Source organism: Flavobacterium silvaticum, from assembly GCF_012911565.1.
Lineage (GTDB): Bacteria > Bacteroidota > Bacteroidia > Flavobacteriales > Flavobacteriaceae > Flavobacterium > Flavobacterium silvaticum.
Genome location: NZ_JAAMPU010000102.1, coordinates 115343 through 173013, shown reverse-complemented (window position 1 = coordinate 173013; position 57671 = coordinate 115343). Strand labels below are relative to the sequence as shown.

Here is a 57671-nt window from a genome sequence, read left to right as displayed (position 1 = left end):
GATCCCGTTGGCGAAAAGCAGGATATTGATGTAGTTCTTGGCATAGTACGCCTCCATTTGGTCCGGTGTGTAACCGCCAAAAGGGTGCGCAATATAAATGACCGGCAGGTTCATCTGCGGTAAAATATCTACTTTGATGTCTTTTACCGCACCAATCCCGAAGAAGAACAATCCGGCGACGAGAACGATAATGGAAATAGGTTTGCGAAGTGCAAATTTAATCAGATTCATGGCTTATATCAGAATTCGTTCAGGAACAGGTTAAAGTCTCCGGCGGCCGATGCTTTGAGCAAAAGCGATTGCCAGACGTTGGTATAAATGACATCGCGGTCCGTTTCGGCACGATTGAGCGCATACAACGTCTGGGTCACATCGACAAGATTCGTCAACCCGTTTTTATATAAGGTCGTCCGTTGCAGATACGCCTGTTGGGCAGCACGCACCTGTCGCGGCGATTCGTTGTAATTGTCCATCGCATACCGGATCTTGGCATCGGCGGCATCGAGCTGTGTCTTGAGTTGTTGGTCGACCAGATTGTATTCTTCCTGTAATCCCGCAGACACGAATTTTTGTGAAGCCACTTGTTTCGATGTCCGGAAAATATTGGTCAGGTTCCAGGTCACACCGACGCCGACGAGATAATTCTGCCTGTCGGGGCTGATGCCATCGACATAATTCTGGGTAAATGCCGTCTGGTCGGTTGCGTAAGAAGAATCGAAACCCGAAGCTCTCGTCTGATAAACCCCGAACAGACTGAAAGACGGAAAATAACCGGTCTTAAAAAGTTTCTCCTGCCGGTTGGCATAATCGACGCGGCTTTTGTAGAATTTCAAAATAGGATTTATGGTATCGGACGGCCGTTCCATAGTCAGCACATTCTTGGGAACGCGGGCAACCAAAGACGTATCAAGTGCATAATCCCGGACTTCGACGCCCATCAGTTGGACGAGTCGGTTGTTTTGTTCCTTGACTAAATCACGCACACGGTTCACGTCTATTTTAGCACGCGATACTTCGGAGCTCGCCATGGTCGAATCGACCCCGGGCAACAATCCGTTCCGGACGCGGGCAGCTGAAGTATTTAAAACCACTTGCGCGCGTTCAAGGTTCTTGATTTGGGAACGCAGCAATCGCTGGCTCGCCAAAAGGTTCAGGTAAGCCGCGGAAATGCGAATCTGGTGCTGGAAGATTTCCTGGTTCAGGTCGGCTTTGGTGCGGACTTCATCGGCTTTTGCCAGAAGAATCCGGTTTTTGTACCGACCGAAAGTGAAGAATTCCCAGTTGACGTTCGCCAGGTACAAAGCCCCGAAAGCGGCATTCCAGTTCTGGTGGTCGAGCGGCAATCCGGAAGAGGCGACTCCATAACCGCCATAGCCGTAAAGCGGGCCGTTCTGTCCGTTGACCGTTCCGTAATCCTGCTGGCCTACGAGGACAACATTCGGCAGATAATCGCGTTTTGCCTGGCCGACGGTTTCAGCCGAAGCTTTGTTGTAGTTTTCCTTCGCCTTGATATTCGGGTAGTTCTTTATTCCTGTGGCCACAGCATCGGGCAAAGTAAGCAATTGGGCCTGGGCAAATGAAGTCGTCAGGATTGCCAAAAAGAGTAACTTGAGTGAGTTGGGCATAAAAAGGGATTTTCTCAATGTCGGGTACAAAAGTACTTTGCCCTTTTCATTGAAACTTAGCTTACAGCCTATTAAATGACAAAATGCATTCGTCATTTGAAACTATTAAAGAAAACAAAAATCACGACCTTTGCCCCGATGGAGCAGCGTGTTAAATCTATTTTAGCGAGTAAATACGGTCAGGAAACCGCGGTTTTTCTATTCGTAATGACAATCCATTTGCTCAAATACGATTGGGTTCATCACAGATCTGCCTTAGCATTGGCGGGCGCTTTTGGTTATTTCCTGATTTTGTACATCCATGCACAGACGAATCGTTTTTTACTGTTGCCGACGCTGTTGGTCAAACGGATGCCATTTGAATATATAGGCGGAACGATCGTACTGATCCTGCTTTTTTCATTCGGCATACACGAATATGCCAATTACGTACTCGCTAAAATCCCGAATTCAAGCCCGAGTTACAACAAAGGTTTTTTATACCAGGCCGCCGGCGTCACCGCAAACCTCGTGATTATCTTAGGCCCGATCATCATGTTCAAATTTTATCGGGAACAAAAAAGACAGCAGGATGAAGCGTTGTTGTTCAACGAACTGCAACTGCAATCGCTTAGAAGCCAACTCAATCCGCATTTTCTTTTCAATACGTTCAATACGCTTTACGGAACAAGTTTGCAGCATCCGGAACGCACGCCGGATCTGATCATGAAAGTATCGCAATTGCTCCGCTACCAGATTGAATCCGATTCGCGTCAGTGGGTCACATTGGAGGAAGAACTCGAATTTATCAACAGCTACATCCAGTTGGAAAAAGAACGCGTCGGTTACAGATGCAACATCGCATTCGACGACAAGATCAAGGCTTCCGATTCGTATAAAATACCTCCGATGCTGCTGATCGTATTCGTTGAAAACGCCTTTAAGCACGGAACGGGAACAGTTGAAAATTGCTTCGTCACCATTTCAATGGAAATTGTCGATTCGAAACTCGTCGCCAAAATCAGCAATTCGATACCACAGAAAAAACAGCAGGTGATTTCAACCAAGATCGGCCTGCAAAAAACCCGCGAACGCCTCGATTTGCTTCACGGGGATAATTATAAAATGGAGGTGGACCAACAGCCGGAATGCTACACGGTCTCGCTTGAACTTCCGCTAAAAAAAGTTGCCTCATGCCATCCGTGCGCCGTTGCATGATCGTGGACGACGAACCTGCGGCGCATTACGTGTTGCAGAATTACATCGGACAGAACCCAAATCTCAAGCTCGAATTCCAGTGTTATAACGGGTTCGATGCGGCGGCTTATCTGTCGGAACATCAAATAGACATTCTTTTTCTCGATATCGACATGCCGGAAATGAGCGGACTCGAACTGTTGCGCCAACTTGAAAATCCGCCACGCACGATTTTGACTACCGCCTATTCTGAATTCGCCCTCGAAAGCTACGATTTTGGCGTGGTCGATTATTTACTCAAGCCGATTTTCCATCCGCGGTTTGAAAAAGCAGTCAAGAGATTGTTCGAAATGTTCCCAAAACCCGCTGTGGCCGGAAATAATATCAATTCCATTACGGTCAAAGTCGATAGTTCGATGATCGAAATCCCGCTCGACCAATTGATGTATGCCCAGAGTTACGGCAATTACGTCAAGATTTTTACACCGGAAAAAACGTGGCTCGCTTCCATGACGACCAATGAACTCGAAAATTCGTTACCGGCCGAACGATTCATGCGCGTCCACAAATCTTACATTGTGGCTTTGGATAAAATTTCAGGATTCGACCGGGAATCGATTTTGGTTACGGATGAAAAAATTCCTGTCGGGATTACGTACCGACGCGAATTGGCCGAACGCTTGCGATAAATCTTCGTTATCTTTCGGGAATGATAATCCGTCAGAAAAAACTACTCGACACGTTCGAAAAAATCCGCATTTGCCAAATATGGAACTGCGAATATCCGGTCACGCTCAATTACGAAAATGTCGCGGATTTTGAAATGTACCTCAACTCCTTGTCTGACCCGAATCATTATTTGCTGATTGGCAATGATGACACAATCCAGGGTTGGGCGTGCACATTCAGCAGGAATGATTCCAGATGGTTCGCTATTTTGCTCGACACCGAAATACACGGAAAAGGTTTTGGATCTCAGATGTTGTCGGAACTAAAAAAAGCGGAATCGGATTTAAGCGGTTGGGTGATCGATAGAGATTCGGAAGTACGAAAAGACGGTTCTTTCTATAAATCACCTCTTGATTTCTATCTCAAAAACCAATTTAGGCCGTGTGCTGAAGAACGTCTTGAAACGGAAAAGATTTCGGCTGTAAAAATTTTCTGGAAGCGATAACTTCTTTCCGTAATTCTGCTATTTATATAATGTTGGTTTTCCAAACTTTGTAACACTACGGCAAAATCCTATAAAGCGAATGGGATTATCCTTGTTAATTTTCCAAAACCTAAATCAGTTGGAAATGAAACTTCAGAATATAATCTTGCTGGCAGTTTTGGTTGTTCTTTCAGGCTGTAAAAAACCGTCGGAACAGGAAGAAGGACAGACCGCGATAAAAGACGAAATCCAGGCACTCGAAAACAGATATGCCAAAGCTGTCAGCTCCAAAGTCCTCGATTCCATAATGCCTTATTACGCAGATGATGCCGTGAGTTATGACAGCGAAGCCAAGCCTTTGAGCGGCAAAAAATCAATCCGGGCCAGCATCAACAATAAGTCATCGGCTTATCCGGAAAGTGAGCAGATGACGTTTACGGTAACAGAGGTTTTTCCTTCGTCAGATGCCGAACAGGTCGTGGAAATTGGCCATTATCAGGTTAAAGATTCCAAAGGAATTGCATACGGAAGCGGAAACTATTTTGCCTTGTTTGAAAAACGCGATGGCAAATATGTTTGTATCAGAGACATACAAACACCGGATACGCCACGAAAGGTAGCAGTAAAATAATTGAGTAATTGCGTTAATAGGTAAAATCCTCCCCATAAGGGAGGATTTTTTATTGGGGATAAACTTGTTAAAAACTTGGTTTGATGCTAAAAAAAGCGACGGCTTTACCTGTTGTATATTCGCAAAAACTGTTCGATTATGAAGATCAATGTCCTGATTTTGCCCCTGTTAGTCATCGCTGCTTCCTGCACAAAGCCTGTCGAACGAACGGAAGTAGTAGGACCGGAAGTGATTCGGGCGGAGATCCAGTCGCTTGAAAACAATTATGCGCGTTGGGTCAACTCCAAAAACGTAGACAGCATCATGCAGTATTATGCCGATGACGCGGTGAGTTATGACAGCAATTCCAAGCCGCTGCACGGAAAAGACGAGATCCGCGAAAGCATGAAGGAACTTTCAAAAGGTTTTCCAGAAGGCGCCGGAATCAAATATACCGTAATGGAAGTATACCCGACTTCAGATGGCCAGCAGGTAGTCGAAATCGGGCATTACCGGATTGATGATCCAAAAGGGCGCAACTACGGAAGTGGCAATTATTTTTCACTATTCGAAAAACGCGATGACAAATATCTTTGCATACGTGACATCCAAACGCCCGATTCTTCTAATTGACGATCAGTTTTTTGGTTTCTGCAGATTTCCCATTCTCTACTTTCACCAGATAAGTTCCGGAAGGTAAGGTCAATTGATGCTGTAACGTATTTATTTCAAAACCTGAAATACGCTGGCCGAGCATCGAATAAATAGTAGCCGATGCTCCGTTGTAAGAACTGTCAAAACTAAAATTCACGTTTCCGTTTGATGGGTTTGGATATATTTTCCACGAACCAGACGATGCCATATCTTCCAAGCCCAAAGCTTGTGGGCCGAGTCGTTCCACATACGCATCGACCCATCCGGCAGCTGTCACCTGGAATTCACCGTCGCCCGGATCCAAATCTGCCGATGTATCAAATCCGCCACACAAATAAAACAGGCCAGAATCTGTAATTTTCAAATCTTCGATAGTATCATTGTATGGCCCCCCCAGGGTTTCAGCCCAGAGCGCATTACCTTCGGAATCGAATCTGGCTAAAAACACATCCTCGGGATAATTATCGCCCGCGGTTGCCGTAATGATTATGTTGTCCGAACCTGGCAATGGTACGGTAGTGTTAAATGTTCCGGCCATTATGAATTGTCCGTCCTGACGTGATAAAATTTTATGTGGATAGAATGCACCTACAGGGCCTGTTGCTTTTGCCCACATAAGATTTCCGGATGTATCCAGTTTGAAAAGCGCCAGTGAATTAGTCATGCCTTCTGATGAAAACAAAGATTCTCCAGCTCCCGGATCCAAATCTACCTGACCGCGGAACATTCCTGAAACAATGAGATTGCCGTCTGGGGCAAGGCCCATTGCGGTGGCGGCAATAAAAATATTGTTGAAAGCATCAGCCCAAACGAAATCTCCGGCTTGATCCAGTTGCAATACATATGCGCTTCCTCCAATCTGGCCAAATTGGTCTGCCGGACCTGGAGGCAGTGAGTGAACACCGGTTCCGGGATCGGCATCCATTCCCGTATGATAGCTTCCCAGTATAAATAAATTCCCGTTGTCGGACAGTTTAAGTTCGGCAATACGGGTGTCATCGCCACCTCCGAATTGTTTTACCCAGATAAAATTTCCGTCCGTATCAAGCTTGAGCAGGAAGGCATCCCAGCTTCCGGTAGCCGTAAGGTTCTGGACACCGTTTCCGGGATCAAAATCGGCCGTTTCCGCAAACATTCCGGCAACGATTATATTTTCGTCGGCATCGATAACCAAACTGTTCACGCTATCGGCTTGGGTTCCACCTACTTTTTTCGCCCAAATAAAATTGCCATCCGAATCCAATCGGACAACGGCTACATCATACGATTTGTAGATAGGATTCAACATAAGCGTAGAAGACAGGTTGAATACGCCGGTGCCGGGATCGAAATCTACCGTTCCGTTGAATGTACCGGCCAAAATAATGTCTCCGTTAGGCATTAAAGCCATATGGCTCCAGAAATTCCCGTCGGCTCCGCCCATTCTTTTTGCCCAGACGAAATTTCCCTGACCGTCGAGTTTTTGTACATAGCCATCGGGCGAATTTCCGGTTTGGGTCAGCAGAGCCTCGCCTGGTCCGGGGTCAAAATCTACCGTTGCACTAAAGGTTCCGGCTGTATAAACGTTTCCATCCGAATCCGTAGCGAGTGCATAAGCGCTTTGATGTCCAATGCTTCCGAAAGTTCTTGCCCAATGCAGAACAGGGTCTTCTTGAGAATAACTTATGAAAGAAATAAAAAGAGTAAATAGAAGTACTGGTTTTTTCATGTGTTGTGTTTTGGTCAATGATAAACTGTTCAATATGGCTTTTCCCTAACCGTAGGGTTTCGTTTTCTGAAATCCATATCAGAATTCCCAACAAACTGATTATTGTAAATTTTATCCGACAATATCTGGTCCCGCTTTTCCAATTATGTAACCCTTGAGAAAAAAAGCGTAACACGTTTGGCTTTTGAAAATTGGAAATTTGAGATATACAATAATTAAAATTCAAATACAGATGAGTACTTCAAAAACAGTATCCGCATTAAATGACCTTATAGAGATCAACAACGACAGAATCGAAGGCTACAAAAAAGCCATGAAAGAAACAGACGATTCAGACCTCAAAAGATTGTTCGCCGAATTGAGCATCACGAGTGAGAAAAACCTTTCTGAATTACTGAAGCAAGTGTACGGACTTGGCGGCACACCGGAAGAAGGCACACGCGCCACCGGAAAATTATTCCGCGCCTGGATGGACCTTAAAGCAGCCGTTACGGGAAATGACAAACACGGAATACTTTCTTCGTGTGAGTTTGGTGAAGACAAAGCGCAGGAAGCGTATGAAGCCGCTTTGGAAGATGAATCACTGACACCGGAACAACGCTCAATGGTTCAGTCACAAAAAACGGCATTACGCGCCGATCACGACAAAGTGAAAGCATTGCGTGATGCCAATGCATAATGGGATTTGCCCTGAATTTGAAAGCCCCGGATTAAGTCCGGGGTTTTTATTTTACCGTGAGTTCGATGTAAGCACAAAGCCCGGATTCCAGAAAATACATATATGCCTTAAAAGAAGCAGATATTATCTGTTGACTTTAAACCTACTTATGAATTTTTGTGGCGATTGAAACTGTGGATTTTTAAAAATCCACAGTTTCAATCGCCACAAAAATCACAAAAATGGTATTGGCGTCCCTCCTGAAAAGGCCAAAGGATTTTGGTTTGATTGTCTAACAATTTGGTCGAAGACAGTGCATAAAAAAACCGGCCTCAGCCGGTTTTAAACTATTTCTTCTTCGATTTCTTTTTGGATTTCGCTTTGGCCTTGATTTTTTGTTTGGCTTTGGCCTTTTTAGCTTTTTCCTTATCCTTTTTGACTTTAGCTTTAGCCTTGTCTTTTTCTTTTTGCTTGGCCTTTTTGGCTTTGGCTTTTTCTTTCTCCTTTGACTTTTTATCCTTTTTGACTTCTGGAGCTGCGGTCACAGCTTCCTTTTTCAAAAGTTCCGACAGCAAATCTGGTTTTGGTGCAGTTGCTGGCTTTGCAGCTGCTGGACGTCCGCGTCTTGCAGCTGTAGTTGTTGTCTTTCTTACGGCAGGTGTTGTTGCAGGTGTTGCTGCGACAGCTGTTGTAGTTTTCGCTGCTGCAGGTGCTTTACGAGCCGGTGTGCGCTTTGTAACGGGAGCCTTTTTCGCCGCTGTTTTGGCAGGAGTACGTTTTACAGGTGCTTTTTTAGCGGGAGCAGAAGTTGATGCAGCAGTGACTGTTGCTGCTACTGGTTTTTGAGGAGCCGAAACTTTTGCCGGAGCTTTTTTAGCCGCTGCTGTACGTCTGGCCGGCGTTTTAGTGGTTACTTTTGGTTTTGAAACCGGAGTTTTTTTTACTGGAACAGAAGCTGCCTGCGCGCTTACTGGAGCGGTTGTAGCCGGAGCCGTAGTTTTTACCGGTGTCTTCGCTTTAGCTGCCGGTGTTTTTGGTGTTGTTACCGATGCCGCCTTCGCGGGTTTAACGGTCGTAGTTTTGGAAACTGCTTTAGGTGCAGCGGGTTTTCTACTTATTGCCATAGTTTATGCTTTTGGTAATCGCGAACGAACGCAATTTTTAACAAATATACTTTATAAAGTGGATAGATTTCATAAACCCTTGTTATTTAAGCTATCCCAAAATTTATGATTGCAGATTTGTACATCTGTTTTAGTGATGCGCTAATTTAAGATACAGCATCAGATTCACTGTTATGTAAAAAAGAAATTATGAAGCAATAATTATTGTGTCGGCCTTGATGCTGCAAAAAGAAAAACCTACATTTTCCTAAGTTTTTCACATTATCCAAACCACAAATGGACTATCCAATCTCCAACTCCACTGACCGCAGGCAAACATACCATTGTCGTCAATTTTGAATCATGCTGGCGGAGGAGTCGGCAAGGCCGCCAAAAGTTAATTTGCTTGTCGATGGAAAATCAGTTGCAACAGGGTATATTTCCAAGACGATCCCACGCAGATTTTGCGCAGATGAAACACTGAATGTGGGAGAAGATTTCTGAACTCCAGTAACAAGGTATTGGATTATGACGTTCCTTTTACATTTCAGGGAAAACTCGAAAATGTAACTGCAGATTTAAAGCCTTAACTTTTAAAGAAATCATTTTAAAAAGCTTCGTTGAAAAACGGGGCTTTTTTTATGCACTTTACCAAAACATAACAGTCATTTCGCGTTAACCAAACTCTCGCTGAAAATTAAAAACCAACATTTGTAAGCTTCTGACAACCAAACAAAAACAAACATATCATTCCTTATGAAACAATCAGTCCGCTTGCATTTTACATCTCTGGTTTTCATTCTTGCCCTCGCCGTATCTTCACCTGTGAAAAGCTTTGGTCAAATCCTGGGTTGGGATACTACAGGCATTAGTGGCTTTGGGATAAGCCCTTTCATGCCGTCGACTTTTGATCCGCATATCGTAACTTCCGGTTTGGTGCGCGGTTCGGCCATAGGAACATCTGGCGGTTCTGCTGCTTCATGCTGGGGTGGCGCCGGAGGTTGGGGCACAACACCACTAGACCAGAATAGTTTTTACGTTACTTTCCAGGCGACACCGGGTTATAAAGTTAGCCTTGCCAATATCTCTACTGCCACCAGGCGATCGAATGCAGGCCCAAGCGGTTGTTCGGTTTGGTATTCCATAGGCGGAAGTCCGTTCGTGACTCTCGGAAGCTGGACTACGACAAGCACCAGTGGAACCACGGGAACGCCTAACAATTTCTCATTGACGGGAATTGCCGCATTACAGGACATTGCCGCAGGTACGATCATCAAATTCGCTTTGGTGCCAGAAGGTTCTGCCATTGGCAATTACTATCTGACAGGGGCAACAAACAGTCTCAAAATCGAAGGAAATGTGGAAGTCGCCGTCGATCCTTTGATAACTCCGTCAGCGGATTTCCTTCCGTCGTTTGGTGATGTCATCGTCGGGAACACTTCGGCTTTTCAAAGTTTTACCGTCGATGCCGAAGGATTGACAAGCGAACTGACCATCATGGCACCCGACGGATTCGAAATCAGTACCGATAATATCAATTGGTATCCGGGAACCGATATCGAAACCAATTTCGGCAGCCTCGATGATCTGGAAGTTTTGGTACGTTTCAAACCGACGGTAGTCGGCGAAGCTGTCGGAGACATTTTCATTTCATCTCCCGGAGCCGAAACCAGAGTGGTCACCGTATCCGGAAACGGCATCAATACCGGGCTTTCGGTTTCTCCGCAAACGATCAATACGTTATCCTACATAGAAGGTCAGGGACCGTCGTCGTCGGTTCAATTGCAAAGCCTTATCAGTTCCGGCCTGAATCCCGCATCAGGTAACATTGAGTTTCTGCTCGATGCAGAAAACCTAACCAACTACGAAATGTCACTTGACGGCATAAGCTGGGCTGGCGTCATATCTTTCCCGTATTCCAGTGCCGATAACAACATCTCAAATCCTTCTATATTCGTCCGCCTCAAGGCCGGTTTGCCCGAAGGTCCGGTAGTGACGGAACAGATTGCCATATCTGGCGGAGGTTTCACCACAAGCATTGCCTTGACCGGTTTGGTGATTTCAGAAGATATGTTGCTGTCCCAAACATTCTGCTATCCGGCAACCGCAGGCCAACTCGTCGCTCCTGAAAGTGCTTTCTGGTTTTCAGTCCCGTCAGGCGGAACAGCTTTATCGACTTCAGACACCATAGAATCAGGAACCTATTATGTTTCACTGACTGGCGAAACGGGAACACGGATTGCCGTTGAGATCGTAGTCAATTCATTGCCGGGAGCTCCAAGCGCAGCGTCACAGTCTTTTTGCCAGGGCGCTTTGGTGAGTGCGCTAACGACAATCAGCGGAAACAATATCAAATGGTACGCGACACAATCTGGGGGAACCGAACTATCACCAGACACTGAGCTAACATCAGGAACCTATTATGCCTCTCAAACCACGGGTGAATGCGAAAGCCTCAGGGCCTCTGTAGCCGTAACACTGAACCCGATTCCGGACGCGCCGACGACTATTGCCCAGGATCAGGAATTCTGCAATGCGGCGACTGTTGAAGACTTATTTCCCGCTCCGTTCGCCGGAACAGATACAGCACCCATAATTGAAGGCTGGCCGGGACTTATCGGTTATGGATTTACAGGTCAGCAATGGATGTCCGGAGGCGAAGGAGCCTCAGGAATCAATTATTATTTCACCAATTTCACCCAGACGCCGACATCGATTCCGGTAATGACATCAATTGAGACCATCACCACTTTCGATCAGCTTAAATCGATAACCATACTTGCCGCCGCTCCCAACGATGTACCGTCGGGCATAAACAAAAATCTGTATATCTCCAAAATCATAGATGGCATTGAAATACCGGTAGAAACAGTCGTGCTTTCTGATCTTCTCACGTACTACACCATAAATATTTTCGGGCTCGAGGGCAATGTGAAGATAAAAATCGCGAAAGATCCGTCTATGGCCGTTTTCCAGATGGATACGCTTCAATTCACGTTCTACCAACTTGGGGAAGGAATGAACTGGTATTCGCAGCAGACAGATGGCAATCCGCTTGTAGTATCTGACGAACTCGTTTCCGGAACCTATTATCTGTCGCAAACGGTCGGCGGATGTGAAAGTACGCGCACGCCGGTTGAAATCAGCATCCAATCGCCAACACAACCACAAGGAGAAGCTACACAGGAATTCGTCATTGGTGAAACGTTGGCCGACCTTGATGTTACCGGAACCAACATCGTTTGGTACGACAACGCCGAATTATCCGGAACACCGCTTGATGCATCGGCCCTGTTGGCAGACGGAACTACGTATTATGCCGTTTCTGTACAAGGTTCATGTACAAGCGAAGTTTTAGCTGTCACGACCGATGAAACATTAGGGCTTGATTCTGCTGAAATAAACGGACTGAAATATTATCCGAATCCGGTGACCGATGTGTTGAGCATCAGTTACAGCAGCACAATTTCTTCGATACAGGTTTACACTATCTCGGGTCAACTACTGAATCATTCGGAACCAAATTCAGATTCGGCCAAAATGAATATGTTGGCACTGGCTTCGGGGGTTTACTTTTTGAAAGTGACATCGGATACATTTTCCAAAACCATACGTATCATAAAACAATGATTCATAAGTGCATTTGAAGTTCCCGAATCATTATTCGTTAAAAAAAGTAAAACACAGGTTTTATCTCGAAGCTTCTTTCTACATTTACGCCACAATGATAAAAACAAACCACAATACAATCATAGCTGCACATAACAACACTTGTTGTCGTGAATCTGTGAGATTGTATGAAGTGGCCGCCATATAAAAAAGTATTCCTTTTTTCCAAAGCCTTTCATGCCACATGAGAGGCTTTTTTATTTTATAAAACATTCAAATGACAACAATAACAAATATAAACAACAACTGCTGTCACAGGAAAATTCCCTGTTGCTAAAGCCGTTGTATCCTATGAACACAAGCCCTTTCGCAACTCCCGAAGGGGCTTTTTTATTAAACCATTTACTTATCAATTACAATTATCTAAAATGAACACTCCATCAATTACACAAAATCCGTTTCAGTCTATGGCAGATCGTTTCAATGAGGCCGCAGATTTACTCGGATTAAGCGATTCCCTCAAACAAAAACTCCAGCTTCCGGAAAAACAGATCGTCGTCAATTTCTCCATAACCCTCGACAACGGGCAGGAAAAGAATTTCGAAGGATATCGCATCATACACTCTACACTTTTAGGCCCGTCAAAAGGCGGCATCAGATATGACAGCGGTGTACATTTAGACGAAGTCAAGGCCCTTGCTGCCTGGATGACCTGGAAATCTGCGGTGACCGGAATTCCTTTTGGTGGCGCGAAAGGCGGCATCATCTGCGATCCGCGGACACTGTCAAAAACGGAGCTCGAGAAAATCACGCGGGCCTACACCAAAGCATTGTCCGACACTTTTGGACCTCAAAAAGACGTTCCGGCTCCGGATATGGGTACAGGCCCTGACGAAATGGGCTGGCTCATGGATGAATTTTCACTGTTGCACGGAAAGACGATCCAAGCCGTAGTTACCGGAAAACACCTTAATGCCGGTGGATCTTTGGGCAGGGTCGAAGCTACCGGACGCGGTGTCAGCATCATTACCCTTCTTGCCCTTAAGAACAGGCAGGTTCCTATTGATGGCGCTACCGTTGCCGTTCAGGGATTTGGGAACGTAGGCCTTCATTCGGCTTTATTCTTATACGAACAAGGCCTTAAGATTGTTGCCGTGAGCGATGTTTCGGTGGCATTGTATAATTCGGAAGGCATCGATATCCCGGAGCTTATTTTGTACTATAACCTCAACGGAAAGAGTATTGTCGGTTATCCGAAAGCCAATGTCATCCCACACGAAGAATTATTGTTATTGCCTTTGGATGTGCTGATTCCGGCAGCGAAAGAAGACGTCATCACTGCCCGGAATGCAGCATCGATCAATGCTAAAATTATTGTGGAAGGCGCAAACGGACCTACTTCATCTGATGCCGACGCGATCCTGAAGCAAAAAGAGATATTGGTAGTTCCCGATATTTTGGCCAATGCAGGTGGCGTGACGGTTTCCTATTTCGAGTGGCTGCAGAATTCACTCGAAAAATCGTGGTCGGTTGAATTGGTGAACACGCGTTTGCAGGAAATCCTGGAAAAAGCGTTTACAGAAGTTTTCGCCACGGCTTTACAATATCAGGTGACGCCGAGAATCGCCACCTATATCATTGCCATACGCAAAGTAGCTGAAGCTGATTCCCTCAGGCAAGGTGTAAAAAGCAATCCGAATTTCAACCAGAACTGAATCTCAAATCTCAAATGAAAACACATGGAACATATCCATTTCCTGGCGTTTGCGATGCCTGCGTTTTTCCTCTTTGTATACATTGAATTCCGGCTTGCGCAGATCAGGAAGAGAACCGGGCTTTTTAAATATGAAAGCTCGGTTTCCAATATCAGCATCGGGATTGCGGAAAGGCTCATCAACCTTTTTATTTCGGCAAGTTTCTATCAGTTGTACTATTCGATTTACAACAACTATCGGCTGTTCGATATATCCCAGAATGTTGCGGTTTGGATAGCGCTGATCCTGGCGACCGATTTTGTCTGGTATTGGTATCACCGGCTTGGCCATGAAGTGAATTTTTTCTGGGCGGCCCACATCGTACACCATCACAGCGAGGAATTCAACCTGACGGCGGCGGCACGCATCACTACATTCCAGGCCATCATCAGGACCGGATTTTGGTGCATATTGCCGTTTTTGGGCTTTCATCCGAATATGGTAATCACCATGTTGCTGGTCCACGGAGCGTATTCTTTTTTTACGCATACGCAGATGGCAAAACGGGTAAAATGGCTCGAATATGTTTTTGTGACACCTTCGGTCCATGGCGTACATCACGCTTCTGATGAAAAATACCTCGACAAGAATTACGGCGATATGTTCACTTTTTGGGATCGGCTTTTCGGAACTTACCAACAGGAAGAAGAACAACCGAATTACGGATTGACACATCCGCTGAAAAGCCACAGTTTTTTATGGCAGCATTTCCATTATTACTTTGAAATCTATGAACTCTGGAAACGATCAAAAGGTTTTTCCAATCGATGGAAAGCTGTCTTCGGAAGTCCGGCAGCCATGGACCAGGACATCAGGCCGTTGTTGGAAAAACGTTTTTTGCAGGAAAGGCCGCGATGCAGGCACCGTCTTAAATTCCGGAATTACCTGTATCTGCAATTGGGTTTGTGCACTCTCGTACTGAGTGTGGTGACTTATTTCTTCAATATATTATCGATTGAAGACAAATGGCTGGCCGTGCTGTTGATACTCATCACACTTATTAATTGCGGCGCCTTGCTTGAACAAAGACGCTGGGTTTATTATCTGGAATACGCACGCATCATCCTGATATCGAACTACTTTTTATACAAATTGAATCTGGCCGAATTGTCCTGGTTACCTGTTGTAGTGCTGATTTTAGCCGAGCAGTTGTTTTCTTTGGGAAAGAAATATCAGCGGTTGGTGTTGCAGGTCGAGAGAATCTGATGACAGTGATAAATAAAAAAGCCCCTTCAGATTGAAGGAGCTTTCAGTACCCGGGGCCGGGCTCTCACAAAAAAGTGTGAGCCGCCCCTAAACTAAAAAGTCCCTTCTTCCGAAGAGACTTTTGTACCCGGGGCCGGGCTCGAACCGGCACGGTTTCCCACAGGTGTTTGAGACCAGCGCGTCTACCAATTCCGCCACCCGGGCATTTTTGCTACATCGCGAGCGTTGTAACAGGCTGCAAATGTAAAAATAATTCTGAATCAAAACCAAAAATTACTTCAAAATAAACTTTCCGCATTGGATTTAATTCCTAAATTTGCACCTCGTTTTATAAACGAGCACACAACTAACTACTTTACAACACATTAAAAGATGTCGTACAACGAGCCGGAAGCGAAGATTTTTTCCAGTACGAACAGTTCTTATTTAGCCCAGAAGATTGCCGATGCATACGGCATTCCCATGGGAAAAGTGACGTTCTCTGAATACAGCGACGGAGAGTTCCAGCCGTCGTTTGAAGAATCTATCCGTGGCATACGCGTGTTCCTGGTCTGTTCCACTTTTCCAAGTTCGGACAACCTAATGGAACTGTTGCTGATGATCGACGCTGCAAAACGCGCGTCGGCACGCCATATCACAGCCGTAATCCCGTATTTCGGCTGGGCGCGTCAGGACAGGAAAGATAAACCGCGTGTTCCGATTGGAGCCAAACTCGTAGCCAAGTTGCTCGAGGCCGCCGGAGCCACACGTATTATGACCATGGATTTGCACGCAGACCAGATCCAGGGATTTTTCGAGAAACCGGTCGATCATTTATTCGCATCGACTATCTTCCTGCCTTATGTAAGAAGCCTGAACCTCGAAAACCTGACCATCGCATCGCCGGACATGGGCGGATCGAAACGGGCTTATGCCTATTCGAAATTCCTCGAAAGCGACGTGGTTATCTGTTACAAGCAGCGCAAAGCCGCCAATCATATTGAGTATATGGAACTCATTGGTGAAGTAAAAGGGCGCAACGTGATTCTGGTAGACGACATGATCGATACCGGAGGGACATTGGCAAAAGCTGCCGACCTGATGATTGAAAAAGGTGCGTTGAGCGTCCGCGCGATTTGTACCCATGCCATTCTTTCGGGTGGCGCCTATAAAAAGATCGAAGATTCGAAATTGACCGAACTCATCGTGACCGATTCGATTCCGTTAAAACAGGAATCATCAAAAATCCGCGTGGTAAGCTGCGCACCATTATTTGCCGATGTAATGAAGATGGTTCAGGAAAACAAGTCCATCAGCGGTAAATTTGTTATGTAAATTTTTTATTAACTATAATTTTTTATCATGAAATCGATTACGATTAAAGGATCTGAAAGAGAAAACGTAGGCAAGGCTGCAACCAAGTCGCTACGTGATGCTGGAATGGTTCCGTGCGTAGTATACGGCGGCGACAAACCAGTGCACTTCTCTGCAGAAGAAAAGTCATTCAAAAACCTGGTTTACACGCCAAACGCACACACAGTTGTGATTGACCTTGGTGGAAAAACAATCAACGCTATCCTTCAGGATATCCAGGTTCACCCAATCACGGACAGAATCCTTCACATTGACTTTTTCCAGTTGAACGACAAGAAAGAGATCACTATGGAAGTTCCTGTAAAAGTTACCGGAACATCTCCAGGTGTACTTGGTGGTGGTGTATTGCGTCTGAACACACGTAAACTGAAAGTGAAAGCACTTCCTGCCGATCTTCCGGATTTCGTCAACGCTGATATCTCCGGCCTTGAAATGGGTAACAAATTGTATGTTACCAAACTGGTAGCAGACAAATACAAACTGATGCACCCGGACAACACGGTTGTAGCTCAGGTACGTATTTCACGTGCGGCAATGAAAGCGGCACAGGAAGCTGCAAAAGCTGCAAAAGCTCCTGCAAAAGGAAAGAAAAAATAAGTCAACTGTCCAAAAGCCGAATGTCGCATGACTTTGGGCGAAGGACGATTGCCAATTATATTTTCACGAAAAGCCCCGCATGTGCGGGGCTTTTTTGTTTTTCTGTTCCATCATGAAGAAATTCCAAACATCTTTTTGATACCTGAACTTTTCAACTAAAAAAATCCGCCTGTTTTAACCCTAATTGTGCTTCTTCTCGGTCAGGTATTTCCAATAGCGTTTGGGAACATGACGCAAGTGCAGTTTCATGTTTTTCCGGGCCGGAATATTCGTATTGCGAAAGTAATCGTTCCACAACAGTCCGTATAATTCCTGTTTGTCGTCAAGCAGGTTTTTTGACAGATACGGAGTCGTGCCTGATTCGATGTTCTCGGCAAAATCAAACGCAATTTCAGTCACATTTTCCAAATCGTAAAACAACCCGTATTTGCGTTTGGTGTCGTAAATGATCCATTGCTGATCGGCATATCGGTTCTTGAAAAAGCCGGCAATAAGCGGAAGCACATTGAAATCTGGTTCGATGGGCGCATAATAAATACCGTCCGCCATCTGTTCAAAACGAATGAAAGCTTTCATCCGATGGCGTTCACGGCTCACGCTTCTCTCCCATTTATGGATGGCGATCACAGATGGATTTCCAAAGTTGGATTCGGCACCTTCTCCACTATCAAAAACATATCTGATGAAATCGAAAATATGCTGGAACGCTTCTGCGTCTTCCGATAGAAAAACGGTGTAGGCATTCTGGGCTTTCTGTTTTCCGATTTTTTTCACAAATGCTTTCCAGACACGGTCAGATTTGGCTTTATCTGAAATAACTTCATGAGTTTCATCTATCAAACCCGGCTGATACCGCAAATTATCGAACAATCGCACATCTTTCACCTTGAATTCATAAGTCTCAAATATCGAAGTCAGCAAACCTTCGAATGTGCCGTCAAAAACAAATGCATTCATTAAAAAAGTGCCAATTGATTCTGGGCGACTTTGGTGTATTTACTGTCGCCTTGGGAAAGGATATCGTTTTTGATCTGGAACGGATTCGGGTCGTTGAGCATCATAACGCTATCGGCACATCTGATAAAATGCTTGGCCCGATTCCATGCGATTCCCATCTTCCTGAGTTGGTCTGAGCGAAGTCTTCCGAACTTTCTCGCCTGCCAGATTTTCTTGGCAGATCCGACACCAACACCCGGAATTCTTAAAAGCATTTTATAATCTGCCGTATTCACATCGACCGGAAAATGTTCTATGTTTCTCAATGCCCAGGATAATTTAGGGTCGATATCGACATCGAGGTTCGGATTCGATAAATTGAGGATTTCTTTTACATCGAAACCGTAAAAACGCATAAGCCAATCGGTCTGGTATAACCTGTTTTCACGGAGTAACGGCGGTTGGCTGCCAATAACGGGCATTCGGGTATCATAACTAATAGGTATATAACCGGAATAATAGACGCGCTTCAAATCGAAGTCCTTATAATATTGGTTGGCGCTGTACATGATTTCCATATCCGATTCGGGCGTGGCGCCAATCACCATTTGTGTACTTTGGCCTGCCGGAACGAACTTCGGGGCGCGTTTGATGATTTTGCTTTCATCCTTATATTGAACAATGCTGTTCTGGATAAACCCGAGTGGCTTTTTGACCTCTTCATGGGATTTTTCGGGAGCTAATAATTTCAATCCGGCTTCGGTGGGCATTTCGAGGTTGATGCTCATACGGTCGGCGTACAAACCGGCTTCGGTCAATAATTCAGGACTTGCGCCAGGAATGGTTTTTAAATGGATGTATCCGTTGAATTTGTGTTCCAATCGCAGTTTTTTGACAATGCGGACCAATCGTTCCATTGTAAAATCGGCATCCTTGAAAATCCCGGAACTGAGGAATAATCCTTCAATATAGTTGCGCCTGTAGAAACCCATGGTCAGGTCTACGGCTTCTTCAACGGTGAATGCGGCACGTTGCACATCGTTACTTCGCCTGGAAACGCAAAACGCGCAATCGTAAATGCAATGATTGGTGAGAAGGATTTTCAGCAGGGAAACACACCGGCCATCTTCTGTGTAGGTATGGCAGATTCCATTTGAAGAATCACCGAGGCCTTTGTCGGTATTTTTGCGATTGCCACCGCTGGAAGAGCAGGAAACATCATATTTGGCGGCATCGGCAAGGATGCTCAGTTTTTCACGGATACGGTCAGACATGGGAGCGGGAATTAGTTCGTAAAATGTACGGGAAACCACAGCAATTGTTTGAACCGATATAGTTAAATTTATCGCGAGAGGAAGTTAAAATTTAAAAAAGAAGCCAAAACAAACGAAACCAAACCGAAACATTTTACGTTTAGATAAAAAAGAAAGAGTGCGATTATCCAATTGAAGTTGTAAATTCGCAGCGGAATTACCAGAAACATTTTGCTAATTGGCTGATGGACGGTAATTTTCGTCATTTATAGAATCTCCTTGGATATTCTTTAAAAAAGTAATTTATTTGCCGAAAAATTTTGCCAACTAAATTTTTTATATACTTTTACGGCCTATGAAATTTGTCCCAAAAACATTCTTAGCTATTGGTATTGCTGTGGTTGCCCTTCTTTGCGTAAGCATAGGCATGGCTAAGAATTCTCCGGCCGTATTCGATCCGCCGCCGCCGCCGACACCGCCGCCGCCGCCGGGACTTCCGCTGGACGGAGGAATTTGGGTGCTGTTTCTCACAGCCGTTCTTTTCGGACTCTACAAAACATATCAGAACAGTATAAAAAAAGCCAGGAATTAATCCCGGCTTTTTTGTTTATTGCCTCAGCGCGTGGAGCCTGGCGACATATTTCCCGACGACATCAAATTCGAGATTGACGAATGAACCGGAAATCAGGTGCTGGAAATTCGTGTGTTCGTACGTATATGGAATAATGGCAACGCTGAATTGATCCGCATGTGAATCGACCACGGTCAGGCTTACTCCATTTACGGTGATAGAGCCTTTTTCAATCGTTATGTTGCCTGAATCTGCTTCATATCCGAAAGTGAAAAACCAGCTACCATTCTGCTCTTCAAGCGAAACACACCAACCAATCTGATCCACATGGCCCTGAACGATGTGGCCGTCAAGTCTGTCGCCTAACTTAAGACCACGTTCCAGGTTAATATAGTCGCCTTCCTTCCAACTCCCGATATTGGTTTTTGTAATGGTTTCGTGAATTGCCGTAACCGTGAACGCATCATCTGTAATGGCAACTACCGTAAGGCAAATTCCATTGTGCGAGACGCTTTGGTCAATTTTGAGTTCGTGCGCAAAATCTGCGCTAACGGTAATATTAAGGTTCTCGCCTTCTCTTTCGACAGAGGCCACACGCCCCTGAGTTTCTATAATTCCTGTAAACATGTTTTTTGTGCTACATTTGCGTTTCAAAATTAGCAATAAATAACGCGAGGCATGGTCCGTAAATCTGAAAATATAATCGTAGGTATTTCAATTGGTGACTTAAACGGAATCGGACCTGAAGTTGTCCTGAAAACGTTCGAAGATTCACGCATGCTCGAATTTTGCACACCGGTCATTTTCGCCAATACCAAAGTACTGTCTTTCGTTAAAAAATCGTTCGAATCTGAATCGGCACTTCACGGAATCGACAACCTAAGCCAACTGGTCAAAGGCAAAATAAACGTCCTGAACATCTGGCGCGAACATGTCGATATCAAATACGGAGAGAATGACAATGCTATTGGCGCACTTGCTGTGAAATCTTTTACAACCGCTGTTTCTGCATTAAAGGAAGGAAGCATCGATGTTTTGGTGACTGCTCCTATTAATAAGTACAATATCCAGTCCGACGATTTCAAGTTTCCCGGACATACCGATTATCTCGACAAAGAGCTTGATGGCAATGCTTTGATGCTGATGGTGAACGATGATCTTCGCGTCGGATTACTGACAGATCATGTTCCGGTGAACGATGTCGCTTCCCACTTGACTGAAGCCCTTGTCACTTCCAAAATCGAAACCATAAAGAAAACGCTGATGCGTGATTTCCGAATCAACAAACCTAAAATTGCCGTGTTGGGATTGAACCCACACGCTGGCGACGGAGGTGTAATTGGAAAAGAGGAAGATGTGATCCTTAAGCCTGTCATTGCGAAATTATTCAATTCCGGGACTTTGGTTTTTGGGCCTTATCCGGCAGATGGATTCTTCGGAAGCGGGCAATACGAACAATTCGATGCAGTAATCGCGACGTATCACGACCAGGGATTGATTCCGTTCAAAACCTTATCATTCGGAAAAGGCGTCAATTATACGGCAGGTCTTGAAAAAATCAGGACTTCGCCAGACCACGGAACCGCTTTTGACATTGCGGGTAAAGGAATCGCCGATCATTCATCGTTTACTGCTGCCGTTTATGAAGCAATCGACATTTTCCACGCGCGCCAGGAATATGATGAACTCTCAAAAAACCCTTTGAAAATCAAGGAAAAGAGCCTTGAATCAAAAAAAGGCCATTGAGGCTTTTATAATTACTTTTTATTTCTATCTTTGCACACCCGAAACGTCAGGGGCGAATTGCGTTGTGATGAAACAAGCGTCTTTTCACAATAATTGAGAAGCTTGCGAGTTCCAACTGAGACCGAAATAGATTATCTTGGATCAGATGAAACAGCTGAATGAATTTTTGATTCCGTTTGCGGGATTGAAACTGGGAAAACACCAATTTGAATATCAGATTGACAAAAAGTTCTTTGACGAATTTGGTTACGATGAGTTTGAACGTTGCGACATAAAAGTCAAAGTCCAGCTCGATAAGAAAAGCACTATGCTTGAATTGACATTTAAGCATTCGGGAACCGTTTATGTTCCGTGTGATCTGACCGGTGAATATTTTGATTTGCCCGTCAAAGGAAAAATGGATCTTATCGTGCAGTTCGGGGACGAGTTCAACGACGACAACGAAGAGTTGCTGATCCTGCCTCATGGCGAACACCAGGTAAATGTGGCACAATACATTTATGAGATGATCGCACTTTCGATTCCTTTAAAGCGGATACATCCGGGAATAAAGGACGGAACGCTGAAGCACGAAGCGCTCGACGTACTCAACCAAATGAAAAAAGCGGCAAAGACCGAAAAAAAGCAAGAAATAAAAGAAGATACCGACCCGCGTTGGGACAAATTAAAGTCACTGTTAAAAGATAAAAAATAGAGTAAAATGGCACATCCTAAGAGAAAGGTTTCCAAGACCAGAAGAGATAAAAGAAGGACTCATTACAAAGCTACTCCTGCTCAAATCGCTACCTGTCCGGTAACCGGTGAGGCGCATTTGTACCACCGTGCTTACTGGCATGAAGGTAAAATGTACTACAGAGGCCAGGTTGTTATCGACAAGCAAATTGCTGTTGCATAAGTATTAGTCAATCAGGAAAACAGAACTCTCACCTTGTGGGAGTTTTTTTTGTTACAGCTATTTTCGGCAGCTAAATCGGTTGCGGAAACTAAAGCGTTTTGAATTTTTTTGTACCTTCCAACCTTTTTAGGGAAATAATTTTCCCGGGAAAATTTAGCACAACCTATGAGTAAGATCACAGCCGCTATTACAGCTGTCGGCGGATATGTACCGGATTTCGTACTTTCCAATAAAGTCCTCGAAACCATGGTCGAAACCAATGACGAGTGGATCACAAGCCGAACCGGAATCAAGGAACGCCGGATTCTTAAAGACAACAGCAAAGGAACTTCCTACCTTGCTATCATGGCCGCGAAAGACCTTTTGCAGCGCGGCAATATCAACCCGGAAGAAATCGACATGGTGCTTTTGGCTACGGCCACACCAGATATGCCCGTAGCCGCAACCGCAGTATATGTAGCAACCCAAATTGGAGCCGTCAACGCTTTTGCCTACGACCTTCAGGCCGCATGTTCGAGTTTTCTTTACGGAATGTCAACCGCCGCTGCCTACATCCAGAGCGGTCGTTATAAAAAAGTATTGGTGATTGGTGCCGATAAAATGTCTTCGATCATTGATTATACAGATCGCGCCACCTGCATCATTTTTGGTGACGGAGCCGGCGCAGCGCTTTTCGAGCCGAATGAAGAAGGCCTCGGATTGGTCGACGAATTTCTCAGAAGCGACGGTATCGGGCGTGAATACCTGAAGATCGACGCAGGCGGATCATTGCTTCCGGCATCGAAGGAAACCGTAGAAAACGGCCAGCATTACGTTTACCAGGATGGAAAAACCGTCTTCAAATATGCCGTGACGGGAATGGCCGACGTATCTGAAAAAATCATGGAGCGCAACAACCTGACAAAAGACGATGTCAATTGGCTCATTGCGCACCAAGCGAATAAACGCATCATTGATGCAACCGCTTCCAGAATGGATCTTGACGAAGCCAAAGTTCCGGTAAACATCGAACGTTACGGAAATACGACTTCGGGAACCTTACCATTGCTTTTGAGCGATTTCGAAAAGAATTTCAAAAAAGGAGATAACCTTATCTTCGCGGCTTTCGGCGGCGGATTCACATGGGGAGCCATTTACCTGAAATGGGCGTACGATTCAAATTAAAAAACAGACAAAAACACTATAACATGGATATCAGAGAAATTCAAAACCTCATCCGTTTTGTCGCCAAGTCCGGAGCGACGGAAGTCAAACTGGAAATGGACGATTTCAAAATCACCATTAAAACTACCACAGAACCAAGTGCGCCAGAGGTGACTTACATCCAGCAGGCACCGGTTGCCCAATTGCCACAGGCCGCCGCTCCGGTTGCCGCGCCGACCCAATCGGCTCCTGTCGCATCAGCTGCTGCACCTGCATCTGAAGATTCAAAATTCATCACAATCAAATCTCCGATTATCGGAACTTTCTATCGCAAACCGTCTCCAGACAAACCAATGTATGTTGAAGTGGGAAGTACGATTGCTAAAGGCGATGTATTGTGTGTAATCGAGGCGATGAAACTGTTCAATGAAATCGAATCTGAATACGCAGGGAAAATCGTAAAAATCCTTGTAGACGATATGTCTCCGGTGGAATTCGACCAACCGTTGTTCCTTGTAGATCCGTCATAAGTTATTATAATGTTGGGTTTGGATGTTTGAATGAGGCTTCTCGTTTGGAATCCCGAACCCAGCATTTTTCATTTAAAACAGACTCTTATGTTTAAAAAGATACTGATCGCCAACAGGGGCGAAATCGCACTGCGCGTCATTCGTACCTGCCGCGAAATGGGAATAAAGACAGTTGCGGTTTATTCGACAGCCGATGCCGAAAGCCTTCACGTGAAATTCGCCGATGAAGCCGTTTGCATTGGGCCGCCACCAAGCAATTTGTCTTACCTTAAAATGTCAAACATTATTGCTGCGGCAGAAATCACCAATGCCGATGCGATACATCCGGGTTACGGATTCCTTTCTGAAAACGCGAAATTCTCAAAAATCTGTCAGGAACACGGCATCAAATTCATTGGCGCCTCACCTGAAATGATCGAGAAAATGGGCGACAAGGCTACCGCAAAAGCTACCATGAAAGCGGCTGGCGTACCTTGCGTTCCTGGTTCCGATGGTTTATTGGAATCTTTGGAACACGCCAGAAAAGTAGCCAAAGAATCAGGCTATCCGGTGATGATGAAAGCTACTGCCGGTGGCGGTGGAAAAGGAATGCGCGCCATCTGGAAAGAAGAAGAGCTTGAAAAAGCCTGGGAAAGTGCGCGTCAGGAAGCTGCTGCTTCATTCGGGAACGACGGCATGTATATGGAAAAACTCATCGAAGAGCCACGTCACATCGAAATCCAGGTTGTTGGTGATGCCTATGGAAAAGCATGCCATTTATCTGAAAGGGATTGTTCGGTACAACGTCGTCACCAGAAACTTACCGAAGAAACACCTTCTCCTTTCATGACAGACGAACTTCGTGAAAAAATGGGCGCTGCCGCCGTACGTGCTGCCGAATTCATCAAATACGAAGGTGCCGGAACCGTGGAATTTTTGGTTGATAAAGACCGAAATTTCTACTTCATGGAAATGAACACACGTATCCAGGTGGAGCATCCGATTACGGAACAGGTCATCGATTATGACTTGATTCGTGAACAGATACTTGTCGCTGCTGGTGTGCCTATTTCCGGAAAGAATTATATGCCGCAATTGCATGCTATCGAATGTCGTATCAATGCCGAAGATCCGTATAATGATTTTCGTCCGTCTCCTGGAAAAATCACTACGTTGCATGCCCCTGGCGGACATGGAGTTCGGCTTGACACACACGTATACGCCGGTTATACCATTCCACCGAATTATGATTCGATGATCGCTAAACTGATCACTACGGCACAAACGCGTCAGGAAGCCATCAATAAGATGAAACGCGCACTTGATGAATTTGTGATCGAAGGTGTCAAAACCACTATCCCTTTCCACCGCCAGCTTATGGATGAACCCGATTATGTGGAAGGAAATTATACCACAAAATTCATGGAATCTTTTAAAATGAAAGAACCTGTAGAATAAAAAAAGCCCGTTTGATTACGGGCTTTTTTGTTTAATGAACTTGTTGTATGGTAAAAAATGAATCTTCTTTGGCGCTTAGCAGCCCCGCATTTACGAGATCGCTGTAAACGTTGAATTTGATTGTGTCTCCGGTATTCAGTTTCACTAAAGTCTGTACGCTCCGGATGGGCGGCGTTACATTTACGGTAACAGTCAAAATAGTGATTCCTACATTTGCAAAACCGTTCCTGGCAATAACCACATTATTTTTCAGGATGGCGACTCCGAAGTTAGACGCGACAGTCACTGAATTATTCGCCTTTATCTGCACACCGATAGCATAAATGCCAGCATTCTTGGCCGTAAAAGTCGCATTTGACGGGACATATTCATTATTCTCATCGAATTCCTCATAATTAAATGGAATCTGGACGGTTCCCGATGTCAGCGTCAGCGATTGGTCTGCAGTGGCCGTAAACCCTCCTTTTACAAAGGTTTTGAGGTAATTCTGGACTATGGTCTTGGATGAGATGCGATACACATAACCTTTCTTGTCTATAGCCAGAACGGAATCCTTCGCAATAGTTTCACTCGTGGTCAAAGGCACAGTCCTGATTCGCATATCGCCATTAACATCAAGCATTGTAGTTGGAGAGGTAGTATTGACTCCTACCTGAGACGAAACAACTACCGGAAATAACAGTAAAATTTTGAATATCAGTTTCATCATTCATCAATTTGGGTATACCAAATATAAATGAAAAATGAAAAAGTCTCATAATGCGAATATTAAAAATGTAAATATTCGCAAATAAAATGATAATTGTAAGTTTTTACAACGTCTCCTTAAGCCACTTGAAGAACTCACGTTGCCAGACCATTCCGTTTTGTGGTTGTGTTACCCAATGGTTTTCTTCCGGGAAATAAAGCAATCGGCTTTTGATTCCCCTGAGTTGCGCCGCCTGGAACGCCTCTTGTGCCTGTCCAATTGGAACACGGTAATCCTTGCCACCCTGGACAATCATGATTGGCGTATCCCATTTTGCCACATTATTGATCGGGTTGAATTCAGAATAAGCCTTTTGGGCATCGGTATTTGATTTATCCCAATACGGCCCGCCGTGATCCCAGTTGTTAAAGAAAACTTCTTCGGTGGTTCCATACATGCTCTCAAGGTTGAAAACCCCATCGTGAGAAATAAAGCTTTTGAATCTTTTTTGATGGATTCCCGCCAGATAAAAAACAGAATACCCGCCAAAGCTTGCTCCGACACAGCCCAAACGTGCCTTATCTACATATTTTTCCTTCGCGACATCATCGATAGCCGATAAATAATCACGCATCACCTGTCCGCCCCAATCTTTGGAAATAGCTTCGTTCCATTCGACCCCATGACCCGGCATGCCTCGTCTGTTCGGTGCTACTACAATGTATCCGTTGGCAGCCATGAGCTGGAAATTCCATCGGAAAGAATAGAATTGTGTCAATGCCGATTGTGGTCCGCCCTGACAATACAAAAGGGTTGGATATTTCTTGTTAGGGTCAAAGGCAGGAGGCAGGATTACCCAGACCAGCATCTTTTTTCCATCGGTAGTAGTCACATAACGACGCTCGGTTTTACTTAATGCCATTGTATCATAAGTTGCCTTATTAACGGTTGTCAGCTGATTCCATTTGGCCTTTCCAAGGTCGTAAGAAAACAATTCAGAAGCGTGGTTCATATCGCCGCGGCTCAGCAAAATCAAATCGCCTGAAAAACCAATAATGTCATTCACGTCGAAATCACCGTTTGTGACCTGGTTCACTTGGACGGCAATCTTTGTCTTTCCGGGAAAATTGACTTCAAATAACTGCTTTGTCCCATCGACGGCAGCCGTGAAATAGATTTTCTTTCCGTCCGGGCTCCATTTGTAATCGTCAACAGTTCCGTCCCAATTTAACGTCAGGTTCATCTTTAAACCGTTGAAATCGACTATAATGTCGTTTTTATCCGATTCATAACCATCGCGTTTCATCTGAAGCCACGTCAGGTAACCCTGAGGTGAAAAATCAGGATGTGTGTCGTAACCTAAATTACCTTCGGATCTGTTTATGGTTTTTCCGGAAGCGATATCGTACTGATAAATATCCGTATTGGTGCTGATGGCATATTCCGTCCCGGATTTCTTCTTCGAAACATAAATGATACTTTTCGCATCTGGCGACCAAATGTAATCTTCATCGCCACCGAATGGTTTTTGGGGAGAATCGAATGCCTCGCCTTTCATGATATCGGTTCCCGTGGTTCCCGATTTGTTTTCACGGAACATGACATGGTTGAACGAACCTGTATTCCACGTATCCCAATGACGGTAATCAAGACTATTGTAAACCTGGACATCAGACTTTGTAAGCTCCGGATAGAAATCTTTTCCGTTCACTTTGTCTATTTTGACTTCATCTGAATACAATAGATATTTCCCGTCAGATGACACGTTCTTATCGGCAACCAACGATTTGTAATCTGAAACTTCTGTTGCATTTCCGCCGGCAATCGGCACAGAATAATATTTTGAAGCCGATTTGTTTTCGGCAACATTCGGCGTGGAAACCCGATACACCAGATTTTTTGCGTCTTTTGAAATTCCGATTGCGGACACTCGGCCCAGGCTCCAAAGGGTTTCGGGAGTCATTTTATTTTGTGCGGATGCAACACTCATAAGCAACAGGCTTGCGATTACAGTTTTGATTTGTTTGGTCATGACCGAAAAAATTAGACGGCTAAAAGTACGCATTTTGACCGATGCAGACTGCTTAAAACTCGTTGAAAACACAAGTAGGAACTTTAGATTCGGATTTGGATAATACCGTATTTTTATAAAAAAATCCATGAAACTGAGTTTTTGGGAAATACAATCGTGGTTTACCCATGTGGATTATGTGGTCGCCGGAAGCGGAATTGTCGGCCTCAACACTGCATTGGAACTCAAAAGCCAATTTCCGGCCAGCAACATCCTCATCATAGAAAAAGGCAGCTTGCCAGAAGGAGCGAGCACTAAAAATGCCGGTTTCGCCTGTTTCGGGAGTCTTTCTGAAATCATGGACGATTTGTCATCGTATCAAGAAGAGACCTTAATTTCACTCATCCAAAGAAGATGGGACGGACTTCAGTTGTTACGCAAAAACCTCGGCGATGAAGCTATCGATTTTAAACCGTATGGCGGATACGAACTTTTTCTCGAGAAAGATGAATTGTTATATTCCGAAGCATTATCGAAACTTCCATTCGTCAATGAAATCCTTCGCCCTTTCTTTAAATCCGACGTCTTTTCAAAAGAACTCGATCGTTTTGGATTTGGTGGCATACAAGAATACGTGCTTTTCAATCCGTTCGAGGCACAAATAGACACCGGAAAAATGATGCGGGCTTTATTGGACAAAGCCGTTTCTGCCGGAATCCGGATCATGAACGGACAATCCGTAACGGGTTTTCACGACCACGGCGATTCGGTAAGCGTGGCTTTAGGTGATTTCAGTTTCAAGGCAAAGAAGCTGTTGTTTGCCACTAACGGATTTGCCGGACAATTGACAAAAGGAGCCGTAAAACCTGCACGGGCACAGGTCTTAGTCACGTCGCCCATAAAAAATCTGGACATAAAAGGCACGTTCCACTTTGACCGTGGCTATTATTATTTCCGGAATATAGGCGACCGCATTCTTTTTGGCGGCGGACGAAATACCGATTTTGAAACCGAATCAACCGATGCATTCGACCTCAATCAAAATATCCAAAACCATTTGGAACACTTGTTAAAAGAAGTAATTTTACCCAATAAGCCGTTTTCGATAGAACATAAGTGGAGCGGCATCATGGGAATGGGAAGCGACAAGCAACCCATAATTGAAAAACTGTCCGTTAATGTCTGCTGTGGCGTACGTCTCGGCGGAATGGGCGTTGCCATCGGATCACTCGTAGGCCAGGAATTGGCGCGGCTTTGTTTGGATTGATATGATACAAAAAATATTCGGCTTTGTCAAAAAAGCCACGTTATGGTTCTTTGCGATTTCGATTTTTTTCGTGATCCTGTTCCGGTTTGTTCCGGTTCCGTTTACGCCTTTGATGGCTTTCCGGTTCTTCGAGAATACTTCCGATAAAAAAGAAGTCTACTTTTCCCATGACTGGGAATCCATCAATAACATTTCTCCACATTTACAAAAAGCCGTCATCGCGAGTGAGGATGCCACGTTCCTGACGCATCACGGCTTTGATTTCGATGCGATGGGAAAAGCATTCAAAAACAATGAAAAAGGCAAGAAACTAAGAGGCGGAAGTACCATTTCCCAGCAAACGGCAAAAAACGTTTTCCTATGGCAGGGCCGAAGTTATATCCGCAAAGGCCTCGAAGCCTATTTCACTGTGCTGATAGAAGTTTTCTGGAGCAAGGAACGAATTATGGAAGTCTATCTCAACAGTATCGAAATGGGCAATGGTGTGTATGGCGCACAGGCCGCATCGCGATTCTGGTACAGCAAAGATGCAGATAAACTGACACAACGCGAAGCCGCAGGAATAGCCGCCATCTTGCCGAATCCGCGAAAGTTTGCCGCGAGTAATTCAACGTCGTACATCAATCGGAGGAAAAACCGCATCATGAACCATATGCGTTACGTTAAGCTTGATTATTGATTTGCCGTGAAATGTTTTCTGTTGACCTTACTGCTGCCTTTACTGATCCAGGCGCAAAAAAACGAAGGCGGGATAGTATTGGAAAACGATCTGTTCACATCGACCGTAAACGATAAATATTACACCAACGGCATCGAGTTTTACTATCGTTATGTTTCTGATCAGACATCGGAAAAGACAGTAAAATCAACCAACGAATTCCGAATCGGACAATATATCTACAATCCGCAAACCGTTGATGCCGCCGACCCGAATTATCACGACAGGCCATTCGCCGGATTGTTATCGGCACAATACACGCGCGGCTGGTTTTACAAAAGCGGTTCGGTGTTGAAACTCGGGACGACTCTTGGCATCATCGGACCTGAATCCGGAGCCGAAAAAGTCCAGGAAAACATCCACAAAGTATTCAATTATAAACCGGTCTACGGATGGAAATACCAGATAAAATCCACGCCGGTCATTGAAGCGCGATTCCAATATATTCAGCAAGTAGCATCTTCAAACCATATCGATTTGGGAATACAGGCCGATGCGATGGGCGGAACGGCTTTTTCAAGTATTTCGGCCGGTTTGGTTTCGCGGATGAGTCTTTGGAAACTCGTTCCGAGATATGAGTCGGTTATGAACGGAGCCGCTGTCAGCAACGAATCAGGCAATCCGATAAAAAAAGAGCTCTTCTTCTACATCTCTCCCGGTGTCAACTATCAGTTTTACGATGCCACAATCCAGGGCAGTCCGTTCAATGACGACAGCCCGCTGACTTGGGATGTGGTTCCTGTACGATTCATTGGGGAAGCCGGAATAAAATACAGGGCAAAAAAAATCTGCCTCTCTTACGCTTTTGTCTATCGCGGAAAAGAAGCAGATAATTGGGTGAATGAAGGATATTTCTACGGATCCATCTCCGCATCCTACCTGTTTTAGTGAAACAACGGACGATACAATCTCCAGTGCTTATAAATCAGGATTCCGTTGAATGCGACTACGAGCAAAGCAGCAACGACACCCGGAATGTCGAGAAAAAGATGGAACAGCAAGATGTTGATTGAAATCGGTGCGAGCAGGATAATAACGAACGGAACCCACTTTTTGAGCAGCAGCATCAATCCGATAAAAACTTCAAGAACACCTACCACGGGGAAAATATAGCCAGTGGCACCTAGAGAGTTCATAAAATCGGCGGCACTTCCAGTTGGCATTTGCATGGGTAAAAAATGGACTAGTTTATTGCTTCCGAATACCACAAGGATAAGGCCAAGCAATATTCTTACAATCATCGTAAATTTGGAATTCATAATTTGAATGTTTAGAGGTTACGGATATGGTAAAAATATAATTAATTTTTTTACAAATAGTCAGCTTGTTGTCAAAATCGATGAACAACGACAGTTGAAAAGCGCAATCTTGTTTTAACGCTGCCTGCTTTGAACATTCCGTAGTATTTGAGTACATTCGGGAATCAAAATCAACCAGAAAAATGAGGGCACACGAAATTGATTACACCATTTTCGGTGAAGAAATGCAATATGTCGAGATTGAACTCGACCCACAGGAAGTTGTCATAGCTGAAGCCGGAAGTTTCATGATGATGGACAACGGCATTACCATGCAGACGATTTTCGGGGACGGAAGCGACCAGCAACAACAAGGCATCTTTGGAAAATTATTGTCTGCCGGGAAACGTGTCCTTACCGGAGAAAGCCTATTTATGACGGCTTACACCAACGCGAGCATGCAAAAAAGAAGGGCCAGTTTCGCATCGCCATATCCCGGAAAAATCCTTCCAATCGATTTGTCAGAGTTCGGCGGAAAATTCATCTGCCAGAAAGATGCGTTCCTGTGTGCCGCAAAAGGCGTAAGCGTGGGAATCGAATTTTCAAGAAAACTCGGGCGCGGCTTATTCGGAGGTGAAGGTTTCATCATGCAGAAACTCGAAGGCGATGGAATGTCGTTCGTGCATGCCGGCGGAACCTTGGCCAAACGGGAACTCGCATCGGGTGAAATCCTTAAGGTCGACACCGGTTGTATTGTCGGTTTTACCCAAAACGTTCATTATGACATTGAATTCATTGGCGGAATCCGGAATTCACTTTTTGGTGGTGAGGGTCTGTTCTTCGCGACATTACAAGGTCCTGGAACGGTTTATATCCAGTCGCTTCCGTTCAGCAGATTGGCAGACCGTATCATTGCATCGGCACCGAGATCTGGCGGAAACAGCCGTGAAGAAGGCAGCCTGCTCGGCGGATTGGGCAATTTGCTCGACGGGGACAATCGGTTTTAATCCATAAAAAAAGAATCATGTCAGATCAATTCAAAGAAGTCATAGAAAAAGCATATACCGCTTTCAATCAACGTGAAATAGACGATGCGCTGGCCACTATGCAAAAAGACGTGCAATGGTCAAAAGCCTGGGAAGGCGGCTACATAAGCGGCCACAACGAAATAAGGGAATACTGGACACGGCAATGGAAAGAGATAAACCCCAAAGTCGAGCCGGTCGGCTTCGATGAAAGGGAAAACGGGAGCCTTGAGGTAAAAGTCCATCAAAACGTAAAAGACCTCGATGATAATTTGGTATTCGACGGACTCGTCAAACACATCTACACCTTTGAAGAAGGTTTGATCAAGACGATGGACATCGAACTCGTCGAAAACAACTGATTCGGTTATTTTCCGAAAATAAAAAAGGTGCAGCGCGATTCGAAAACGGCTGCACCTTTTTAGTTAAAGCGTACTTCAGATAGCGAAATTCACGCCTACGACAATGTTGCGTCCGATATTCGGGATACCGTCATTCTTGAGTCGTGACAAATGCGCGATATATTGCTTGCCGAGGATGTTGTTGGCATTGACCGTCACATCGAAAGCCGACTTGCCCCATTTGACTTTTCCGCCGAAACCTGCATTGAGCAGCGCATAACCCGGCGAACGCGTTTCAAATCCGGAGACATTGTCCTGTGAAAAAGTACTGTTGAGATTCACCCGCGCAAAACCATCGGCCAGCCATTTTTTGATAGTGAATTCCGCACGCAATGTGTTGTTCCAGTTGTTTGCGGGAATAAGCGGCAGATAAGCGCCATCATCGCGTTTTCCGGTCACGGTTTCAAAAGACGACTCGAAGTGAAGCCAGTCAACCGGATGCGGATGGAAGTGTATTCCGGCTTCCCCACCGAATAATTTCGCATTGTCCTGCGTATAGGCATATACATCGTTTTCCTCGCGAATTTCGCCTGTCGGCAGCGTGTAGATGTAATTGTTAACGTGGTTGTAGAATCCGTTGACGAAGAATTCGAAATGTTCGTTCTTGAATTCGATATTAAGATCGGCTTGTACGTTCTGTTCGTTCTTTAAGTTTTGGTTCCCGATTTCGTACCGGTTCGTTCCTTCATGGACGCCGTTCGAAGTCAGTTCCGCCAGGTTCGGCGCGCGGAAACCCGAAGCCAGATTAAGACGCAGAGTCAGCGGAGCGATGATATTGAGCTTGTATCCGAGCGATGCATTGAAGCTGTTGAACGATTTGTCCAAAGCCTCGAACGAACCTTCATCTCCCGGAATTCCTGCTGCTTCGCCCGTAATATGTCGGTTATCATAACGGATGCCGGCCTGTATGACCTGAGACCCGAAATCGTGATTGGCCGTAGCAAACACCCCGAAATCATTGACCTGTGCATCCGGAATGAGCATTTCTTCACCCGAATTCGTATTGGTCTGGTGCATACCTTGCGTTCCCGCGATGAGTTCGGTTTTGCCCCAGGCCGGAAAATGATACTTGAGGTCGTAATTGAACGTCTGCAATTTCATGTGGAGCGACGGATCATTACTGTCTTCAAACTCGCTCCTGTCGTTGAGGATGTAGCCGAAATCCGCGTCCAGCGTCGATTTCCCAAAGAAGAAATTATTGTGAAGGCTCGCAATATGGCTGTCGATTCCCTGACGCGGAAACAACGTATTCTTACTGGTTGACTGTTCGCCGATGCCATCTTCCGGAAGCCCGAGGTCCAATCTGTTGAAGTTGTATCGGAACACGCTTGAAACCTGGGAATTACTGTATCCGATACCCGCTTTCAAATCGGTTTCGTTATACCGTGTATTGGTTACCCTGTCCCCATCGCCTATCTGGTAATCGGAATGCGTGTTGAAACTGCCGCGCCCGAGGAATTTCCAGTTATCGGTTGATCCTTTCACGCCTGCGGAAGTCGACGAACCCAAAGTATTCGAAAAAAATTTCTGGCTTACATCGGCCGATATTTTGTTCGCGTCGGCAAACTTCTCCGGATTGAAATACAGCACGCCCCCAAGCGCATCGGAACCATATAACAATGATGCAGGACCTTTGATGACCTCAACGCTTTCCACACCTGAATCACTAAGCCCCAAACCATGTTCGTCCCCGAATTGCTGGTTTTCGAGACGTACACCCTGCGAATAGACAAGCACCCTGTTCGAACTCAGTCCTCGGATGACGGGCTTGCCGATCGAAGTTCCCGTTGAAACCTGCGATACTCCGGGAACATTGGTGATTCCGTCAATCAACGACGTTATTCCCTGACGCTGCAGCTGTTTGACGCTCGCGTGCTCCACCTTCATGACGTTTTGTGATTGTAATTTATTGAACGCCGTCGATACGATGACCTCATCGATCATGTGCGTATTTTCAATCAGTATGACCTCGATCTTTGGCTGATTCTTTACGTTTACCGTCAATGTCTGGTCTTTGTATCCGACATACGAAAACGTGACTTTTACATTACCGTCTGGTAAATCGGCAATCCGGAAAGCACCGGTTTCATCGGACACATTGCCTTTGTGCAGATCCGGAAAATAAATCGAGACACCAATAAGCGGTTGTTTGTTGCTGTCGGTAATAGTACCCGAAAGCGTATTCTGGCCAAAACCAATAGCCGTAAAGCCCATCAACAGGGCGAATAAAATATGTTTCATTGAAAGGTTTATTGTTTAAACAAATACGGAATGACCGAAATCCAATCGGCCACATAAGTCAAACAATAAGTGCCGGCGGGCCACGAAGTGAAAACCGGCTGCCACAGAAATAAGATACGATTCCCCTGGAACGGATAAACGAATAACCGCTGTCTGGCACAAAACATTTTAAAGGAATCTGGTAAATGCCCGGACTCAGGAAACTTGATGCGCTGAAATGGCAGACCGGACAATGATCTTCCGACTGGTGCTTATGTGTAATTTGATGTTTACTGAGTGTGTTTTCATGATGACATTCCGGTTGCCCGACCGCTTCGATGTAGTGACCAATACCGTGCACTGGCTGATACACCGTAAGGAACAGCATAGCCGTGAGTGCGGCAAGATGCAACAGAATGGTGTATTTTTTCATCACGCCACAAAAATAAAGGCGAACCATTTGGAATAGCTCGCCTGTTAACATATTATTAAGGTCTTAGACCAGCTTGTGGGCAACCAGGTATTCCGCAATCTGGACAGCGTTCGTAGCTGCTCCCTTGCGAAGGTTATCGGCCACGATCCACATATTGAGCGTATTCGGCTGGCTTTCGTCACGGCGGATGCGGCCTACAAAAACCTCATCTTTATTGTGGGCGAAAAGCGGCATTGGGTATTCGAACGCATCGATGTTGTCCTGGACGATGATTCCAGGTGTTTCCGATAGTATCTTACGAACGTCTGCCACTTCATAATCATTTCCGAATTCCACGTTTACAGACTCGCTGTGGCCGCCCATAACGGGTAAACGTACCGCAGTTGCCGTAACATGGATGGTATCGTCACTAAGGATTTTCTTAGTTTCACGTGTCATCTTCATTTCCTCTTTAGTGTATCCGTTGGCTTCGAAGACATCGATTTGAGGAATGATGTTTTTGTGGATCTGATATTTATAAGCCTTTTCACCTTCTATTCCGGCGTATTCGTCCTCAAGCTGTTTTACGGCCTTCACACCGGTTCCTGTGACCGATTGATACGTAGAAACCACGACACGTTTGATGGTATATTTTTTATGCAAGGGCGCCAGGGCCAGAACCATTTGGATGGTGGAACAATTCGGGTTGGCGATGATTTTATCGTCTTTTGAAAGTTCCGATGCATTGATTTCCGGAACCACAAGCTTTTTGTCCGGATCCATTCTCCAGGCAGACGAATTGTCGATGACTGTTGTTCCGATAGATGCAAATATCGGAGCCCATTCAAGCGAAGTAGAACCTCCGGCAGAAAAAATGGCAATCTCAGGTTTCATCTCCACCGCAGTCTGCAACCCGACGACCTTGTACTTATTCCCCTTGAATTCGATTTCCTTACCCACAGATCTCGCGGAGGCTACCGGAATGAGTTCTGTAATTGGGAAATTCCTTTCGGATAACACTTGGAGCATGACTTCGCCCACCATTCCGGTGGCGCCAACAACGGCAACTTTCATAATTCGGTAGTTTGGATTTTGGTGCAAAATTAGGGAAAAAGTTTCATGTGGAGACGCCACGGCCCCGATGTAAGCAAAAGCCTTTGGACGTAACTGCCGACGATTTGCCGGTTTGACGAGGCGACGCGAGAAGCCTTGTCAAACCGCGGAAATCGCGTCAGGAACAACAAAGCTTGGAGCGTGCAGCGGGATTGGCCGCATTAAAAACAATAAAATAACAGGTAGTTGGTCAATGTTTATTTTTCACCATAGATCACGAGTGAATTCCCTTCGATCATAACGCCATTTTCCGGGTATCGGTCGCTGACGAGTTCCAATACTTCTTTTTTTATTTTTTCACGCATGGCATTGTCGGCATTACTTAGGGCGGCGACAAACGGAGCGGCGACTTCGGTCATCATGTTCCAATAGGTTTGGGCCGTGACGCATTTGAGTTCTCCGGTTACTTTGTGGATCGTGATGTTTTTGAGGCCGGCCTGGCCAAATAAGCCTTCAATAAGTCCCGGCGCGGCACATCTGAACATACCAGGAGCACCCGGAAGCGGTGGCGACAATTGCATATTGCGGTTTATGACGCCGCTTATGGCAGTCACCCAGAAGTTTTTTTCGGCCGCATCCCAAACAGAAGTAACTATCCTTCCACCCGGTTTGAGTACGCGGTACATTTCTTTGGCGGCCATGAGCATATCCGGGAAAAACATGAACCCTAACCGGCAGCTTACGACATCGAAGGAATTATCTGGGAAAGGCAGTTCGCTTACATCACAGGCCAGGAACTCGACATTGTTGATTCCCCTGCTTTGGGCATTCTGGCGTGCAATGACGAGCATTTCGTCTGCAAGGTCAGTGATTACGATGCTGCCGTTTGTTATAATGCCGGCAATGGTGAGCCCGGGTTCTCCGGTTCCGGCTGCAATATCCAGGACACGATCGTTATCTTTTAAACCGAGCAGGGCAATCATCTGATCTCCCATCGGCTTTAAAAAATCCATCATTAGACCATCCCATTTTTTCCAGCCGGATGAAAATTTGTTCCATGACGCTTTTTGCTGTTCCCTGATTTCTTCAAGCTTTGATTCCATAACCCATTGTTTATCAATCCAAAATTACAGTTATTTGGTTATGACAACCAAAAAAGAACCACGCCTTTGGAGCGTGGTTTAGTTAGAATATGTAATGTAGCGTAGGGTTGCTATTTGTTTTTTAGTGCGTCGCGGATTTCCATTAGCAGTTTTTCCTCGTTGGTCGGGGCCGGTGGTGCGGCAGGAGCTTCAGCTTCTTTTTTACGCGAAGCATTGATCCCTTTGATGATCAGGAACAGTACAAAAGCCACGATGATGAAATTTATCACAGCAGACAGGAAAACACCATATTTTACAGAACCGAAGACTGTCAGCTCTTCTATTTTTTGCAAATGAGCCGCTTCCAATGCGGGTTTCAACACCAATGGAGTAATGACGTCCTCAATCAAAGACGTTACGATTTTGCCAAAAGCAGCACCAATGATTACACCGATTGCCAAATCGACAACATTGCCTTTCATGGCGAATGCCTTAAATTCTGATACGAATCCCATAATTTTTGTTTTTGTACGTTAGGTCACACTAAGTTAAGGAAATTATAATGGGACCGCCATTATTCGCGATAAAAAACACGTTTCACGCGCTGCGAAATACTCGTCAGGATTTCATACGGTATGGTTTTCAGTGATTTAGACATTTCATTAACAGTCGGGTCAAGCCCGAATATCACTACCGGATCGCCTTCTTTACAGGAAATACCACTTACATCTGCCATCAGCATATCCATACAGATACTTCCGGTAATCGGTGCGCGCTTTCCATTTATGGTGATATACCCGACACCGTTGCCCCAATGACGTGAGATGCCATCGGCGTAACCAATCGGGATCGTGGCAATTTTAGTGTCGTGTTGCGCCATGAACCTGCGTCCGTAGCCCACGCTGTCGCCTGCCGGAATGGTGCGAAGTTGTGAAATGATAGATTTTAACGTGCTCACATTCTCGAGGTATTTTTGTTCCGACGCATCATTCGAGATACCGTAAAGCCCTATGCCAAGCCGCACCATATCGAATTGGGCTTCCGGATAATTGCTGATGCCTGACGTGTTGAGCATGTGCAGGATTGGGTCGATGCCAAGTTCGGTACAAAACAGCGTCACCATTTTCTCGAACAGCGCGATTTGTTGTAAGGCGAAGGCATGATGGTTCAAATCATCGGACGTTGCCATATGCGACAACACGCTTTGCACGGTTACGAGCGGATTGTTCCTGAGGATGGCTATCAGTTCATCCAATTGTTTTTCTTCAAAGCCGAGCCGGTGCATTCCTGTATCGAACTTGATGTGTATGCGATAGGCCGATTTTTTCTCTGCAGACACGACTTTAAGGAAAGCCTCAAGGCCTTTGAGGCTGTAAATCTCAGGTTCGAGTCCGTATTGGATGATCGATGGAAAACTCGTCGATTCCGGGTTCATGACCATGATCGGCAATGAAATGCCAGATGCCTTGAGCGAGATTCCTTCATCGGCGAAAGCAACTCCCAAATAATCGACCTTATGGTGTTCGAGCAGTCGCGCAATCTCCAATCCGCCGTTTCCGTAACCGAAAGCCTTGACCATGACCATCATTTTGGTTTCCGGCCTAAGCTTACTTTTAAAGAAATTGAGGTTGTGGCTCACGGCGTTCAGGTTGATTTCCAAAACGGTTTCGTGTGTCTTTTCTTCAAGTAATGCTACGATTTTTTCAAACCGGAATTGGCGTGCGCCTTTGATCAGGATGGTTTCATCCCGAAAATGCAACGCTGGAAAAGCCGCAAGGAATTCACTCGTGGTTTCATACGTGCTGCAATTGACGAATTTGTTTTTGAAAGCAGATATGATAGGCCCGATGCCGATGACACGATTGATCTTATTCGAAACCACAAGTTGGGAAACCCGTGAATACAGTTCTTCATTGCCGAGCCCGCTTTGGAAAATGTCCGAAAGGATCAGTGTTTTTTTCTTGTGCTGTTTTTGGTTTTCAAGAAAGTCGAGCGCAATCTTTAGCGATTGGAAATCGGAACTGTAACTATCGTCGATGAGTGTCGAATTGTTGATTCCGTTTTTGACCACAAGCCGCATTTCCACCGGATACAATAGCGACATCCGACCCTTGATTTCATTCGGATCGTACTCGAAAAACAGCAGTACCATGAGGCAATGCGCCGCATTTTCTATAGAAGCTTCATCGCGGAATGGAATGGTGATTTCAAATTCCGGAGCGCCTTTTTTGATAGTGATGATCGTTTGTTCGCCTTCGGTACGCCGGGCCAGTAAAACTTCGGCTTCTTCTTCTTTGAAACTCCACGAAAAACGTTTGGTGCCAGACTGTATAAAGGCCTCAATGGTTTTATTCTTCTGGTAGATCAATACTTCCGACCGTTTGAACAGCCGCAGTTTTTCCTTGATCTTATCGGCAATATTGGCAAAACCTTCATCGTGGGCGGTTCCTATATTGGTGAGGATGCCGATGGTGGGACGGATGATCGGCTCCAATCGTTCCATCTCGGCAACCGTAGAAATTCCGGCTTCAAAAATGCCCAGGTTGTGCATTTCATTGATACCGATGACCGACAAAGGCACACCGACCTGTGAGTTATAGCTTTTTGGGCTCCGGATGATATTGTAATCTGGGCCGAGCAGAAAATTGAGCCATTCCTTGATGATCGTCTTTCCGTTGCTTCCTGTAATCCCGATGACCGGAAAATGGAACTTATCCCGATACCAGGCGGCAAATTGCTGCAAGGCCAACAACACATCGGGGACGATTATAAAATTCGCCTGGCCTTTGACCTCGTCAGGGATATGGGTGACGACAAAATTGAAGACACCTGAATCGAGCAGTTCGCCAATATAATTGTGGGCATCGTTATTCGGGCCGGACAAAGCGAAGAACAACGTTCCGGGGCCATTTTGTAACGACCTGCTGTCAATGGAAATATGGTCGATCTCAATATCCCCGAATTCGCCTTTCCACTGGGCGTTGAGAACGGGAACGATATGTTTGAGGGTCAACGTCAAGGTTTGTTTTTCTTAGATTTCACCGCCGCATCGTCGTCAAGCGGACGCAAATCCGATGGGTTTTCACCGTCATCGTTCTGTTGCCACATGGCCGTAAAGAAAGCGGCGCGGCTAAGCGGTTCGTATTCTTCGGTTTCGCCCAAGAGTACAAGACGTTCGCTGTCAGATTTGCGAAAGCTGTAGTTGGCCAGGTTTCCGGTACGGGTACAAACGGCGTGTACCTTCGTAACGTATTCGGCGGTTGCCATAAGTGCCGGCATTGGCCCGAAAGGGTTGCCTTTAAAGTCCATATCGAGCCCGGCAACGATGACGCGTACTCCGGAATTCGCAAGGTCATTACAGATTTTTACGATCTCGTCATCAAAAAACTGGGCTTCATCGATCCCGACGACATCACAGCCTTGGGCCAAAATACTGATATTGGCCGCTGCGGGAACTGGCGTGGAACGGATTTCATTCGCATCGTGGGAAACCACCAGTTCGTCGTGGTAGCGCGTATCTATGGCCGGCTTGAAGATTTCGACTTTCTGGCGTGCGAACTGGGCGCGTTTGAGGCGACGGATGAGTTCTTCGGTCTTGCCGGAAAACATCGAGCCGCATATGACTTCGATCCAGCCGAACTGTTCTTTGGGATTGACGGTGTTTTCGAGAAACATTCGTTATTTTAGCTGTAAAAGTAACGGTTTTCTTTAGCGAATCGTTACCTGAATTTTTCTATTTTTACGCCACGGGGCGTTTTCCAAAAATAGCAAAAAATGCCTGACCTGATTGCTTATATCCAAATTGATATTACCATAAAATCTGCCTTGATTCACCAAACCACAATCTCATGAAAAAGAAGCTCGAAGCCGACCTGATCAGCCTTGCACACAAAATCCTGCAGCTTAAGAACAAAGAAGATGTCGCCGTTTTGCAACAGGAAGCGTTGAAGTTGTATGAAAAATTATCGGTTTTGCGTTTCGTGGAAGAGCATTTCGAATCAGGCGAACCTACGATCGGGCGTGAGATCATCGAGGAAAAACTCGAAGCTTACGAGCCTGTGCAACAAACTGCATCGGAAGAAAAACCTGAAAGCTCAAAAATTTCTGCCGCTGCAGATGTGGCATCCGTAATCGAACAACTCGCCGCTTCCAAATCTGTGGCAGATGATGAACTGGATGAAATCTACGATGTCGAAGAACCGGAAACCGTCTCCGAAGAATCAGAGCCTGAAACCGAAGAAGATGTAACCGAGGCTGAAGAATCAGCAACACTTGAAGTCGAATCCCCGACTTTTGAAACGGCTGTAGCACTGGAACAACCGGAAGCCCAAAAAGAAGCTGAAGCTGCTACAGCAGAAGAATCGCCTGAAAACGAACCGGAAGAAGAAACAAAGGAAGAAACGGTATCGACAGATCCTTTCGCTCCCGTATTCCAACTCGATTTCGATGCGCCGCCCGCGCCCGCAAACAAATACGATGAACCCGCACCTTCGTTTACTTTTGACGACTTACTAGGTAAAGATTATGCCGATCCGGTTTTTGTAACACCTGATGAATTGCATCAGGAAACATCGGCCAAGTCCGAAGAAAAAACGGAACCTGCCTGGACACAACCAATAGCCGAAGAAACGGCCAAAACGGAAGAGGCTAAACCTGAAGTTGACGATATCTGGAGCCGCCGTCCATTTGAGACCAAACCGGAATTCGACAAACCAATCGGATCTTCCGGGACATTAAACGATAAACTTTCAAAAGGCATTACGATTGGCCTTAATGATCGCATCGCTTTCATGAAAAACCTGTTCAACAACAGCAGCGAAGATTACAATCGGGTGCTTTCACAATTGATGACCATAGATACGTACTCTGAAGCGCGTAGGTTCATCCAGGAAATGGTCAAACCTGATTACAACAACTGGCAGGGCAAAGAGGAATTCGAGGAGCGGTTCATGGAAATCGTCGAAAAAAGGTTCCTGTAAATGGGCAAATTATTTCTGGTTCCGACGCCAATCGGCAATCTTGAAGACATGACGTTTCGCGCAATCCGCGTGCTCAAAGAAGCCGATCTGATCCTGGCCGAAGATACCCGCACGAGCGGAAAACTGCTCAAACATTTCGAGATCGACACACATATGATCAGCCACCATATGCACAACGAGCATAAGACGGTTGAAAACATCGTATCCAAAATACAATCGGGGCAAACGGTCGCATTGATTTCTGATGCCGGAACGCCTGCAATTTCAGATCCCGGATTCCTGCTGACACGTGCTTGCGTAGAACAGGGAATAGATGTGGAATGCCTGCCCGGAGCAACTGCCTTTGTACCGGCTTTGGTAAACAGCGGTTTGCCCAATGACCGCTTTTTGTTCGAAGGATTCCTTCCTGAAAAGAAAGGCCGGCAGACACGCTTTTTATCGCTGGCCGAAGAATCACGTACGATGATTTTTTACGTTTCTCCCCATAAACTTAATAAGACGCTGGCCGAATTCGTTCAGTATTTTGGTGAAGACCGTGCGGTTTCGGTGTCACGCGAACTTTCCAAGTTGCATGAAGAAACCATTCGCGGAAGCGCTGCTGCGGTTTTGGAACATTTTGAAAAGAAACCGGCTAAAGGTGAAATTGTGGTAGTGGTTGGCGGAAAAACTGGAAAAGTCAAAGCAGAAAATCCCTGATATTTTAACAATTGAGGCAGAAAAAATGTACTTGGGAGAATTTTTTTCCGGGTAACTTTACACATAACAAGTTTTGAAAACTTGTTATGTGTAAAATGTTGATTTTCAACATTTTTTATTTCCTATATTTCAAATGTTTGCCTCCACATGGCTCCACTTTATTATCTTTGTTTTAATCGACACCATTCAATTTTAGTATGCGCTGGAATATCTTACCCCTACCTAACCTGGGTCAAACACGACAACTCGCCGAATCCTTAAACGTCGATACCTTAATTGCGCAATTGCTTTTACAGCGTGGTATCACAGACTTCGACCAAGCCAAAAATTTCTTCAGGCCATCGCTCTCAGAATTGCATGATCCGTTTTTGATGACGGACATGGACATTGCGGTTGCACGAATTGAATCGGCTATTGAAAACAACGAAAGCATCTTAATATTCGGCGATTATGATGTAGATGGGACCACCGCAGTTTCATTGCTTTCGACTTATCTCAAAAGCTATCATCAAAATGTCGACACGTATATTCCTGACCGATATGGCGAAGGTTACGGTGTGTCTTTCCAGGGAATAGATTACGCCGACGATAACGGATGTAGCCTTATAATAGCCCTTGATTGTGGCATAAAGTCTATTTCCCATGTAGATTATGCGACGGAAAAAGGAATCGATTTCATCATTTGCGACCACCATCGCCCCGGAGATATTTTGCCTAAAGCGGTTGCTGTATTGGATCCGAAACGCGAGGATTGTTCCTATCCGTACGATGAATTATGCGGCTGTGGTGTCGGTTTCAAACTGATACAGGCGCTCGGAAGCCGACGTGGGCAAACAATCGATGATTTGGTCGGTTATCTTGATTTGGTAGCCACAGCCATTGCAGCGGACATTGTCCCGATGACCGGTGAAAACAGGATTCTGGCACGTTATGGCCTTGAAGTCATCAATTCCAATCCGCGCCCCGGAATCGCAGCATTGATGAAAAGCCTCAAAAAGTCAAAATTCGATATAAGCGATGTAGTGTTTACCGTAGCACCACGAATCAATGCTGCCGGGCGTATACGTCACGGTCAACATGCAGTGAATTTGCTTTGTGAGACCAATGTGGATATTGTGTCTCAATATGCCTCAGAAATCGAGCAATACAACATCGAACGCAAAGGACTCGACAAAAGGATAACTCAGGAAGCGCTTTCGCAGATTACGGATAATTCAGAAACCGATAGATTTACAACCGTAGTCTATCAGGAAGACTGGCATAAAGGGGTAATTGGGATTGTCGCCTCACGATTGATCGAAACCTATTATCGGCCAACATTGGTGTTTACTAAAAGCGATACGAAACTGGCAGCTTCGGCACGATCCGTCCGCGGATTCGATGTCTATAATGCGCTTGAAGCCTGTTCGGAACATCTGGAACAATTCGGTGGGCATATGTATGCGGCCGGCTTGACGCTCAAAGAAGAAAATTTCAACTCGTTCAAGTCCCAATTCGAAGAAGTAGTTTCCCAGACGATGCCCGATGAATTGCGTGAAGCGGAAATCACGATCGATGCCGAAGTCAACCTGAGCGAACTATCTCCCAAAACCATGCGCATCCTCAAACAATTCGAACCTTTCGGGCCTGAAAACATGACACCCGTTTTTATGGCTAAAGGCCTTCAGGATACCGGATTCGCCAAAGTCATCGGAGAAACGCGAGAGCATCTGAGATTGCAAATTAGGCAGGATCGGTCCGAAGCATTTGGCGCTGTAGGATTCGGGCTGGCTCCAAAAATCGGCTTGGTCGAACATAAAAAAACATTCGACGCCGTATTCTGCCTGGATGAGAACGAGTGGAACGGAAAAGTAGATCTACAGCTTCGGATCAAGGATATCCGTTAACGCGTCCAGTCGTCGGCATCGTTTTCATGGACGGGAATCTTGTCGATGATCGCAGAGGCATGATCATCATTGTACGTCCCATAAGCATTGACAAAAACACCTTTGGCCCCGTCTTTTGAATTGTGTATGGCATACAAAATGGCTTCATCATCCAAATCACTGTAGCTTGAAAACCGGTAGATTTTGTCAATGACCAAATCAGCTGGGTTCACTTCTTTTCCATCGGCTGAAAAAGACAGATTCTCTTCGATCAAGTTGAAATCATTCGTGTAGCCGCGATGGCGAAGTATTTCCAAAACCTGTGTCAGTGTTTTTTCTGTAGTAATCATGTTGTTTGTTTTCCTAAAGGTACGTTTTTATCAAGGGTCAAAAAATCAATTCAAAATTATTTAGACCAATTATAAATAGTAATTATATTTGCGGGAAATGATTCGTATGAGCCAAATCGCCCCATTATATCACAACGACCTTGGAATTTCTTTTTTCTGGTGTGAAAAATCGGAAGTCATTTCAAGTAAGATACAATTGGTTTTCAAAGAAACTGGTTTCTATTTCAATCGGGAAGAACTTGATGAATTCGTATCGTTGATAGACGATGCCTGTAAACGTTCCGCTTCTGCGTGCCAATGTTGTAAAATGAGGGCTCAATGTGAAAAGTTTTTACTCAAGACACCCATCTCGCAAATTGACCTGGCCGTTACGAACTATGAATTGAAAGGAATACGGGATTTGGTCAACGGAACTATCTTCAAACTCGAACTGCACCGATTGGTTAACGACGAAGGCCGGAATTAATCGGGATAATTTAGTAGTTCCAGACTCGTCCCATCAAAGACGGCATAGGTAAAAAATCCAATCCAGTCGCCCAGGTTCATGTAGGATGAATTTTCCCCGACTTTGATGTTCATGGGTAAGTGCCGATGTCCGAAAATAAAGAAATCGTAATGCTTGGTTTCGAGTTTTCTTTTGGCATATTGGACGAGCCATTCTTTTTCTTCACCGAGGAATTTCACATCTGCCTCACCTGAAATCAGTTTATTCTTTACCGAAAGGTATTGCGCCAATCGTACGCCCAGATCCGGATGCAGCCATCGGAACAACCATTTTGAAAACGGATACGTAAAGACTTTTTTCATTCGTTTATAGCCCTTGTCACCCGGGCCTTTTCCATCTCCGTGACCAATAAGGAACAATTTACCGTTGAATGAAAACTCTTGGTTGTCGTGGTACACCGGAATATTAAGTTCGGTTTCAAAATAATCGTTCATCCACAAATCATGGTTTCCGACAAAGAAATAGATTGGAATGCCGCTATCGCGAATCTCCGCCAACTTACCCAAAACCCGCACGAATCCTTTTGGCACTACGGTTTTATACTCGAACCAAAAATCAAACAAGTCACCCAGAAGAAAAATAGCAGCCGCATCGTGCTTGACCTCATCGAGCCATTTGACGAACCGGTGCTCGCGCGGCAGGCTTTCTTCCATGGTAGGCGCGCCCAAATGCTGGTCAGATGCGAAGTATACTTTTTTGCCGTCAGCTAATTGCATAATCAGGAATTATCGGAGGCGAACCATTCGGCATAAGAGGTATCGGTTTCCTGCAATCGCAACGAAAACAAAGCGATGTTATGTGGAAGCCGTGCCTTTATCTTATTTGAAAAATCGATGACCATATTCTCACTCGTCGGCTGGTAATCGACCAGGATCACATGATGGCCTCGCGTCTGGAGTTCGGCGGCGAGTTCCACATGGGGCGTATTTTTATTGAACACGGTCGCGTGGTCGAACTGATCGACGATTTCTTCTTTGACGATGCGTTTGAGATCGGTGAAATCGATGACCATTCCATATTTGACATTGGCGTTGTCAGATATAGGTTCACCAATTACAGTTACCGAAAGTTTATAACTGTGTCCATGGACATTTTTGCATTTCCCATCGTAACCATAGAGCGCGTGCCCGGTTTCGAACGTGAATTGTTTGGTGATACGGATTTTTGGCATGGGGCAAAGGTAAGGAAGTTTGGAGTTGGGTAGATCGGAAGTTCAGAAGATTGAGACGTTTCCCTGTTCTCCCGATCTTCCAATCTTCAAACTTCCGATCTTATCTCCTGACAGAGTTCTATCAGTACACCATTCGTCGCTTTCGGATGAAGGAAAACAACCAGCTTATTATCAGCTCCTTTCTTTGGTATTTCATTGATCAGGATAAAACCTTCAGATTTCAATCGGGCTATTTCTGCATGGATATCGGCCACATCAAAAGCAATATGATGTATGCCTTCGCCTTTCTTTTCAAGGAATTTAGCAATCGGGCTTTCCGGATTCGTCGCTTCGAGCAATTCGATTTTATTTGGTCCGGCCTGGAAAAACGATGTCTTTACCCCTTCACTTTCCACTTCTTCTTTTTTATAGTGTGGCACGCCGAGCAGTTTTTCAAACAACGTGTTCGATGCATTCAACTCTTTTACCGCGATGCCAATGTGTTCGATTTTGTTCATTATTCAAGATTTTCAACCCGAAGATACTGTTCTTCTCACCAATTTCTTTCGACTTTTGACTTTCGACTTTCGACTTATCCGTATTTTTGCCCTATGGAAACGAACAGACAAAAGAAAATCGGGACGGTGCTCCAAAAAGATCTGGTAGACATTTTACAGGGCGAAGTGCGCAGGAACAACATTTCGAACCTGATCATTTCGGTTTCAAAAGTAAGTGTCACCACAGATTTGTCGGTCGCTTCTGTCCACCTGAGTATCTTTCCTCAGGAAAAAGCTGCTGAGACACTCGCGGCCATAAAGTCGAATACACCTCTGATCAAACACGATTTATCGCAACGTGTAAAGTTGCAGCTCCGCAAAGTGCCGAACCTTTCGTTCTATCTCGATGATTCGCTCGATTACATTGAAAAAATCGACCAGGCACTCAAAGGACAGGAAAACCCGGTCGAAAATCCTGAACTTCTAATTCGTCGCAAAAAAGCCTAGTGAATTTTTCGCTGTACATCGCCAGGCGCTATTTAAGGAGCTCAAGTAAAAACAATGCGATCAACATCATCAACGGAATTGCATCGTTGAGCATCATCGTCGGCGCAGCGGCTTTGTTCCTTTTCCTTTCTGTCTTTAGCGGATTACGTGAGTTCTCCCTTTCATTCAGCAATGATTTTGATCCGGATTTAAAAGCATTTCCCACAAAAGGCAAAATCATGTCGGTTTCTCCCGAAACTGTTGCCAGACTCAATAAAATAGATGGTATTTCCAAAACCAGCCGCGTCATAGAAGAACGTGTTCTTTTCGTTTTCGACCAAAAAGAACAGATTGCCTGGCTCAAAGGTGTGGACAGTATTTTCCCCCAAGTAAATGCCGTGCATAAAGCCTTGTTGCAGGGACAATGGCTTGAACCGAAATCCATACAGGTCGTTATGGGCCATGGAATCGCGAATAACCTGTCTGCTAGTCTTTTCAATTACAGCAATCCATTCCAAGCCTATATCCCGAGACCCGGAAAAGGAGACATCGAGAATGTGGACGATGCGTTCCGGCGTGTAGTACTGGCACCTGTAGGAGAATATGCCATAAGCGAAGAACTCGACAACAAATACGTATTCGCCGATTTATCTTTGACCCAAATCATGTTGGATCTGGATACCGATAAAGTTTCGGCTCTGGAGTTCAAAACAACGCCAACGGCCAATACGGAACATATCGTTTCTGAAATCCACAAAATACTTCCCGGTACGACTATCCGCACCCGAGAACAGTTAAACGAATCGCTTTATCGCATGCTCAACACAGAAAATCTGGCTGTTTACCTCATTTTCACTTTAGTACTCATCATTGCGCTTTTCAACCTCGTCGGTGCTTTATACATGATGATTTTGGATAAAAGGCACAACCTTAAAACCATGCTCCATTTGGGTGCGGGTTCAGGTGAATTACGACAGATTTTTATCCTTCAGGGAAGTTTGCTCAGCTTTGTCGGTGGGCTTATCGGGCTCGGAATCGGAGGTGCATTGGTCGCAGCCCAACAGAAATTCCAATTCGTGATGATTACACCTAGCCTCGCCTATCCGGTAGCTTTCCGAATTGAAAACATACTCGTGGTTCTCGCGACAATCATGGCATTGGGATTTATTGCGTCTCTCGTCGCTTCTTCTCGTGTCAATAAAAAGTTGTTCGAGTAGTTCTTCCGAAACAGTATCTAAACGAATTCGTAACCCGAAAATACGTCGCGTATTTCATCGAAAACCTGATGCAATCCGACAGCATTATCTGTGGTGACAAGCTTCTGGCGGTATTCCTTGAAGTTCGGGATTCCCTTGAAGTAATTGGTGTAATGCCGGCGCGTTTCCACGATCCCGACCCATTCGCCTTTCCATTCCATGGCCCAGGTCAGGTGGTTTTGGGCCGCTTCTATCCTGTCGGACATGGTTGGCGGGGCCAATTTTTCACCTGTCTTGAAATAATGCTTTATCTCGTTGAAAATCCACGGATAACCAATGGCGGCGCGGCCAATCATGATTCCGTCGACACCGTATTTGTTTTTGTATTCGAGTGCTTTTTCCACCGAATCGATGTCGCCGTTTCCAAAGATCGGCATGGTGATACGCGGATTGTTTTTGACTCTTGCGATATGAGACCAATCGGCTTCTCCTTTGTATAATTGGGCGCGCGTCCTGCCGTGGATAGATAGTGCTTTTACGCCAATGTCCTGCAATCTTTCGGCAACCTCATCGATGTTGATTGAATTTTCGTCCCAACCCAAACGTGTTTTTACGGTGACGGGTAAATTAGTTGAATCGATTACGGCTTTCGTCAACCGAACCATGAGATCTACATCTTTGAGAACGGCAGCTCCCGCCCCTTTGCATACGACTTTCTTCACCGGACAGCCAAAATTGATATCGATCAAATCCGGATTTACGGCAGAAACTATTTTGGAAGACAAAGCCATCGCCTCTTCATCGCCTCCAAAAATCTGGATACCGACAGGTCTTTCATAATCGAAAATATCGAGTTTCTGGCGGCTTTTGATGGCATCGCGAATGAGTCCTTCGCTTGATATGAATTCCGAGAACATCAAATCGGCTCCATGCGTTTTGCACAGGCGACGGAAAGGCGGATCGCTCACATCTTCCATAGGTGCGAGCAACAACGGGAATTCAGGAAGTTCTATGTTACCGATTTTTACCATTCGGCAAAGGTACGGTGGAAAAGTTGACCCGAGTAATTTATTTACGAATCGAGCGAAGCTAATCTCAAAAGTCGAAAGTCGCACGGACCTGATGCGCGAAGACCCGAGGCTTTAGCCGGATTGGCGAAGCAATGCGAGCGGTTTACCCGCGAGGATCAGGAGCGGGTCAGCCTGACCCAGCCAAACCAAGTATTTCCTGAAACTGAAAGGTTATTGGCTGGGACGCGCCCAAAACATAAAAACGCTCTTATTTAAGCCAAACCTTTGTTCCGGTTTGAGCCGCTTCATAAATGGCATTGATGATCTTTATGTCTTTTAGGCCTTCGTGTCCGGTGATATGGTCCGGAAGCTTTTTGTTTTCGAGAAGCAACCTGGCAATTTCGTCCAACTGAGTCTGCTGTTGGTTTATCGTTGGGAATTTTAATTCTTTCTCTGAAGTTCGTCCCGCAAACGGGCCGTAACTCAGGGCCGGACTCAGTTCAAAGAAGCCTTCATCTGCCGATGCGTGGAATTTATCGATGTTAAAGCCGCACGAAGTCTCGCAATTGGCTACGGCTCCGCTCGGGAATTCCATTTGCCAGATGATGGTTTCTTCGGTCTCGGAAAACCTGATTTTATCGTGGACAGGGCCGAACTGAGCTGTAACGGCAACAGGTTCTTCACCAAGGACATACCGGCAGCTTTGGATGCAGTAAATCCCGAGATCCATCAAAGGTCCGCCTCCCGATAATTTTTTGTTTAAGCGCCATTCGGCAGGATCTGATTTGTCAAGGTGTGTTTGCAGATTCACGGTGTCGTAGGTTTTGTAACCGAGTGAGGCGCCAATAAACCGCACCTGGCCAAAAACTTTTTCCTGGCCCAGCCTTTTGATTTCAATATGATACGGCTCATAATGCAATCTGTAGCCGACCGCAAGCTGAACGTTGTGTTCATCACAGGTCTTGATCATTTCCTTGCAATCTTCGACTGAAATGGCCATGGGCTTTTCTGTAATGACGTGTTTACCGGCTTTTGCGGCGCGTATGGTGAATTCCTTGTGCAGCCCGTTCGGCAGTACGATATACACGAGATCGATGTCTTTGTTGTTTACGATCTGGTCGAAATTCTGATAATTATAACTATTCTTTTCCGGAATATTGAATTGCTTTTTCCATGCTGAAGCCTTTGCGGGCGTTCCGGTAACAATACCCGCGAGTTTGCAATACGTAGAAGCTTCTATTCCCGAAGCCAGCATTGACGCATAATTTCCCAAACCGCATAGCGCAATATTCAGTTTTTTTCCGGAATATGGCCTTTTAGGATTTTCGGTTGGGAGCAAAAAAGAAGGAAGAGTCGTGATGGCAATGGAAGCACCAACGCCAAGCCCGAACTTATTTACAAACGAACGCCGTGAAATTTTTTTCATGAGACACTATTTACAGTCATAATAGTATCTCTTTTGCCAATAGTGTTACGTCTCTACATTTATCTGTAATCGAAAAACGTAACCGGTTTCCGGCTCATCGGGTTATTGATGATTGGCGCAAGGGTTTCCTTTGTCGTGAATTCGATTTTTGGGGTAACGCGCAACTTGGCCCGGAAATGGTCTTTGATTTCGCGCAGGAATTCTTCCGATTGTTCCTTGACGGCGAGTTTTATGATGATTTCATCGGTTCCGAGGTCGTTGGTGGAAATCTCTATGATATGTGCCTCGATATTCCCAAAACCATTGAGAACATCAGTCATTGCCGGCGGATAAAGCGTCGTTCCTTTGTATTTGATCATTTGCTGTTTGCGACCCAGGACTGGCCCGACACGAAGCGTATTTCGTCCGCAGTTGCAGGGTTCGCGATGGATCTGGACAATATCGCCGGTTTTGAAACGAACCAGCGGCATGCCTTCGACACCTAAAGTCGTAATGACCAGTTCGCCCGGCTGTCCTTCAGGCACAGGTTTATCATCATCCCCGATGGTTTCGACAATGATAAGTTCGGGGTGATGATGGCCGCCGATGGCATGTTCACATTCGGTAAACGCGGTACTCATTTCGGTCGATGCATAAGTCGAATACAGTTTGATATCCCACTTTTCTGCGATTTTGCGTGATAACGTACTGTCTGAAAAATCCTGGTTGCGCAAGGCTTCTCCAATACAAACAGCCCCTTTTATACCTGAGTTTTTGTAATCGATGCCATGTGCTTCGGCGTATTCTATAAGCTTCAGCAAAAATGACGGAACCGTGATCAGGTGCGTGGGTCTGTACTTCCGGATCGAATCCCATTGCAGTTCGGGGATTCCGGCACCAACGCGAATGACTCCGACTTTCATCTTCCTCAGGCCTAAAAAATAGGCAAGCCCAGCCATAAAACGGCGGTCTATTGTGGTCATCAATTGGACCACATCGCCTTCTTTTATTCCAGCGCAGTCGAACGAAATGGCTTCGTTATACGCCAATCGGTCCAGATCCGCATCGGTCTGTCCAAACGTCACCGGATCGCCTAATGTTCCCGAAGTCGTGGCGTAATCGATGATTTTATTCGATGGGACACACAGGAAATCGTCGTTGAATTGCTGGATGTCGGCTTTTGTGGTGAACGGAAGTTTGTGTAAATCTTCGAGTGACCTGATTGACTTGACATCGATGTTCTTTTCAGAGAATAACCGGCTGTAATACGGAGAATTTTGTGCAACATAAAACAACGTTCTCGTCAATTCCTTTTGCTGGAATTCACGGATTTCGTCTGGCGGCGCCATTTCTATTTTTGGGATCATCGCAGTTTTCTGTCAATCTTTTTGAGATACTTTTCTATATGCTGTTTGGCCGGAAGCGTGGTGATTTCCCTGGTCAGCGCTTTTTCAAACTCCACTTTGGCCTTCGCGTATTCTTTAGTGTCGTAATAATATTGACCCGGTTTGAAATACACAATCCAAAGGTCCGAATCCAAAGATTGGTAATTTTTGACAAATGCATCGGAAAGACCTGATTTTTTTTCAAGGAAAACGTCCATTTTACGGTCTTCGATCCGGTACAATTCGTAGTTTTTGAACGCCTCCGATTTCACGAACGGATCTTGCGGGATATCAAATCGGGTCTGAGCCAACGTTTCCAGTTTTTTGGCATCATGTGGTTTGTTGAAGATGGTATTCAGGTCATAACACACCATTTCGCCCAATTGATACGGATTCGCCGAAACCCAGACTTTGAGGTCGTTCGGTTGGAAAATGACGCCGTGATGCGCCAACAGCTGGTTCAGTGCTTTTTCGTTTCCGTAGCCAAGTGGCAATCCGCCTTTCAAAGCTTCCGTATCGCGAAGGATCGAGGCCGCTATTTCAGGGGTAATCTTCGGATTCAAATCAAAATCTTCGACTAACTTTTCATAACGGTATTTGGAATGGCTGTTTTCAATCTGTTCCAGATTCCGTTTGTCGTTCTTTAAATTTTCACTTTGGAAATGGTTCGAACACAACAACTGATCTGCGGAATTCGGCACTTCGTAAACCCCGAAACCTTTCGGAGCCACTTCAATCAAAGCGGCTTTCCCATCTTTGGCACTTCCGACCATAATGGCTTCCGAAACAAAAACCTCATGCTTTTTTGCGATGGAGACGGCTTCATCAATCGTTGAGGCATATTGCAGGATTTCGCGCGTCAGGATTGAGATTGGGGTTTTGGCGATCAGCGGTATTTTGGATTTTCCAGCGTTGATGGTAACGGTCAAACCCTGGTCGTTCATTCCGGAAACGGCACCGATCATTCCGGCCCACGTGACCGTCATGAATGCATGGCCGGAATCTGGTTTTACAAAAGAAACGATTTTATCTTTGGCGAAATCATCTCCGGCATAAAAGTCAAAATTACGTCCGAGGATCAGTTTCCCATCGGCCGATTTATCGCCCCAGGCCGCAAAAGACGAACATCCTACGAGCATCAGATCCTGCATCGCATGGCCGATATCGTGGGCGCCGTGCAAATACAGGCTTCTCAGATACGGCGGCCCGATAAAATCATATTCGTGTGACGAATAGCGCGAAACGCCATAGATTTCGGTTTTATATTCTTCCGGGACGTTCAGGTATAATTTGCGGTTGTACCATGTAAGCAGCTTTCGCAACAGCTTTTGTTTCCCTTTGGACGGTACGATTTCCTCGATTTTGGAGAAGAAAACCTTTTCCTGTTTCCTTAGTAATGAATCTTCCAAGGCTCCTGTCACCAAACCTCTGTGCAACGGATCGCCGGTTACGTAAAGTTCCCACAATTGTTGCTTGTTCTTCAGCAGGAAATTATTACCCGAAATGAATTTTTCTGAAGATACTTTTTCAACGACCGGCCGGATGCTGTCAAAACCTTCGAGCTGCGGTTTATGATGCAGTGATTTTGATGTGCCGCACGAAATCTGCAGAACTAGTGCGGACAGTGCCAGACAGCGGAAAAATCCCCGGATATCCATCACTCAGTTACCTTAACGATTTTGTCTACCAGATATTCCTTTCCGACAATTTCGGAACACGTCAGGACGGCTCCTATCGTAACACCCAAAACGCCGTGCATACTCACGCTTTGCCCTGTAAAATATAGGTTTTCAAGCTTTGTCTTGACCGGGATAAACGTCTTCATGGGACTTTCGCAGTCTTTGACGTAACCGTACATATTTCCTTCAAACCCGCCAATGTAATCACGGTAAGACAACGGTGTGGATGTGTGTACCGATTTGATATGATCCCTGATTCCGGGAAACTTCTGCTCGATTATCGACAGGAACTTCTCGACCTTTCTCGTTTTGAATTCCTCGTAGCTTTCGCCCCGGTCGTTCTTTTCGGCAGTAGTATTGAACGTGTCTTTCCAGGTTTTGACATCGTCGTATTTCATGTAGGTGATAAACGTGATCCCATCGGCCCATTTGTCGTTCTGGCTTCTGGCGTTCATTGATGCCATGTAGCCTTTCGGCCAGGTTTGTTCATCGTAATCGAATACATCCCAAACACCGGCACCTTTGCAAAAATGATAGTAATTGTGGTTCAGGTACGGAAAACTTTCAGGCTTGAAAACGATATACAGGCTAAACGCGGACAGGCTTCCTTCAAGGCTTTTGACCCGTTCATAAAAAGCTTTCCTGAATGACTTCTCACCCACCATATCGAGCGTCGTTTTGAGTTCGATATTGGAAATGATGATATCTGCCGCGACTTCGGAACCGTCCTTCATAATCACTGAAGTGACTTTGGTTCCGTCTGAATTGATCTTTATGGCTTCGCGGTATTTATAGGTTTCGCCTCCGTTAGCCTTGAGTTCTTTGATAAGCAATTTGGTGATTTGGCTACCGCCATGCACACAGCGCCACGAACTCTGGATATAGGAATTGACAGACAACGCATGGACATAAAACGGCGACTTTTCCGGAATTCCGGCGTAGAGGAAATTCGATCCGGCCAAGACATCGCGCAACCGTTGGTTTTCGGTGGAAGCATCTATGAGCTCTTTGGCGTTGAGGGCAAGGATATCCTGGTCGTATTTACCTTGGCTATCCAGATTATACAGCGGGAAAGAATCGCAGGTTTCACGCACTTTCCGGCAGTATTCGTCAATATTTGTACGTTCCTCGGGGAAAAACTCAACAAGCTGGTCCGTGAAATTATCGTAGCCTTGGGCGTGTGGATATTCCGACCCATCATCTGCGAACGATATGATATCAAAAGCATCTTCATCCATTTTCCGGATGTTGAGCCCGTCCATGATTCCTAGGTATTTGAAATAACGGTTCAGGTTTTCGCCTTCGGCCAATCCGCCGATATAATGGATTCCCGTATCGAAAATGGTCTTGTCGCGCACAAACGTCTGGAGATTTCCCCCAAACTGGTTGTTCTTTTCAAGCACGCAGACTTTATAACCTTCCTTTGCCAGGATAACAGCCGTGGAAAGACCGCCGAGTCCGCTGCCGATGATCACTACGTCATATTTCTGCTTCATCTTTTCAATATCGTGATTTTGTCTTCTTCCATGGTCTTATCAAAACCCAAACGTTCCAATTTTTCGGCAAAAATAACATTATCCAGCACTATAATGGTTTGAATGGCTGATGGTGTTGCATTTATATCGAAATCTTTAGCTGAAATCAGAAGAATATCATACCTGTTTTGTGTCGCCTGATCTAATCTGTCCAAATAGTGTATCGGCCGGATTTTGTTGACGTAATTCGTTTTTGCGATGTTCCGTTTTTCTTCATCCGCAATAAAACAATCGATGTTTCTCAACGGTTCCCCGAATGCCAATGAAATATTCAATTGCCCGTAATCGTTGGCAATATGAAGGATTTTTGCATTCGGGCCAATCTGTTTCCCCAATTTGAAATATACTCCTGAATTCGATTTCAAATCGGCACGAACTGCCTTTTCGATTTCCTGTTCTTTGTAATCGAAACTTTCAACAATGCGTTTTTTGAAATAATCCGGGCCTTCGAATTCCTGTCGGGCATCGCGGTATTTTTCACGCATGTAGGTATTGATTTTTTTGGTGCGCTGGGCGAAATCCGATCCGAATTTCTGGTTTTCCGGAGTGATGCGCGGCAGGATTTCAACCGTTGTCGGAAAAGTATACAATATAAAATCTCCTTTTGGCGCGACTTCGGAATAGCCATGGATGATGATTGGCACGATATCCAATTTGAATTGTTCGGCCAGATAGAAAGCGCCTTTGTGGAATCGTTTGATGGAATTGTCGACCGATCGTGTTCCTTCCGGAAAAATCATCAGCGAAAATCCTTGTTCCACTTTTTCACGCAGATGCTCCACGCCATTATCGATTCCGTTCGAAACCGGATAAAAACCGGCAAGTCTTACACCGCGGCCTATAATCGGCGAATTGTACACCCAATCACTTACCAGGAAAACAATCTTTGGATTCAGGCTTCCCATGGCAAGGATGTCGAGGAACGAACTATGGTTGGCAATGATTATGGCTGGTTTCTCAAAAGTTTCATGGTGCAGATTGCGGATTCTCTTTTTGACAAAGCCATTCGTTTTGAGTACCGAGCCCATAAATACCGACATGGCCGCATGGAACCATCTGAGTTTTTTCTGCTTCGATATGGGCAACAATTTCATTCCAATG

Annotated in this window: 56 protein-coding genes and 1 tRNA gene (2 of these 57 running past the window's edge); 28 read left to right on the top strand and 29 right to left on the bottom strand. The window is 45.3% G+C overall.

Annotated elements, in window-relative coordinates; translation table 11 throughout:
* Both G6047_RS06945 and G6047_RS06940 read right to left on the bottom strand, forming a co-directional pair.
* Positions 1 to 231, bottom strand: the 5' portion of a protein-coding gene (locus G6047_RS06945; RefSeq protein ID WP_169526761.1) for an efflux RND transporter permease subunit. 2955 nt of this gene lie to the left of the window's left edge; 231 of the gene's 3186 nt are visible here — the first part of the coding sequence; its start codon is at positions 229 to 231; its stop codon lies off the left edge, out of view.
* A gap of 8 nt (positions 232 to 239) precedes the next feature.
* Complete coding sequence (locus G6047_RS06940) at positions 240 to 1625, bottom strand: TolC family protein (protein WP_169526760.1); 1386 nt, start codon at positions 1623 to 1625, stop codon at positions 240 to 242.
* Between the two features lie 75 nt (positions 1626 to 1700).
* On the opposite strand from G6047_RS06940, the gene G6047_RS06935 reads away from it, so the two are divergent.
* The 5 genes from G6047_RS06935 to G6047_RS06915 all read left to right on the top strand — a co-directional run bounded on the left by G6047_RS06935 (position 1701) and on the right by G6047_RS06915 (position 5197).
* Positions 1701 to 2822, top strand: a complete 1122-nt coding sequence (locus G6047_RS06935; RefSeq protein WP_235946509.1) for a sensor histidine kinase — start codon at positions 1701 to 1703, stop codon at positions 2820 to 2822.
* On the top strand, positions 2798 to 3490 hold the full coding sequence (locus G6047_RS06930; protein ID WP_169526759.1) for a LytR/AlgR family response regulator transcription factor: 693 nt from the start codon (positions 2798 to 2800) through the stop codon (positions 3488 to 3490). The genes G6047_RS06935 and G6047_RS06930 overlap by 25 nt, the downstream gene beginning before the upstream one ends.
* Positions 3491 to 3510: 20 nt before the next feature.
* Positions 3511 to 3975 carry a GNAT family N-acetyltransferase gene (locus G6047_RS06925; RefSeq protein WP_169526758.1) on the top strand — a complete coding sequence of 155 codons (465 nt, stop codon included), beginning with the start codon at positions 3511 to 3513 and terminating at the stop codon, positions 3973 to 3975.
* Between the two features lie 124 nt (positions 3976 to 4099).
* A complete protein-coding gene (locus G6047_RS06920) occupies positions 4100 to 4585 on the top strand; it encodes a YybH family protein (protein ID WP_169526757.1) in 486 nt (161 codons plus the stop codon).
* 138 nt (positions 4586 to 4723) lie between these two features.
* Complete coding sequence (locus tag G6047_RS06915; RefSeq protein WP_169526756.1) at positions 4724 to 5197, top strand: YybH family protein; 474 nt, start codon at positions 4724 to 4726, stop codon at positions 5195 to 5197.
* Here G6047_RS06915 and G6047_RS06910 read toward each other — a convergent pair.
* A complete protein-coding gene (locus G6047_RS06910) occupies positions 5190 to 6926 on the bottom strand; it encodes a T9SS type A sorting domain-containing protein (protein WP_169526755.1) in 1737 nt (578 codons plus the stop codon). The two genes, G6047_RS06915 and G6047_RS06910, sit on opposite strands and share 8 nt — an antisense overlap.
* 232 nt (positions 6927 to 7158) lie before the next feature.
* Between G6047_RS06910 and G6047_RS06905 the strand changes: the two genes are divergently transcribed.
* A complete protein-coding gene (locus G6047_RS06905; RefSeq protein ID WP_169526754.1) occupies positions 7159 to 7605 on the top strand; it encodes a PA2169 family four-helix-bundle protein in 447 nt (148 codons plus the stop codon).
* A gap of 326 nt (positions 7606 to 7931) precedes the next feature.
* On the opposite strand, the gene G6047_RS06900 is transcribed toward G6047_RS06905, so the two are convergent.
* Positions 7932 to 8708 (bottom strand): hypothetical protein, encoded by a 777-nt coding sequence (locus G6047_RS06900; RefSeq protein WP_169526753.1) that lies wholly within the window; start codon positions 8706 to 8708, stop codon positions 7932 to 7934.
* A gap of 735 nt (positions 8709 to 9443) precedes the next feature.
* On the opposite strand from G6047_RS06900, the gene G6047_RS06895 reads away from it, so the two are divergent.
* From G6047_RS06895 to G6047_RS06885, 3 genes are all read left to right on the top strand, one after another.
* The gene (locus G6047_RS06895) at positions 9444 to 12317 is read left to right on the top strand and encodes an Ig-like domain-containing protein (RefSeq protein WP_169526752.1); all 2874 of its coding nucleotides are present in this window, start codon (positions 9444 to 9446) and stop codon (positions 12315 to 12317) included.
* A 407-nt stretch (positions 12318 to 12724) separates the two neighbouring features.
* Positions 12725 to 14011 (top strand): Glu/Leu/Phe/Val family dehydrogenase, encoded by a 1287-nt coding sequence (locus G6047_RS06890; protein WP_235946508.1) that lies wholly within the window; start codon positions 12725 to 12727, stop codon positions 14009 to 14011.
* Between the two features lie 24 nt (positions 14012 to 14035).
* Complete coding sequence (locus G6047_RS06885; protein WP_169526751.1) at positions 14036 to 15256, top strand: sterol desaturase family protein; 1221 nt, start codon at positions 14036 to 14038, stop codon at positions 15254 to 15256.
* Between the two features lie 124 nt (positions 15257 to 15380).
* Here the strand turns inward: G6047_RS06885 and G6047_RS06880 are convergent.
* A tRNA-Leu gene (locus G6047_RS06880) sits at positions 15381 to 15460 on the bottom strand.
* Between the two features lie 168 nt (positions 15461 to 15628).
* Between G6047_RS06880 and G6047_RS06875 the strand changes: the two genes are divergently transcribed.
* Both G6047_RS06875 and G6047_RS06870 read left to right on the top strand, forming a co-directional pair.
* The gene (locus G6047_RS06875) at positions 15629 to 16570 is read left to right on the top strand and encodes a ribose-phosphate pyrophosphokinase (protein ID WP_169526750.1); all 942 of its coding nucleotides are present in this window, start codon (positions 15629 to 15631) and stop codon (positions 16568 to 16570) included.
* A gap of 27 nt (positions 16571 to 16597) precedes the next feature.
* On the top strand, positions 16598 to 17206 hold the full coding sequence (locus tag G6047_RS06870; RefSeq protein WP_169526749.1) for a 50S ribosomal protein L25/general stress protein Ctc: 609 nt from the start codon (positions 16598 to 16600) through the stop codon (positions 17204 to 17206).
* Positions 17207 to 17386: 180 nt separating this feature from the next.
* On the opposite strand, the gene G6047_RS06865 is transcribed toward G6047_RS06870, so the two are convergent.
* The 4 genes from G6047_RS06865 to G6047_RS06850 form a co-directional block, all read right to left on the bottom strand.
* Positions 17387 to 18163 carry a TIGR03915 family putative DNA repair protein gene (locus G6047_RS06865; protein WP_169526748.1) on the bottom strand — a complete coding sequence of 259 codons (777 nt, stop codon included), beginning with the start codon at positions 18161 to 18163 and terminating at the stop codon, positions 17387 to 17389.
* A complete protein-coding gene (locus tag G6047_RS06860) occupies positions 18163 to 19416 on the bottom strand; it encodes a putative DNA modification/repair radical SAM protein (RefSeq protein WP_169526747.1) in 1254 nt (417 codons plus the stop codon). Before G6047_RS06860 ends, G6047_RS06865 begins: the two co-directional genes overlap by 1 nt.
* Before the next feature lie 315 nt (positions 19417 to 19731).
* Positions 19732 to 19926, bottom strand: coding sequence for a hypothetical protein (locus G6047_RS06855; protein WP_169526746.1), 195 nt, complete (start codon positions 19924 to 19926; stop codon positions 19732 to 19734).
* 76 nt (positions 19927 to 20002) lie between these two features.
* Positions 20003 to 20593 (bottom strand): riboflavin synthase, encoded by a 591-nt coding sequence (locus G6047_RS06850; RefSeq protein ID WP_169526745.1) that lies wholly within the window; start codon positions 20591 to 20593, stop codon positions 20003 to 20005.
* A gap of 51 nt (positions 20594 to 20644) precedes the next feature.
* On the opposite strand from G6047_RS06850, the gene pdxA reads away from it, so the two are divergent.
* From pdxA to accC, 6 genes are all read left to right on the top strand, one after another.
* On the top strand, positions 20645 to 21712 hold the full coding sequence (gene pdxA / locus G6047_RS06845; RefSeq protein ID WP_169526744.1) for a 4-hydroxythreonine-4-phosphate dehydrogenase PdxA: 1068 nt from the start codon (positions 20645 to 20647) through the stop codon (positions 21710 to 21712).
* Positions 21713 to 21857: 145 nt separating this feature from the next.
* A complete protein-coding gene (locus G6047_RS06840; RefSeq protein WP_169526743.1) occupies positions 21858 to 22406 on the top strand; it encodes a YceD family protein in 549 nt (182 codons plus the stop codon).
* Positions 22407 to 22412: 6 nt separating this feature from the next.
* Positions 22413 to 22607: a 50S ribosomal protein L32 gene (gene rpmF, locus G6047_RS06835; RefSeq protein ID WP_169526742.1), complete on the top strand. Its 195-nt coding sequence runs from the start codon at positions 22413 to 22415 to the stop codon at positions 22605 to 22607.
* A gap of 165 nt (positions 22608 to 22772) precedes the next feature.
* Positions 22773 to 23771: a beta-ketoacyl-ACP synthase III gene (locus G6047_RS06830; protein ID WP_169526741.1), complete on the top strand. Its 999-nt coding sequence runs from the start codon at positions 22773 to 22775 to the stop codon at positions 23769 to 23771.
* A 23-nt stretch (positions 23772 to 23794) separates the two neighbouring features.
* Positions 23795 to 24280, top strand: coding sequence for an acetyl-CoA carboxylase biotin carboxyl carrier protein (gene accB, locus G6047_RS06825; RefSeq protein ID WP_169526740.1), 486 nt, complete (start codon positions 23795 to 23797; stop codon positions 24278 to 24280).
* An 87-nt stretch (positions 24281 to 24367) separates the two neighbouring features.
* Entirely contained in the window at positions 24368 to 25717 is a 1350-nt protein-coding gene (gene accC / locus G6047_RS06820; protein ID WP_169526739.1) for an acetyl-CoA carboxylase biotin carboxylase subunit, read from the top strand.
* A 31-nt stretch (positions 25718 to 25748) separates the two neighbouring features.
* Here the strand turns inward: accC and G6047_RS06815 are convergent, their stop codons facing one another.
* Positions 25749 to 26426 carry a hypothetical protein gene (locus tag G6047_RS06815; RefSeq protein WP_169526738.1) on the bottom strand — a complete coding sequence of 226 codons (678 nt, stop codon included), beginning with the start codon at positions 26424 to 26426 and terminating at the stop codon, positions 25749 to 25751.
* Positions 26427 to 26529: 103 nt separating this feature from the next.
* Entirely contained in the window at positions 26530 to 28437 is a 1908-nt protein-coding gene (locus tag G6047_RS06810) for a S9 family peptidase (protein ID WP_235946507.1), read from the bottom strand.
* 127 nt (positions 28438 to 28564) lie between these two features.
* Between G6047_RS06810 and G6047_RS06805 the strand changes: the two genes are divergently transcribed.
* The 3 genes from G6047_RS06805 to G6047_RS06795 are packed head-to-tail and all read left to right on the top strand — an operon-like array spanning position 28565 to position 31289.
* Positions 28565 to 29683 carry an NAD(P)/FAD-dependent oxidoreductase gene (locus tag G6047_RS06805; RefSeq protein WP_169526737.1) on the top strand — a complete coding sequence of 373 codons (1119 nt, stop codon included), beginning with the start codon at positions 28565 to 28567 and terminating at the stop codon, positions 29681 to 29683.
* Position 29684: 1 nt separating this feature from the next.
* Positions 29685 to 30362 (top strand): monofunctional biosynthetic peptidoglycan transglycosylase, encoded by a 678-nt coding sequence (gene mtgA / locus G6047_RS06800; protein WP_169526736.1) that lies wholly within the window; start codon positions 29685 to 29687, stop codon positions 30360 to 30362.
* Positions 30363 to 30383: 21 nt separating this feature from the next.
* Positions 30384 to 31289 carry a lipid A deacylase LpxR family protein gene (locus tag G6047_RS06795; protein WP_169526735.1) on the top strand — a complete coding sequence of 302 codons (906 nt, stop codon included), beginning with the start codon at positions 30384 to 30386 and terminating at the stop codon, positions 31287 to 31289.
* Here G6047_RS06795 and G6047_RS06790 read toward each other — a convergent pair.
* The gene (locus G6047_RS06790; protein WP_169526734.1) at positions 31286 to 31660 is read right to left on the bottom strand and encodes a DoxX family membrane protein; all 375 of its coding nucleotides are present in this window, start codon (positions 31658 to 31660) and stop codon (positions 31286 to 31288) included. The genes G6047_RS06795 and G6047_RS06790 overlap by 4 nt on opposite strands.
* Before the next feature lie 182 nt (positions 31661 to 31842).
* On the opposite strand from G6047_RS06790, the gene G6047_RS06785 reads away from it, so the two are divergent.
* Together G6047_RS06785 and G6047_RS06780 are read left to right on the top strand one after the other, a co-directional pair.
* Positions 31843 to 32646, top strand: a complete 804-nt coding sequence (locus G6047_RS06785) for a TIGR00266 family protein (protein WP_169526733.1) — start codon at positions 31843 to 31845, stop codon at positions 32644 to 32646.
* Positions 32647 to 32663: 17 nt separating this feature from the next.
* A complete protein-coding gene (locus tag G6047_RS06780; protein ID WP_169526732.1) occupies positions 32664 to 33026 on the top strand; it encodes a nuclear transport factor 2 family protein in 363 nt (120 codons plus the stop codon).
* Between the two features lie 75 nt (positions 33027 to 33101).
* Here the strand turns inward: G6047_RS06780 and G6047_RS06775 are convergent, their stop codons facing one another.
* From G6047_RS06775 to G6047_RS06745, 7 genes are all read right to left on the bottom strand, one after another.
* Positions 33102 to 35306 (bottom strand): TonB-dependent receptor, encoded by a 2205-nt coding sequence (locus G6047_RS06775; protein WP_169526731.1) that lies wholly within the window; start codon positions 35304 to 35306, stop codon positions 33102 to 33104.
* A 58-nt stretch (positions 35307 to 35364) separates the two neighbouring features.
* Complete coding sequence (locus tag G6047_RS06770; protein ID WP_169526730.1) at positions 35365 to 35718, bottom strand: hypothetical protein; 354 nt, start codon at positions 35716 to 35718, stop codon at positions 35365 to 35367.
* 63 nt (positions 35719 to 35781) lie between these two features.
* On the bottom strand, positions 35782 to 36771 hold the full coding sequence (locus tag G6047_RS06765) for an aspartate-semialdehyde dehydrogenase (protein WP_169526729.1): 990 nt from the start codon (positions 36769 to 36771) through the stop codon (positions 35782 to 35784).
* Positions 36772 to 37007: 236 nt separating this feature from the next.
* Positions 37008 to 37853, bottom strand: coding sequence for a class I SAM-dependent methyltransferase (locus G6047_RS06760; RefSeq protein WP_169526728.1), 846 nt, complete (start codon positions 37851 to 37853; stop codon positions 37008 to 37010).
* A 110-nt stretch (positions 37854 to 37963) separates the two neighbouring features.
* Positions 37964 to 38347: a large conductance mechanosensitive channel protein MscL gene (gene mscL, locus G6047_RS06755; RefSeq protein WP_169526727.1), complete on the bottom strand. Its 384-nt coding sequence runs from the start codon at positions 38345 to 38347 to the stop codon at positions 37964 to 37966.
* Positions 38348 to 38406: 59 nt separating this feature from the next.
* Complete coding sequence (locus G6047_RS06750; RefSeq protein WP_169526726.1) at positions 38407 to 40851, bottom strand: bifunctional UDP-N-acetylmuramoyl-tripeptide:D-alanyl-D-alanine ligase/alanine racemase; 2445 nt, start codon at positions 40849 to 40851, stop codon at positions 38407 to 38409.
* Positions 40848 to 41507: a thymidine kinase gene (locus G6047_RS06745; protein WP_169526725.1), complete on the bottom strand. Its 660-nt coding sequence runs from the start codon at positions 41505 to 41507 to the stop codon at positions 40848 to 40850. The genes G6047_RS06750 and G6047_RS06745 overlap by 4 nt, the downstream gene beginning before the upstream one ends.
* 173 nt (positions 41508 to 41680) lie before the next feature.
* Between G6047_RS06745 and G6047_RS06740 the strand changes: the two genes are divergently transcribed.
* The 3 genes from G6047_RS06740 to recJ all read left to right on the top strand — a co-directional run bounded on the left by G6047_RS06740 (position 41681) and on the right by recJ (position 45393).
* Positions 41681 to 42811: a hypothetical protein gene (locus G6047_RS06740; RefSeq protein ID WP_169526724.1), complete on the top strand. Its 1131-nt coding sequence runs from the start codon at positions 41681 to 41683 to the stop codon at positions 42809 to 42811.
* Positions 42812 to 43507, top strand: a complete 696-nt coding sequence (gene rsmI / locus G6047_RS06735; RefSeq protein WP_169526723.1) for a 16S rRNA (cytidine(1402)-2'-O)-methyltransferase — start codon at positions 42812 to 42814, stop codon at positions 43505 to 43507.
* Positions 43508 to 43704: 197 nt separating this feature from the next.
* Positions 43705 to 45393, top strand: a complete 1689-nt coding sequence (gene recJ, locus G6047_RS06730; protein ID WP_169526722.1) for a single-stranded-DNA-specific exonuclease RecJ — start codon at positions 43705 to 43707, stop codon at positions 45391 to 45393.
* Here recJ and G6047_RS06725 read toward each other — a convergent pair.
* Positions 45390 to 45722 carry a hypothetical protein gene (locus G6047_RS06725; RefSeq protein WP_169526721.1) on the bottom strand — a complete coding sequence of 111 codons (333 nt, stop codon included), beginning with the start codon at positions 45720 to 45722 and terminating at the stop codon, positions 45390 to 45392. The two genes, recJ and G6047_RS06725, sit on opposite strands and share 4 nt — an antisense overlap.
* A gap of 106 nt (positions 45723 to 45828) precedes the next feature.
* Between G6047_RS06725 and G6047_RS06720 the strand changes: the two genes are divergently transcribed.
* Positions 45829 to 46188 carry a hypothetical protein gene (locus G6047_RS06720; RefSeq protein WP_169526720.1) on the top strand — a complete coding sequence of 120 codons (360 nt, stop codon included), beginning with the start codon at positions 45829 to 45831 and terminating at the stop codon, positions 46186 to 46188.
* Here G6047_RS06720 and G6047_RS06715 read toward each other — a convergent pair.
* The 3 genes from G6047_RS06715 to mce all read right to left on the bottom strand — a co-directional run bounded on the left by G6047_RS06715 (position 46185) and on the right by mce (position 47895).
* Positions 46185 to 46943 (bottom strand): UDP-2,3-diacylglucosamine diphosphatase, encoded by a 759-nt coding sequence (locus G6047_RS06715; protein ID WP_169526719.1) that lies wholly within the window; start codon positions 46941 to 46943, stop codon positions 46185 to 46187. The genes G6047_RS06720 and G6047_RS06715 overlap by 4 nt on opposite strands.
* A 2-nt stretch (positions 46944 to 46945) precedes the next feature.
* On the bottom strand, positions 46946 to 47398 hold the full coding sequence (locus tag G6047_RS06710) for a 6-pyruvoyl trahydropterin synthase family protein (protein WP_169526718.1): 453 nt from the start codon (positions 47396 to 47398) through the stop codon (positions 46946 to 46948).
* Positions 47399 to 47484: 86 nt separating this feature from the next.
* Entirely contained in the window at positions 47485 to 47895 is a 411-nt protein-coding gene (mce, locus tag G6047_RS06705) for a methylmalonyl-CoA epimerase (protein ID WP_169526717.1), read from the bottom strand.
* Between the two features lie 93 nt (positions 47896 to 47988).
* Here mce and rbfA point away from each other — a divergent pair, with 93 nt between their 5' ends.
* Both rbfA and G6047_RS06695 read left to right on the top strand, forming a co-directional pair.
* Positions 47989 to 48381 (top strand): 30S ribosome-binding factor RbfA, encoded by a 393-nt coding sequence (rbfA, locus tag G6047_RS06700; protein ID WP_169526716.1) that lies wholly within the window; start codon positions 47989 to 47991, stop codon positions 48379 to 48381.
* Entirely contained in the window at positions 48381 to 49577 is a 1197-nt protein-coding gene (locus G6047_RS06695) for an FtsX-like permease family protein (RefSeq protein WP_169526715.1), read from the top strand. Before rbfA ends, G6047_RS06695 begins: the two co-directional genes overlap by 1 nt.
* A gap of 17 nt (positions 49578 to 49594) precedes the next feature.
* On the opposite strand, the gene dusB is transcribed toward G6047_RS06695, so the two are convergent.
* The 6 genes from dusB to G6047_RS06665 all read right to left on the bottom strand — a co-directional run.
* Positions 49595 to 50587 (bottom strand): tRNA dihydrouridine synthase DusB, encoded by a 993-nt coding sequence (gene dusB, locus G6047_RS06690; protein ID WP_169526714.1) that lies wholly within the window; start codon positions 50585 to 50587, stop codon positions 49595 to 49597.
* Between the two features lie 247 nt (positions 50588 to 50834).
* The gene (locus tag G6047_RS06685) at positions 50835 to 51992 is read right to left on the bottom strand and encodes a Gfo/Idh/MocA family protein (RefSeq protein WP_169526713.1); all 1158 of its coding nucleotides are present in this window, start codon (positions 51990 to 51992) and stop codon (positions 50835 to 50837) included.
* A gap of 59 nt (positions 51993 to 52051) precedes the next feature.
* Positions 52052 to 53338: a phenylacetate--CoA ligase family protein gene (locus G6047_RS06680; protein ID WP_169526712.1), complete on the bottom strand. Its 1287-nt coding sequence runs from the start codon at positions 53336 to 53338 to the stop codon at positions 52052 to 52054.
* The gene (locus G6047_RS06675) at positions 53335 to 55014 is read right to left on the bottom strand and encodes a C45 family autoproteolytic acyltransferase/hydolase (RefSeq protein ID WP_169526711.1); all 1680 of its coding nucleotides are present in this window, start codon (positions 55012 to 55014) and stop codon (positions 53335 to 53337) included. The genes G6047_RS06680 and G6047_RS06675 overlap by 4 nt, the downstream gene beginning before the upstream one ends.
* Positions 55014 to 56531, bottom strand: a complete 1518-nt coding sequence (locus tag G6047_RS06670) for a phytoene desaturase family protein (RefSeq protein WP_169526710.1) — start codon at positions 56529 to 56531, stop codon at positions 55014 to 55016. The genes G6047_RS06675 and G6047_RS06670 overlap by 1 nt, the downstream gene beginning before the upstream one ends.
* Positions 56528 to 57671 carry the 3' portion of a 1-acyl-sn-glycerol-3-phosphate acyltransferase gene (locus tag G6047_RS06665; protein ID WP_169526709.1) on the bottom strand. The gene runs 2525 nt beyond the window's last position, so the window shows 1144 of its 3669 coding nt (coding positions 2526-3669); its start codon lies beyond the right edge, outside the window — the gene reads right to left on this strand; it ends in the stop codon at positions 56528 to 56530. The genes G6047_RS06670 and G6047_RS06665 overlap by 4 nt, the downstream gene beginning before the upstream one ends.

Bases quoted from the DNA above. Each gene is read 5' to 3' on its own strand.
- G6047_RS06940 (WP_169526760.1), bottom strand. From the start codon at position 1,625: ATGCCCAACTCACTCAAGTTACTCTTTTTGGCAATCCTGACGACTTCA.
- G6047_RS06935 (WP_235946509.1), top strand. From the start codon at position 1,701: ATGACAAAATGCATTCGTCATTTGAAACTATTAAAGAAAACAAAAATC.
- G6047_RS06930 (WP_169526759.1), top strand. From the start codon at position 2,798: ATGCCATCCGTGCGCCGTTGCATGATCGTGGACGACGAACCTGCGGCG.
- G6047_RS06925 (WP_169526758.1), top strand. From the start codon at position 3,511: ATGATAATCCGTCAGAAAAAACTACTCGACACGTTCGAAAAAATCCGC.
- G6047_RS06920 (WP_169526757.1), top strand. From the start codon at position 4,100: ATGAAACTTCAGAATATAATCTTGCTGGCAGTTTTGGTTGTTCTTTCA.
- G6047_RS06915 (WP_169526756.1), top strand. From the start codon at position 4,724: ATGAAGATCAATGTCCTGATTTTGCCCCTGTTAGTCATCGCTGCTTCC.
- G6047_RS06910 (WP_169526755.1), bottom strand. From the start codon at position 6,926: ATGAAAAAACCAGTACTTCTATTTACTCTTTTTATTTCTTTCATAAGT.
- G6047_RS06905 (WP_169526754.1), top strand. From the start codon at position 7,159: ATGAGTACTTCAAAAACAGTATCCGCATTAAATGACCTTATAGAGATC.
- G6047_RS06900 (WP_169526753.1), bottom strand. From the start codon at position 8,708: ATGGCAATAAGTAGAAAACCCGCTGCACCTAAAGCAGTTTCCAAAACT.
- G6047_RS06895 (WP_169526752.1), top strand. From the start codon at position 9,444: ATGAAACAATCAGTCCGCTTGCATTTTACATCTCTGGTTTTCATTCTT.
- G6047_RS06890 (WP_235946508.1), top strand. From the start codon at position 12,725: ATGAACACTCCATCAATTACACAAAATCCGTTTCAGTCTATGGCAGAT.
- G6047_RS06885 (WP_169526751.1), top strand. From the start codon at position 14,036: ATGGAACATATCCATTTCCTGGCGTTTGCGATGCCTGCGTTTTTCCTC.
- G6047_RS06875 (WP_169526750.1), top strand. From the start codon at position 15,629: ATGTCGTACAACGAGCCGGAAGCGAAGATTTTTTCCAGTACGAACAGT.
- G6047_RS06870 (WP_169526749.1), top strand. From the start codon at position 16,598: ATGAAATCGATTACGATTAAAGGATCTGAAAGAGAAAACGTAGGCAAG.
- G6047_RS06865 (WP_169526748.1), bottom strand. From the start codon at position 18,163: ATGAATGCATTTGTTTTTGACGGCACATTCGAAGGTTTGCTGACTTCG.
- G6047_RS06860 (WP_169526747.1), bottom strand. From the start codon at position 19,416: ATGTCTGACCGTATCCGTGAAAAACTGAGCATCCTTGCCGATGCCGCC.
- G6047_RS06850 (WP_169526745.1), bottom strand. From the start codon at position 20,593: ATGTTTACAGGAATTATAGAAACTCAGGGGCGTGTGGCCTCTGTCGAA.
- pdxA (WP_169526744.1), top strand. From the start codon at position 20,645: ATGGTCCGTAAATCTGAAAATATAATCGTAGGTATTTCAATTGGTGAC.
- G6047_RS06840 (WP_169526743.1), top strand. From the start codon at position 21,858: ATGAAACAGCTGAATGAATTTTTGATTCCGTTTGCGGGATTGAAACTG.
- rpmF (WP_169526742.1), top strand. From the start codon at position 22,413: ATGGCACATCCTAAGAGAAAGGTTTCCAAGACCAGAAGAGATAAAAGA.
- G6047_RS06830 (WP_169526741.1), top strand. From the start codon at position 22,773: ATGAGTAAGATCACAGCCGCTATTACAGCTGTCGGCGGATATGTACCG.
- accB (WP_169526740.1), top strand. From the start codon at position 23,795: ATGGATATCAGAGAAATTCAAAACCTCATCCGTTTTGTCGCCAAGTCC.
- accC (WP_169526739.1), top strand. From the start codon at position 24,368: ATGTTTAAAAAGATACTGATCGCCAACAGGGGCGAAATCGCACTGCGC.
- G6047_RS06815 (WP_169526738.1), bottom strand. From the start codon at position 26,426: ATGATGAAACTGATATTCAAAATTTTACTGTTATTTCCGGTAGTTGTT.
- G6047_RS06810 (WP_235946507.1), bottom strand. From the start codon at position 28,437: ATGACCAAACAAATCAAAACTGTAATCGCAAGCCTGTTGCTTATGAGT.
- G6047_RS06805 (WP_169526737.1), top strand. From the start codon at position 28,565: ATGAAACTGAGTTTTTGGGAAATACAATCGTGGTTTACCCATGTGGAT.
- mtgA (WP_169526736.1), top strand. From the start codon at position 29,685: ATGATACAAAAAATATTCGGCTTTGTCAAAAAAGCCACGTTATGGTTC.
- G6047_RS06790 (WP_169526734.1), bottom strand. From the start codon at position 31,660: ATGAATTCCAAATTTACGATGATTGTAAGAATATTGCTTGGCCTTATC.
- G6047_RS06785 (WP_169526733.1), top strand. From the start codon at position 31,843: ATGAGGGCACACGAAATTGATTACACCATTTTCGGTGAAGAAATGCAA.
- G6047_RS06780 (WP_169526732.1), top strand. From the start codon at position 32,664: ATGTCAGATCAATTCAAAGAAGTCATAGAAAAAGCATATACCGCTTTC.
- G6047_RS06775 (WP_169526731.1), bottom strand. From the start codon at position 35,306: ATGAAACATATTTTATTCGCCCTGTTGATGGGCTTTACGGCTATTGGT.
- G6047_RS06770 (WP_169526730.1), bottom strand. From the start codon at position 35,718: ATGAAAAAATACACCATTCTGTTGCATCTTGCCGCACTCACGGCTATG.
- G6047_RS06765 (WP_169526729.1), bottom strand. From the start codon at position 36,771: ATGAAAGTTGCCGTTGTTGGCGCCACCGGAATGGTGGGCGAAGTCATG.
- G6047_RS06760 (WP_169526728.1), bottom strand. From the start codon at position 37,853: ATGGAATCAAAGCTTGAAGAAATCAGGGAACAGCAAAAAGCGTCATGG.
- mscL (WP_169526727.1), bottom strand. From the start codon at position 38,347: ATGGGATTCGTATCAGAATTTAAGGCATTCGCCATGAAAGGCAATGTT.
- G6047_RS06745 (WP_169526725.1), bottom strand. From the start codon at position 41,507: ATGTTTCTCGAAAACACCGTCAATCCCAAAGAACAGTTCGGCTGGATC.
- G6047_RS06740 (WP_169526724.1), top strand. From the start codon at position 41,681: ATGAAAAAGAAGCTCGAAGCCGACCTGATCAGCCTTGCACACAAAATC.
- rsmI (WP_169526723.1), top strand. From the start codon at position 42,812: ATGGGCAAATTATTTCTGGTTCCGACGCCAATCGGCAATCTTGAAGAC.
- recJ (WP_169526722.1), top strand. From the start codon at position 43,705: ATGCGCTGGAATATCTTACCCCTACCTAACCTGGGTCAAACACGACAA.
- G6047_RS06725 (WP_169526721.1), bottom strand. From the start codon at position 45,722: ATGATTACTACAGAAAAAACACTGACACAGGTTTTGGAAATACTTCGC.
- G6047_RS06720 (WP_169526720.1), top strand. From the start codon at position 45,829: ATGAGCCAAATCGCCCCATTATATCACAACGACCTTGGAATTTCTTTT.
- G6047_RS06715 (WP_169526719.1), bottom strand. From the start codon at position 46,943: ATGCAATTAGCTGACGGCAAAAAAGTATACTTCGCATCTGACCAGCAT.
- G6047_RS06710 (WP_169526718.1), bottom strand. From the start codon at position 47,398: ATGCCAAAAATCCGTATCACCAAACAATTCACGTTCGAAACCGGGCAC.
- mce (WP_169526717.1), bottom strand. From the start codon at position 47,895: ATGAACAAAATCGAACACATTGGCATCGCGGTAAAAGAGTTGAATGCA.
- rbfA (WP_169526716.1), top strand. From the start codon at position 47,989: ATGGAAACGAACAGACAAAAGAAAATCGGGACGGTGCTCCAAAAAGAT.
- dusB (WP_169526714.1), bottom strand. From the start codon at position 50,587: ATGGTAAAAATCGGTAACATAGAACTTCCTGAATTCCCGTTGTTGCTC.
- G6047_RS06685 (WP_169526713.1), bottom strand. From the start codon at position 51,992: ATGAAAAAAATTTCACGGCGTTCGTTTGTAAATAAGTTCGGGCTTGGC.
- G6047_RS06680 (WP_169526712.1), bottom strand. From the start codon at position 53,338: ATGATCCCAAAAATAGAAATGGCGCCGCCAGACGAAATCCGTGAATTC.
- G6047_RS06675 (WP_169526711.1), bottom strand. From the start codon at position 55,014: ATGGATATCCGGGGATTTTTCCGCTGTCTGGCACTGTCCGCACTAGTT.
- G6047_RS06670 (WP_169526710.1), bottom strand. From the start codon at position 56,531: ATGAAGCAGAAATATGACGTAGTGATCATCGGCAGCGGACTCGGCGGT.